This is a genomic window from Mesorhizobium sp. M7A.F.Ca.US.006.01.1.1, assembly GCF_003997935.1.
GTDB lineage: Bacteria > Pseudomonadota > Alphaproteobacteria > Rhizobiales > Rhizobiaceae > Mesorhizobium.
In genome coordinates this window covers 1-55,561 of record NZ_RZQL01000012.1, presented here as the reverse complement: position 1 = coordinate 55,561, position 55,561 = coordinate 1, and the positions used below count along the sequence as shown (strand labels likewise).

General features: G+C 62.8%; 55 protein-coding genes, 1 tRNA gene, 3 pseudogenes and 1 riboswitch. Of the genes and pseudogenes, 35 read left to right on the top strand and 24 right to left on the bottom strand.

The genetic code is table 11. From position 1 onward, the window contains the following. The 3 genes from EN943_RS04285 to EN943_RS04275 form a co-directional block, all read left to right on the top strand. On the top strand, positions 1-1,084 hold a 1,084-nt coding region (locus tag EN943_RS04285), incomplete at its 5' end, for a hypothetical protein (RefSeq protein WP_127411638.1). 18 nt (positions 1,085-1,102) lie between these two features. Continuing rightward, positions 1,103-1,528 (top strand): TadE/TadG family type IV pilus assembly protein, encoded by a 426-nt coding sequence (locus EN943_RS04280; protein ID WP_127411637.1) that lies wholly within the window; start codon positions 1,103-1,105, stop codon positions 1,526-1,528. Continuing rightward, entirely contained in the window at positions 1,518-1,925 is a 408-nt protein-coding gene (locus EN943_RS04275) for a TadE/TadG family type IV pilus assembly protein (protein ID WP_127411636.1), read from the top strand. The genes EN943_RS04280 and EN943_RS04275 overlap by 11 nt, the downstream gene beginning before the upstream one ends. A gap of 35 nt (positions 1,926-1,960) precedes the next feature. Here the strand turns inward: EN943_RS04275 and EN943_RS04270 are convergent, their stop codons facing one another. Then, on the bottom strand, positions 1,961-2,122 hold the full coding sequence (locus tag EN943_RS04270; RefSeq protein ID WP_127411635.1) for a hypothetical protein: 162 nt from the start codon (positions 2,120-2,122) through the stop codon (positions 1,961-1,963). A 29-nt stretch (positions 2,123-2,151) separates the two neighbouring features. Between EN943_RS04270 and EN943_RS37560 the strand changes: the two genes are divergently transcribed. Further along, positions 2,152-2,562, top strand: coding sequence for a hypothetical protein (locus EN943_RS37560; protein ID WP_164778068.1), 411 nt, complete (start codon positions 2,152-2,154; stop codon positions 2,560-2,562). Between the two features lie 377 nt (positions 2,563-2,939). Here EN943_RS37560 and EN943_RS04260 read toward each other — a convergent pair. The 3 genes from EN943_RS04260 to phaC all read right to left on the bottom strand — a co-directional run bounded on the left by EN943_RS04260 (position 2,940) and on the right by phaC (position 6,550). Beyond that, a tRNA-Glu gene (locus EN943_RS04260) sits at positions 2,940-3,014 on the bottom strand. Positions 3,015-3,259: 245 nt separating this feature from the next. After that, on the bottom strand, positions 3,260-4,498 hold the full coding sequence (locus EN943_RS04255; protein WP_127411634.1) for a YcbK family protein: 1,239 nt from the start codon (positions 4,496-4,498) through the stop codon (positions 3,260-3,262). Positions 4,499-4,714: 216 nt separating this feature from the next. Continuing rightward, positions 4,715-6,550 carry a class I poly(R)-hydroxyalkanoic acid synthase gene (phaC, locus tag EN943_RS04250; protein WP_127411633.1) on the bottom strand — a complete coding sequence of 612 codons (1,836 nt, stop codon included), beginning with the start codon at positions 6,548-6,550 and terminating at the stop codon, positions 4,715-4,717. Between the two features lie 97 nt (positions 6,551-6,647). On the opposite strand from phaC, the gene EN943_RS04245 reads away from it, so the two are divergent. The 8 genes from EN943_RS04245 to recJ all read left to right on the top strand — a co-directional run bounded on the left by EN943_RS04245 (position 6,648) and on the right by recJ (position 13,849). Then, positions 6,648-7,040 (top strand): hypothetical protein, encoded by a 393-nt coding sequence (locus EN943_RS04245; RefSeq protein ID WP_127411632.1) that lies wholly within the window; start codon positions 6,648-6,650, stop codon positions 7,038-7,040. A 44-nt stretch (positions 7,041-7,084) separates the two neighbouring features. Beyond that, positions 7,085-8,302 carry an LL-diaminopimelate aminotransferase gene (locus tag EN943_RS04240; protein ID WP_127411631.1) on the top strand — a complete coding sequence of 406 codons (1,218 nt, stop codon included), beginning with the start codon at positions 7,085-7,087 and terminating at the stop codon, positions 8,300-8,302. A gap of 47 nt (positions 8,303-8,349) precedes the next feature. Then, positions 8,350-9,663 carry a homoserine dehydrogenase gene (locus EN943_RS04235; RefSeq protein WP_127411630.1) on the top strand — a complete coding sequence of 438 codons (1,314 nt, stop codon included), beginning with the start codon at positions 8,350-8,352 and terminating at the stop codon, positions 9,661-9,663. Between the two features lie 133 nt (positions 9,664-9,796). Further along, the gene (locus EN943_RS04230; RefSeq protein ID WP_127411629.1) at positions 9,797-10,153 is read left to right on the top strand and encodes a hypothetical protein; all 357 of its coding nucleotides are present in this window, start codon (positions 9,797-9,799) and stop codon (positions 10,151-10,153) included. Between the two features lie 71 nt (positions 10,154-10,224). Continuing rightward, the gene (locus EN943_RS04225; protein ID WP_127411628.1) at positions 10,225-10,392 is read left to right on the top strand and encodes a Thivi_2564 family membrane protein; all 168 of its coding nucleotides are present in this window, start codon (positions 10,225-10,227) and stop codon (positions 10,390-10,392) included. A 202-nt stretch (positions 10,393-10,594) separates the two neighbouring features. Beyond that, positions 10,595-11,578 carry a class II fructose-bisphosphatase gene (gene glpX, locus EN943_RS04220; protein ID WP_127411627.1) on the top strand — a complete coding sequence of 328 codons (984 nt, stop codon included), beginning with the start codon at positions 10,595-10,597 and terminating at the stop codon, positions 11,576-11,578. Positions 11,579-11,651: 73 nt separating this feature from the next. Further along, a complete protein-coding gene (locus tag EN943_RS04215; protein WP_127321553.1) occupies positions 11,652-11,885 on the top strand; it encodes a DUF6434 domain-containing protein in 234 nt (77 codons plus the stop codon). A gap of 179 nt (positions 11,886-12,064) precedes the next feature. Then, positions 12,065-13,849, top strand: a complete 1,785-nt coding sequence (gene recJ / locus EN943_RS04210) for a single-stranded-DNA-specific exonuclease RecJ (protein ID WP_127411626.1) — start codon at positions 12,065-12,067, stop codon at positions 13,847-13,849. 7 nt (positions 13,850-13,856) lie between these two features. Here the strand turns inward: recJ and EN943_RS04205 are convergent, their stop codons facing one another. From EN943_RS04205 to folE, 3 genes are all read right to left on the bottom strand, one after another. Further along, complete coding sequence (locus EN943_RS04205) at positions 13,857-14,828, bottom strand: patatin family protein (RefSeq protein WP_127411625.1); 972 nt, start codon at positions 14,826-14,828, stop codon at positions 13,857-13,859. Between the two features lie 84 nt (positions 14,829-14,912). Further along, positions 14,913-15,374, bottom strand: a complete 462-nt coding sequence (gene hisI / locus EN943_RS04200; RefSeq protein WP_127411642.1) for a phosphoribosyl-AMP cyclohydrolase — start codon at positions 15,372-15,374, stop codon at positions 14,913-14,915. 90 nt (positions 15,375-15,464) lie between these two features. Beyond that, the gene (gene folE, locus EN943_RS04195) at positions 15,465-16,100 is read right to left on the bottom strand and encodes a GTP cyclohydrolase I FolE (protein WP_127411624.1); all 636 of its coding nucleotides are present in this window, start codon (positions 16,098-16,100) and stop codon (positions 15,465-15,467) included. A gap of 239 nt (positions 16,101-16,339) precedes the next feature. On the opposite strand from folE, the gene EN943_RS04190 reads away from it, so the two are divergent. Beyond that, a complete protein-coding gene (locus EN943_RS04190; protein WP_013531981.1) occupies positions 16,340-16,786 on the top strand; it encodes an iron-sulfur cluster assembly scaffold protein in 447 nt (148 codons plus the stop codon). A 518-nt stretch (positions 16,787-17,304) separates the two neighbouring features. Here EN943_RS04190 and EN943_RS04185 read toward each other — a convergent pair. Beyond that, positions 17,305-18,222 (bottom strand): LysR substrate-binding domain-containing protein, encoded by a 918-nt coding sequence (locus tag EN943_RS04185; RefSeq protein WP_127411623.1) that lies wholly within the window; start codon positions 18,220-18,222, stop codon positions 17,305-17,307. A 91-nt stretch (positions 18,223-18,313) separates the two neighbouring features. Here EN943_RS04185 and EN943_RS04180 point away from each other — a divergent pair, with 91 nt between their 5' ends. From EN943_RS04180 to blaOXA, 3 genes are all read left to right on the top strand, one after another. Then, positions 18,314-18,472 (top strand): hypothetical protein, encoded by a 159-nt coding sequence (locus EN943_RS04180; protein WP_127411622.1) that lies wholly within the window; start codon positions 18,314-18,316, stop codon positions 18,470-18,472. Between the two features lie 84 nt (positions 18,473-18,556). Beyond that, complete coding sequence (gene yidD, locus EN943_RS04175) at positions 18,557-18,931, top strand: membrane protein insertion efficiency factor YidD (RefSeq protein WP_127411621.1); 375 nt, start codon at positions 18,557-18,559, stop codon at positions 18,929-18,931. 134 nt (positions 18,932-19,065) lie between these two features. Next, on the top strand, positions 19,066-19,893 hold the full coding sequence (blaOXA, locus tag EN943_RS04170; protein ID WP_127411620.1) for a class D beta-lactamase: 828 nt from the start codon (positions 19,066-19,068) through the stop codon (positions 19,891-19,893). 57 nt (positions 19,894-19,950) lie between these two features. Here the strand turns inward: blaOXA and EN943_RS04165 are convergent, their stop codons facing one another. Next, positions 19,951-20,787 carry an SAM-dependent methyltransferase gene (locus EN943_RS04165; RefSeq protein WP_127411619.1) on the bottom strand — a complete coding sequence of 279 codons (837 nt, stop codon included), beginning with the start codon at positions 20,785-20,787 and terminating at the stop codon, positions 19,951-19,953. Between the two features lie 202 nt (positions 20,788-20,989). On the opposite strand from EN943_RS04165, the gene thrS reads away from it, so the two are divergent. From thrS to EN943_RS04145, 4 genes are all read left to right on the top strand, one after another. After that, on the top strand, positions 20,990-22,966 hold the full coding sequence (gene thrS / locus EN943_RS04160) for a threonine--tRNA ligase (RefSeq protein WP_127411618.1): 1,977 nt from the start codon (positions 20,990-20,992) through the stop codon (positions 22,964-22,966). A gap of 84 nt (positions 22,967-23,050) precedes the next feature. Further along, positions 23,051-23,989, top strand: a complete 939-nt coding sequence (locus tag EN943_RS04155) for a GNAT family N-acetyltransferase (RefSeq protein ID WP_127411617.1) — start codon at positions 23,051-23,053, stop codon at positions 23,987-23,989. Between the two features lie 104 nt (positions 23,990-24,093). Then, the gene (locus EN943_RS04150; RefSeq protein ID WP_127411616.1) at positions 24,094-24,369 is read left to right on the top strand and encodes a type II toxin-antitoxin system ParD family antitoxin; all 276 of its coding nucleotides are present in this window, start codon (positions 24,094-24,096) and stop codon (positions 24,367-24,369) included. After that, a complete protein-coding gene (locus EN943_RS04145) occupies positions 24,359-24,673 on the top strand; it encodes a type II toxin-antitoxin system RelE/ParE family toxin (RefSeq protein ID WP_127411615.1) in 315 nt (104 codons plus the stop codon). The genes EN943_RS04150 and EN943_RS04145 overlap by 11 nt, the downstream gene beginning before the upstream one ends. Positions 24,674-24,694: 21 nt before the next feature. On the opposite strand, the gene EN943_RS04140 is transcribed toward EN943_RS04145, so the two are convergent. Beyond that, positions 24,695-25,657, bottom strand: coding sequence for a hypothetical protein (locus EN943_RS04140; protein ID WP_027036844.1), 963 nt, complete (start codon positions 25,655-25,657; stop codon positions 24,695-24,697). A gap of 157 nt (positions 25,658-25,814) precedes the next feature. Here EN943_RS04140 and EN943_RS04135 point away from each other — a divergent pair, with 157 nt between their 5' ends. Both EN943_RS04135 and EN943_RS04130 read left to right on the top strand, forming a co-directional pair. Then, on the top strand, positions 25,815-26,399 hold the full coding sequence (locus EN943_RS04135; protein ID WP_127411614.1) for a nitroreductase: 585 nt from the start codon (positions 25,815-25,817) through the stop codon (positions 26,397-26,399). After that, complete coding sequence (locus tag EN943_RS04130; protein ID WP_127411613.1) at positions 26,400-27,008, top strand: flavin reductase family protein; 609 nt, start codon at positions 26,400-26,402, stop codon at positions 27,006-27,008. On the opposite strand, the gene EN943_RS04125 is transcribed toward EN943_RS04130, so the two are convergent. Beyond that, positions 27,005-27,886 carry a CoA ester lyase gene (locus tag EN943_RS04125; protein ID WP_127411641.1) on the bottom strand — a complete coding sequence of 294 codons (882 nt, stop codon included), beginning with the start codon at positions 27,884-27,886 and terminating at the stop codon, positions 27,005-27,007. The two genes, EN943_RS04130 and EN943_RS04125, sit on opposite strands and share 4 nt — an antisense overlap. A 2-nt stretch (positions 27,887-27,888) precedes the next feature. Continuing rightward, positions 27,889-28,341, bottom strand: coding sequence for a MaoC family dehydratase (locus tag EN943_RS04120; protein ID WP_127411612.1), 453 nt, complete (start codon positions 28,339-28,341; stop codon positions 27,889-27,891). Between the two features lie 151 nt (positions 28,342-28,492). Here EN943_RS04120 and EN943_RS04115 point away from each other — a divergent pair, with 151 nt between their 5' ends. Continuing rightward, positions 28,493-29,617 (top strand): DUF2336 domain-containing protein, encoded by a 1,125-nt coding sequence (locus EN943_RS04115; RefSeq protein ID WP_127411611.1) that lies wholly within the window; start codon positions 28,493-28,495, stop codon positions 29,615-29,617. Here the strand turns inward: EN943_RS04115 and EN943_RS04110 are convergent. Both EN943_RS04110 and parE read right to left on the bottom strand, forming a co-directional pair. Then, positions 29,614-31,680: an FUSC family protein gene (locus EN943_RS04110; RefSeq protein WP_127411610.1), complete on the bottom strand. Its 2,067-nt coding sequence runs from the start codon at positions 31,678-31,680 to the stop codon at positions 29,614-29,616. The two genes, EN943_RS04115 and EN943_RS04110, sit on opposite strands and share 4 nt — an antisense overlap. A 45-nt stretch (positions 31,681-31,725) precedes the next feature. Continuing rightward, positions 31,726-33,783, bottom strand: a complete 2,058-nt coding sequence (parE, locus tag EN943_RS04105) for a DNA topoisomerase IV subunit B (RefSeq protein WP_027036837.1) — start codon at positions 33,781-33,783, stop codon at positions 31,726-31,728. Positions 33,784-34,020: 237 nt separating this feature from the next. Between parE and cpaB the strand changes: the two genes are divergently transcribed. From cpaB to EN943_RS04055, 10 genes are all read left to right on the top strand, one after another. Continuing rightward, a complete protein-coding gene (gene cpaB, locus EN943_RS04100; protein WP_245475576.1) occupies positions 34,021-34,947 on the top strand; it encodes a Flp pilus assembly protein CpaB in 927 nt (308 codons plus the stop codon). Between the two features lie 30 nt (positions 34,948-34,977). Then, complete coding sequence (locus EN943_RS04095) at positions 34,978-36,423, top strand: type II and III secretion system protein family protein (RefSeq protein WP_127411609.1); 1,446 nt, start codon at positions 34,978-34,980, stop codon at positions 36,421-36,423. A gap of 4 nt (positions 36,424-36,427) precedes the next feature. Then, entirely contained in the window at positions 36,428-36,697 is a 270-nt protein-coding gene (locus tag EN943_RS04090) for a hypothetical protein (protein ID WP_013531962.1), read from the top strand. Positions 36,698-36,741: 44 nt separating this feature from the next. Further along, complete coding sequence (locus tag EN943_RS04085) at positions 36,742-37,956, top strand: CpaE family protein (protein ID WP_127411608.1); 1,215 nt, start codon at positions 36,742-36,744, stop codon at positions 37,954-37,956. Next, on the top strand, positions 37,953-39,374 hold the full coding sequence (locus EN943_RS04080) for a CpaF family protein (RefSeq protein ID WP_027036832.1): 1,422 nt from the start codon (positions 37,953-37,955) through the stop codon (positions 39,372-39,374). The genes EN943_RS04085 and EN943_RS04080 overlap by 4 nt, the downstream gene beginning before the upstream one ends. Before the next feature lie 4 nt (positions 39,375-39,378). Next, positions 39,379-40,344: a type II secretion system F family protein gene (locus EN943_RS04075; RefSeq protein WP_127411607.1), complete on the top strand. Its 966-nt coding sequence runs from the start codon at positions 39,379-39,381 to the stop codon at positions 40,342-40,344. Position 40,345: 1 nt separating this feature from the next. Beyond that, positions 40,346-41,308, top strand: a complete 963-nt coding sequence (locus EN943_RS04070) for a type II secretion system F family protein (RefSeq protein WP_013531958.1) — start codon at positions 40,346-40,348, stop codon at positions 41,306-41,308. 134 nt (positions 41,309-41,442) lie between these two features. Beyond that, positions 41,443-42,267: a hypothetical protein gene (locus tag EN943_RS04065; protein ID WP_127411606.1), complete on the top strand. Its 825-nt coding sequence runs from the start codon at positions 41,443-41,445 to the stop codon at positions 42,265-42,267. Between the two features lie 160 nt (positions 42,268-42,427). After that, the gene (locus EN943_RS04060; protein ID WP_127411605.1) at positions 42,428-42,898 is read left to right on the top strand and encodes a hypothetical protein; all 471 of its coding nucleotides are present in this window, start codon (positions 42,428-42,430) and stop codon (positions 42,896-42,898) included. Between the two features lie 159 nt (positions 42,899-43,057). Then, positions 43,058-44,233, top strand: a complete 1,176-nt coding sequence (locus EN943_RS04055; RefSeq protein ID WP_127411639.1) for a GGDEF domain-containing protein — start codon at positions 43,058-43,060, stop codon at positions 44,231-44,233. On the opposite strand, the gene gcvP is transcribed toward EN943_RS04055, so the two are convergent. The 3 genes from gcvP to gcvT are packed head-to-tail and all read right to left on the bottom strand — an operon-like array spanning position 44,234 to position 48,536. Further along, a complete protein-coding gene (gene gcvP / locus EN943_RS04050; RefSeq protein ID WP_127411604.1) occupies positions 44,234-47,044 on the bottom strand; it encodes an aminomethyl-transferring glycine dehydrogenase in 2,811 nt (936 codons plus the stop codon). It abuts the gene before it with no gap. A gap of 17 nt (positions 47,045-47,061) precedes the next feature. After that, complete coding sequence (gene gcvH / locus EN943_RS04045) at positions 47,062-47,430, bottom strand: glycine cleavage system protein GcvH (protein ID WP_013531953.1); 369 nt, start codon at positions 47,428-47,430, stop codon at positions 47,062-47,064. Positions 47,431-47,435: 5 nt separating this feature from the next. Then, the gene (gcvT, locus tag EN943_RS04040; RefSeq protein ID WP_127411603.1) at positions 47,436-48,536 is read right to left on the bottom strand and encodes a glycine cleavage system aminomethyltransferase GcvT; all 1,101 of its coding nucleotides are present in this window, start codon (positions 48,534-48,536) and stop codon (positions 47,436-47,438) included. Positions 48,537-48,685: 149 nt separating this feature from the next. After that, a riboswitch (glycine riboswitch) is annotated at positions 48,686-48,772 on the bottom strand. A 179-nt stretch (positions 48,773-48,951) separates the two neighbouring features. Here gcvT and EN943_RS38960 point away from each other — a divergent pair. Then, positions 48,952-49,210, top strand: a pseudogene (locus tag EN943_RS38960) (hypothetical protein); the annotation flags it as partial. 19 nt (positions 49,211-49,229) lie between these two features. Here the strand turns inward: EN943_RS38960 and EN943_RS04030 are convergent. After that, entirely contained in the window at positions 49,230-49,913 is a 684-nt protein-coding gene (locus EN943_RS04030; protein ID WP_245475575.1) for a GntR family transcriptional regulator, read from the bottom strand. A gap of 53 nt (positions 49,914-49,966) precedes the next feature. Beyond that, positions 49,967-51,246, bottom strand: a pseudogene (locus EN943_RS04025) (D-amino acid dehydrogenase). A 218-nt stretch (positions 51,247-51,464) separates the two neighbouring features. On the opposite strand from EN943_RS04025, the gene EN943_RS04020 reads away from it, so the two are divergent. Then, positions 51,465-52,262, top strand: a complete 798-nt coding sequence (locus EN943_RS04020) for an aspartate/glutamate racemase family protein (RefSeq protein ID WP_127411601.1) — start codon at positions 51,465-51,467, stop codon at positions 52,260-52,262. 31 nt (positions 52,263-52,293) lie between these two features. On the opposite strand, the gene EN943_RS04015 is transcribed toward EN943_RS04020, so the two are convergent. The 5 genes and pseudogenes from EN943_RS04015 to EN943_RS03995 all read right to left on the bottom strand — a co-directional run. Next, positions 52,294-53,085: a molybdopterin-binding protein gene (locus EN943_RS04015; RefSeq protein ID WP_127411600.1), complete on the bottom strand. Its 792-nt coding sequence runs from the start codon at positions 53,083-53,085 to the stop codon at positions 52,294-52,296. Position 53,086: 1 nt separating this feature from the next. Next, complete coding sequence (locus EN943_RS04010; RefSeq protein ID WP_127411599.1) at positions 53,087-53,968, bottom strand: cytochrome b/b6 domain-containing protein; 882 nt, start codon at positions 53,966-53,968, stop codon at positions 53,087-53,089. Between the two features lie 97 nt (positions 53,969-54,065). Further along, positions 54,066-54,743, bottom strand: a complete 678-nt coding sequence (locus EN943_RS04005; RefSeq protein ID WP_127411598.1) for a DUF1345 domain-containing protein — start codon at positions 54,741-54,743, stop codon at positions 54,066-54,068. A gap of 22 nt (positions 54,744-54,765) precedes the next feature. Beyond that, positions 54,766-55,236 carry a YaiI/YqxD family protein gene (locus EN943_RS04000; protein WP_027036816.1) on the bottom strand — a complete coding sequence of 157 codons (471 nt, stop codon included), beginning with the start codon at positions 55,234-55,236 and terminating at the stop codon, positions 54,766-54,768. A 67-nt stretch (positions 55,237-55,303) separates the two neighbouring features. Then, positions 55,304-55,561, bottom strand: a pseudogene (locus EN943_RS03995) (S-(hydroxymethyl)glutathione dehydrogenase); the annotation flags it as partial.

Here is a 55,561-nt window from a genome sequence, read left to right as displayed (position 1 = left end):
GTACTACAACAGCCTGAGATTGCAGGCGACGGCCGATGCAGCCGCCTATGCCGGAGCGCTCGAACAGATCTGGGGTTCCGACAAGCCGGCCATCGTCGCGGCCGCGACCCAGTCGGCAGTGTCGAACGGGCTGGGCTCGGGCACGATCGTCGTCAATACGCCGCCGGCGTCCGGACCGAATACGGCGAAAAAAGCGGTCGAGGTGATCGTCAGCCAGAAGCTCGACCGGATGTTCACCCTGATCTTCACACAGGAAAAGGTTCCCGAACAGGCGAGGGCGGTGGCCGTCATTACCGATGCCTCGAGTGCCTGCGTGCTCGCGCTCGATCCGTCCGCGTCGCAGGCGGTGCTGTTTTCCGGCAGCACCAGCGTTAAGCTGACCGGCTGCTCGGTCATGTCCAATTCCATCGCTTCCGATGCCGTCAAGCTTCAGGGCTCGGCGGGTCTCCAGGCCAAATGCGTGATCTCGGCGGGCGGCGTCTCTCTCAGCAATCCCGTCACCACCGTCTGCGCCGCCCCGATCACCCAGGCGCTGCCTGCCGCCGATCCATTTGCCGGCTTGCCGGCTCCGACGGCCTCGACCCCCTGCCAGAACGACAACAAGACAACGCTCGGTCCAGGCACCTATTGCAGCGGCATGAACCTGAAGGGCAATGTCTCGCTTTCGCCCGGCGTCTATGTCGTCCAGGGCAGTTTCAGAATAAACGCCAACGCCGCCATCACCGGCAGCGGGGTGACCATCTTCATGTCGGGCAGTTCGACAGTCAGCATGAATGGCAATGCCTCCGTGCAGCTCAGCGCGCCGACTTCGGGCAGCTATTCAGGCGTTCTGTTCTATGGCGACAGGACCGGTAACAGCGCATCCAGCACATTCAACGGCACCGCGGACTCGCTTTTGACCGGAGCCATCTACTTCCCCAAGCAGCAAGTGAACTATCTTGGCAACTTCTCGGGCAATGGCGGCTGCACCCGGGTCGTCGCCGATACGATCCAATGGTCCGGCAACTCAACCATCAATCAGGATTGCTCAAGCCTCGGAATAGACGACATTCCGGCCGCGCCGTCCGTGGCGCTGGTCGAGTAGCTCGTGGGGCGCCGATCGATGCCCATCCTTGGCGATGATGCGGGCGTTGCGGCGGTCGAGTTCGCGATGGTGCTGCCCATTCTGTGCCTGGTGCTGCTTGGTATTCTGGACGGCTGGTCCTACGTAACGAGTTCACTGTCGATGCGCGCCGGTGTGAAGACCGCCGCGAACCTGGTCATGAGCGGATCGACCGATGATGCGGCGACCCAGGCCCTTGCCATTGCGAGTTGGGAAAATCGGCCGGAAGACGGCCAGGTCACGCTAAGCCACATCCGTATGTGCGGGACAACCGTGGTCGACGCTTCCACCATGTGCAGTGGGCCGAAGGTGCCAGCGGTCTATGTCCAGATACAGGCATCGGGCACCTGGGTGCCGCCAATTGCCTTCGGCGCCTTTGCCACTTCCACCGTCATCGGTCACCAGGAGACGATCCGTGTCCGCTAGAGTAAGCGCGTTCCGGCGGGATGGATCGGGCGGGGCGGGGCTGGAGTTCGCGCTGATCGCGCCCTTCCTTGTCATGCTGCTGTTCGGAATATTCGCCTTTGGCTGGTCGATGCACTCGGTCTCCAGTGTTCGCTATACGCTGGAGACGTCAGCGCGCTCGCTGCAGCTTAAGAACACGCTGACCCAGGCCGACATTCAATCGATCGCCACGCAGAAATTGCAGGCCTTGGGGTTCAAGGACGTGAACGTCACGATCGCCATCGACCCGGTGAGCGGCGGCTTCCGCATGGCGCATCTGACCGCCGCCTATGCTTTCGTCATCGACTTCCCCTATTTCAGTTCCTTCCCCATCAACTACGCGACAACCGTTACCGTGCCGCTGCTTGGCGGCGGCTAGGCTGTGGCCTGATAGCCTCGCGCGCCGGGCTCTGCTCACTTGTACGCTTTGAGCGTGATCAGACCACCGAGAATGGCTATAGCCATCAGGATCAGCGCCCACGACACGATGTTGTGTGACAGACGCCTCCGGCGACCGCGCAGGGCCCGGTCTCGCCAGCGTTTGGCCTGATCAGCCCCTGTGTTTTGTTGATCCACGTCCCTCTCCCACGAGCAGAATGCGACTCATGCCGGCTGGTGTCCAGATGGCATCGGTTTTAGCGGTCCGCGATGCAAGCTCGGCACTCGGCCTGCTTTTGATGGGCATGGGGCTGGATTATATATTCATTAATGCTAATATTAAGGTGACGTTACGTCATGTCCGACGATCTGTCGGATGCAATGTGGGGGTTCCAATGAGAGTAGCTATATTCTGCGCGGCTGTCGTTTTCGCTGCGACTGGTGTCGCTGTTGCCAAGGAAAAGAAGGCGGCGGTCAGTGACGCCGCCACCTTGTGTTCCACCAACCCGTCAGCCAAGAAGCCCGTTCCAAATCTGGACTGCGGTTTCACCGGAACCGCCAAATCGGAAGATAGCGGCGCAAAGGCAGAGCCGCGTCTTGGATACGACTCCAATCCGTGGATTATAACAGGCTTTTGACTTCGCATTGGCGGATGCCGGTTGAAGCGCTGAAGACGGTCGTCTTGATCGGCGGGCACCCCGTTTCAGGTAGGCTCCCGCACGCAAACCAGGCAAATACGGAGACTTACCACTGCTGGTCTTCTCCCGTTGTCGGTGCCGTGAAAGCCTAACTCGACCGTGCAATGAAAAGCCCGCCACGGGGGCGACCTGCGGCGGGCTCTTGGAGCGGCTACATCCCTGAGGAATCGACCACTTTGTAGCAGGATTATGAGCCGTGTGACCGCGTGAGCCTATGGTGTGATCGCGGAAGACTGCGCGTCAGTTGAAGACAGCAGCAGAGCCAAGGGAAATTGGCCAACATTGGGAGGGAGGTTTGCGCCAAACGCAAATTTTTCTGGTACGCCCAAGGGGAATCGAACCCCTGTTACCGCCGTGAAAGGGCGGTGTCCTAACCGCTAGACGATGGGCGCGCTCAGACGAAGCGGCTTATACTGGCGTTGTGCGCAACCGGCAACCCGTCAGGTGCCACCTTGGACAACTTTTTTCCGGGCCTGCCAAATCAACGATTTCCCGAGGGTTGACGAGCTTGACGATTAGCAGGGACGCCACATCGCTCTGCTCCGGAATGATGAAGTTGGGAAGGCCTCGGCCAATCCGATATTCGGAATGCCCAACGGAACGATCTTGGCCGCCAGCAGATCTCAGATCTGCGCTGCTAGCCGTCACCGCCGCTGCGCCGGCGGCAGCGCCAGTTCCAGTCGCGCTCGGGACCGACGTCGACGTGAACCGATTCCGTGTGGCAGTATGTGCCGACGCCGCCGCGGCCGGGCATGGTCCTGATGTAGCTCGCCAGCTCCCATTTCGAAACGCCGGGCACCTGGATGTCGGCGGCGGCGCAATACATGTGCAGCGAATTTTTGGCGCCGTTGGCGCGCCGGTTGCGGGCCGGGTCGCGATAGCCTGACGTCACCGTCATCTTGCGGCCGTAGTGGCCTTCGATCGTCTTCAGCACGCGCACCAGCGACGGCTTCAGGCAGGCCACATCGACGCTTTCGTTCTGTTTGAGCAGCCCGTTGGGTGCCAACCGGGCCATGCCGGCGGCGGACGCAACCTGATAGGAACCGCCGACCGGCCCCTCATCCTCGTTGAGGTCGACGTCGCTTTCGTCATCGAGGCCGGACTTGCGCTTGATCTCGAACAGGGCCGTCTGGCGCACGCCGGGCAGGGCATCGCTGCCAGTGACGTGGCCGGTATCGCCGCCGATCGAAGCCAGCTGCACCGGCTTGGCCGTGGAATTGGCCGAGGCAAGCGTGATGATCGGCTTTGCCGCTGCTGGCGACGCTTTTGCCTGCGCCGGGGGCTGCTCATCCGTCCGGGCGTTGCTGATGAGGGGGGCTGGTGTCGCCGAGGCTGGCGTTGCGCCAAACATCGAGGCCAGGAAGCCTTTCTTCTTTGGTGCTTCGGCCTGCGGCATCTCGCCAGCCGTCACATAGACCGGGTTGTTCATGGCCGGAGCGGCGGCGGGCTTCGGCGCCGCCACGTCGCCGTCGGCCGCGGCAATCTGCTGGGCGACCGCGTCGGTCTGCTGCGCGGTCTGTGCCTGCTGCGTCAGCGACTGCGGCGTGTTTCCAACGATGGTTTCGGCGCCCGCCGGCGTGGTCAGCGGAAAGGCAGCTCCCGGTTTGGACATAGGCACATAGGCGGCCTTTTCAGGCAGCGCCGTATCGCTCGCCGTCATCACGGTCGTCTGCTCGGTCGAATCGGAAGTGACGATTGCCTTGCCGCTGGAGGCAGCGCTTATGTCGGATGCGGTGGCATTGTAACCGGGCATTCCGACCGACATTGTCGGGTCGCCAGCCGAAGTGCAGGAGGCCAGAAGCAAGGAGCAGAGCGCTGCCACAATGGCGCGGCGTTCTCCCTTTGCGAGGCTCCATCCTGCTGATTTCAAAGTCAAATTCCCCCTCGATGCCCGGTCGGTATATCCTTGGTGCCGCACGCATTCGTCGGTGCCAAGGTGACCTTTGTCTCCGATCCGGAAACGAGACCTGTGTCAAATCCGCAAGCCTGAAAGTATTTTTGCGGTGATTGCCGAATTACGGCCGCTTGATGGTTGACGACACCATTTCGCCCGCTTTTAGCGGCCCGTCAACTCACCACACATTACAGTCCGTTACACACGGACCTTCACATAGGTGCCGGGAGCATCACCCAAGGTTTTCATATGCTTGCCCGGTTTGCGGGCAGGCACGCGGGTGTTGTCCTTGGCCTCTATCCAGTCTTGCCAGTGCGGCCACCAGGATCCTGGATGGTCGGTGGCGTTGGCTATCCACTGGCTGAAGTCACCCGTCGGCGTGCCCCCGGTCCAATATTGGTATTTGTTGGATGCCGGCGGATTGACGACACCGGCGATATGGCCCGACCCGGCCATCACATACTCGACCGTGCCGCCGAAATATTTCGAGCCGAGGAACACCGAAAGCGCTGGCGCGATGTGATCTTCCTTGGAGGCAAGGTTGTAGACCGGGATGGTGATGTCGCCGAGCGAGACCGTGTGGCCCGCCAGTTGCATCGTGCCTTGCGAAAGGTTGTTCTCAAGATAGCAGTTGCGCAGGTAGAAAGAGTGATTGGCTGCGGCCATACGGGTGGAATCGGCATTCCAGTAGAGCAGGTCGAAGGGCAGGGGATCCTTGCCGCGCATGTAGTTGTTGACGACATAGGGCCAGATCAGGTCGCCTGAGCGCAGCATGTTGAAGGCGGTCGCCATCTTGGTGCCGTCGAGATAGCCTTTTTCGCTCATCGACTTTTCCACAGCGGCGACCTGTTCTTCGTCGACGAACACCTTCAGGTCGCCGGCATGGGTGAAGTCGACCTGCGTGGTGAAGAAGGTCGCCGACTTGATGCGGTCGTCGCGCTCTTGCGCCATCAGCGCCAGTGCCGCCGCCAAAAGCGTGCCTCCGACGCAATAGCCGATCGCGTTGACGTCGCGTTCTCCGGTGGCCTTCTCGACCGTGTCGAGGCCGTATTGCAGACCCTCGCGGATATAGGCTTCCCAGCTCTTGGTGCCGTGGCGCTCGTCCGGATTGATCCAGGAGATGACGAACACGGTGTGGCCCTGTTCAACCGCCCAGCGAATGAAGGATTTCTGCGGGTTCAGATCGAGGATGTAGAATTTGTTGATCCATGGCGGGCAGATCAGCAGGGGCCGCTTGAGCACCGTCTCGGTCGCCGGGTCGTACTGGATGATTTCGGCGACGTCGCTGCGGCCGACCACCTTGCCGGGAGTGGTGGCGATGTTCCTGCCGATCTCGAAGGGCGAGTAGTCGGCCTGCCGCAGCTTCAGGTCGCCCTTGCCGGCGGCGATGTCCTCAGCCAGCATCTTCATGCCGCGCACCAGGTTTTCGCCGTTCGAGGCGACGGTTTCACGGAACAGTTCCGGATTGGTCAGGATGAAATTCGACGGCGAGATGGCGTTGGACACCTGCTTGACGTAAAAGCCGGCCTTGTGGCGGGTGTGCTCGTCAAGACCTTCGGCGTGCTCGACCAGATCGGCCGCCCAGCGCGAGGTGACGAGATAGGCCTGCTTGAGGAAATCGAAGAAGGCGTTGCGGCCCCATTCCGGGTCGAGGAAGCGCTTGTCGCCGCGCTCCGGCTTGACCGCGTCTTCGGTGTCTTGCGCGGCGTTGCTGGTACGCTGAATGGCGTTGGCCCAGACCGTCATATAGCCGGAGAACAGCCGCGTCTGCGCTTCCAGCGCGCGCTGCGGATCGGCAAGCCAGTATTCGCTGAGCTTGGAAAAGGTCTTCACCATATCGACGACGGGCTCGGCCACATGGTCGCGTACGTCGCCTTTTTCGCGCGGCTCGGCCCAGGCGGAAGCGGCCTTGCCGGCTTGCTCGATCATGCGCGCCATGTTCAGGGCGAAGCGTTCCGGGTCCTTCACCAGATATTGCTCGACGGTCGAAGGCTCGTCATCTTCCGCTTTGCCCGAATCGGGTGTTTTGGACATGGTTGGCGGGGTTCCTCCCGAGGCCTTTTCTTGACATATTAACATGGGACATCCGACTGGGCCAATCTCGCTCTACCTCGGCTGCCAAGGAAACAATATGACGATTAATATTGGCGAGACTGCTTTTTTCGGTGCCGGACGTTTTTGCCGCATCGGCGCGGCGATCGTCCTCATCGGGATTGCCGGGTGCTCGAGCGCCAACACGAATGGCCCGACGCCGGTCGCTGCGGGTACGGGGCCGAAGGATACCGGCACCTTTCCGAACCTGAACATCAAGCCGCAAGTGGCGGCGCCTCAGTTCACCGAAGCCGAGAAGAACGCCAAGCTCGCGCAATTGAAGGCGGATGAGAATGCGCAGGCGGCAAAGGGCGGCGGCCCCAAGGTCGCCAACCAGGCGGCGCTGACGGATCTGGCCAAGAAGCATGGCGACGAAACGCTGAAGCAGATCGAAGCCAAATGCGACCCCGCCCTCGACCCTACCTGCAAATAAGTATATAGCGCGCGCCCAACACCCCTTCGCTGTCTGGAACTGCCATGGAAGAATTTCACAAGGTTCGCCGGCTTCCGCCTTACGTGTTCGAGCAGGTCAACCGGCTCAAGGCCAGCGCCCGATCGCGTGGCGCCGACATCATCGACCTCGGCATGGGCAATCCGGACCTGCCGACGCCCAAGGCTATCGTCGACAAATTGTGCGAGGTCGTGCGCGACCCGCGCACGCATCGCTATTCCTCGTCGCGCGGCATTCCGGGCCTGCGCCGCGCCCAGGCCGCCTACTATAGCAGGCGCTTCGGCGTGAAGCTCAATCCCGACACGCAAGTGGTGGCCACGCTTGGCTCGAAGGAAGGCTTCGCCAACATGGCGCAGGCGATCACGGCCCCCGGCGACGTGATCCTGTGCCCGAACCCGACCTATCCGATCCATGCCTTCGGCTTCATCATGTCGGGTGGCGTCATCCGCTCGCTGCAGGTGGAGCCGGACGACGGTTTCATCCCGGCGCTCGAGCGCGGCGTCAAGCATTCGATCCCGAAGCCGCTGGCGCTGATCCTCAACTATCCGTCGAACCCGACGGCGCTGGTCGCCTCGCTCGATTTCTACAAGGATGTGGTCGCCTTCGCCAAGAAGAACGACATCATCATCCTGTCCGACCTTGCCTATTCGGAGATCTATTTCGACGGCAATCCGCCGCCTTCGGTGCTGCAGGTGCCTGGCGCGATCGACGTTTGCGTCGAATTCACCTCGATGTCGAAGACCTTCTCCATGCCCGGTTGGCGCATGGGCTTTGCCGTCGGCAACGAGCGGCTGATCTCGGCGCTGACGCGGGTGAAGTCCTACCTCGATTACGGCGCCTTCACGCCTATCCAGGTGGCGGCGGCGCACGCGCTCAACGGCGACGGCGCCGACATCGCCGAGGTGCGCGACATCTACCATAAACGCCGCGACGTGATGGTCGACGCCTTCGGCCGCGCCGGCTGGACCATTCCTGCACCGGCGGCCTCGATGTTCGCCTGGGCGCCTATCCCGGAGCCGTTCAAGCATCTCGGCTCGCTCGAATTCTCCAAGCTGCTCATCGAGCATGCCGACGTGGCCGTGGCGCCCGGTGTCGGCTTCGGCGAGCATGGCGACGAATTCGTGCGCGTCGCTCTGGTCGAGAACGAGCACAGGATCCGGCAGGCGGCGCGCAATATCAAGCGCTTCCTGTCGACCAGCGCCAAGCAGCCCAACAATGTCGTGCCGCTCTCCGCTCACCGGTAAGCTTGCCGCACGCAAATTCGATCTGACTTTGAGGGACGTCGCCGGACATGGCTGAAGCATTGCGTGTTGGAATTGCCGGCCTCGGCACCGTTGGCGCGTCGGTGGCGCGCGTGCTGCGCGACAAGGCTGTGGAACTGACCCGCCAGTGCGGCCGCGACGTGATCGTCACCGCCGTCTCGGCGCGCGACCAGAAGCGTGATCGCGGCGTCGATCTCAGCTCGGCAAAGTGGTTCGACGATCCGGTCAAGATGGCGCAGACCGCCGAAATCGACGTCTTCGTCGAACTGATCGGCGGCGACGAGGGTCCGGCGCGCTCATCGGTGAAGGCGGCACTCGAAGCCGGCCGTCACGTCGTCACCGCCAACAAGGCGCTGCTGGCCAAGCATGGTGTGGCGCTGGCCGAGATCGCCGAGAAGAAGGGCGTGCTGCTCAACTACGAGGCGGCTGTGGCGGGCGGCATTCCGGTCATCAAGACGATGCGCGAGGCGATGGCCGGCAATTCGGTGACCCGCGTGTTCGGCATTCTCAACGGCACCTGCAACTACATCCTGACCCGCATGGAGGCCGAGGGCATCTCGTTCGACGAGTGCCTGGAGGACGCGCAGCGGCTGGGCTATGCCGAGGCCGATCCGACCTTCGACATCGAGGGTCACGACACCGCGCACAAGCTGTCGATCCTGACCAGCCTTGCCTTCGGCACCAGGATCGCCGCTAACGACATCTACATGGAAGGCATTTCCAACATCACCCAGGCCGACATCCGCGCCGCCGCCGATCTCGGCTACCGGATCAAGTTGCTGGGTGTCGCCCAGCGCACCGAGAGCGGCATCGAGCAGCGCGTGCATCCGACTATGGTGCCGACCGCGTCGGTCATCGCGCAGGTGCATGGCGTCACCAATGCGGTGGCGATCGAAACCGACATTCTGGGCGAGCTGCTGCTGTCAGGCCCTGGTGCTGGCGGCAACGCCACCGCATCGGCCGTCATCGGCGACATCGCCGACATCGCCAAGAGCCGGCCAGGATTCCAGCATGGTCCGGTCTTCGGACGGCCGACGAAGGAGCTGAAACCCTACAAGAAGGCGCAGATGCGCAGCCATGCCGGCGGCTACTTCATCCGGCTGACCGTGCATGACCGCATCGGGGTGTTTGCCGCTATTGCCAAGCGCATGGCCGATAACGACATCTCGCTGGAATCGATCGTCCAGCACGCTGTCAACGGCGAGGCGGCGGCACAGAAGACGGTGATCCTCGTCACCCACGAGACGACGGAGGCCGCCGTGCGCAAGGCCGTCGATGGCATCACCAAGGACGGACATCTGACCGACAAGCCGCAGGTCATCCGCATCGAGCGGGCAGGGTAGCTTTGTCCGACAGTCGCGCGGGACAAGAATTCCGCAGGCATTGAGCTCCGGTCTGGAGGCAGGCAGCCGCCACAGACCGGAACGAATTCGCGTCGACGCCGTTCTCTTGGTCAGCAACCAGAGGAACCGCTTCATGGCCGATACCAACAAATCCGACACCCCCAATATCGACGACATCCAGAAGACGCTGGAAAAGCAGATTGCCGAACTGCGCAGGGAGATCACCAAGATCAACAAGAGCATTTCGGCGCGGGGCGCGGAAATGCTCGATGACGCCAGCGAGCAGGCGTCCGAGTTGTACGACACTGCCGCCACCCGCGCGTCGCGCACGGCGCAGCAATTGCGCAGCCAGGCCCAAGCTGTTTCGGAAGTCGCGCGTGAAAATCCCGGTACGACGACAGCTTTGGTCGGCGTGATCGGCCTGCTCGGCTTTCTGGCCGGCTTCGCCATTGGCCAGTCTACCAACGATACGTCGCGCCGCTGGTATTGACTGCGGTGCGATAGGGCCGGTTTTTCCGGCTCATTTTCCTGTTTTCAGCACATCATTTCAAGGAGGGCACCATGGCTTCATCCGCGTTGATCAGTATCCTGATTACATTCCTCGTTATCATCCTCGTTCTCTACCTGGTGCAGCGCCTGCCGCTCGACGGTCGGATGAGACAAATCGTGCAAGTCATCGTCATCATCATCGGCATCATTTCGCTGCTCAGATATCTCGCGGTTTTCTAGGCCCCGAAGGGCCGCAATGTTCAATTTCCCATACCGGCCCGGTTCTTTCGACCGGGCCGCCGTTGTTTCAAAATTCGATTTAATCGATTGATATTGCTAACTATTCGACAAAATTTTCGGTGGGTCTTGCCGTTGTCATGCTCGTTTGACAAAACAGGCCCGCCCCGGCGGGAGGCCGTATTGCCAACGAGGAAATCACCAGATGAATGTGGCCCAGAACATCGTCGCCGGCCTTGACCGGATACTCACCATGGAACTGGTGCGCGTCACCGAACGAGCCGCCGTCGCGGCCGCCAGGCTGCGCGGGCGCGGCGACGAAAAGGCGGCCGACCAGGTCGCCGTGGATGCCATGCGCCAGGAACTCAACCGGCTTTCCATCAGGGGCACGGTGGTGATCGGCGAAGGCGAACGGGATGAGGCGCCGATGCTCTACATCGGCGAGGAAGTCGGCACTGGCAAAGGTCCGGCGGTCGATATCGCGCTCGATCCGCTCGAAGGCACAACGATCTGCGCCAAGAACCTGCCCAATGCGCTCGCCGTCATCGCCATCGCCGAGAAGGGCAGCCTGCTGTTTGCGCCCGATGTCTACATGGACAAGATCGCCATCGGTCCGGGCTATGCGGACGGCGTCATCGACATCGACGCCTCGGCGGCTGAGAACATCGCCAGCCTCGCCAGGGCGAAGGGCGTGGCCATATCGGATATCACCACCTGCATTCTCGACCGGCCACGTCATGCCAGGCTGATCGATGCCGTGCGCGCCACGGGTGCCGCGATCCGGCTGATCGGCGACGGCGATATCGCCGGCGTCATCCACACCACGGACCCGGAAGAAACCGGCATCGATATCTATCTGGGCACTGGCGGAGCACCCGAGGGCGTGCTGGCCGCTGCCGCGCTGCGCTGCACCGGCGGCCAGATGCAGGGCAGGCTGATCCTCGACACGCCGGAAAAGGTTGCTCGCGCGGCAAAGATGGGTATTTCCAATCCGAAACGGGTCTATCGGACGGAGGACATGGCGCGCGGCGATGTGCTGTTTGCGGCCACCGGTGTCACCGACGGTAACATGCTGGCTGGTGTCAAGTTCGGCCACAATTACATCACCACCCACACGATCGTGCTGCGCTCATCGTCGCGGACGGTGCGCGAGATCAAGGCCCGCCATCAGGATCTGGATAAGTTCTGACGCTCACTTGCGAAGCGACCTTGCAATTGTTAGCCATTCGGGCGCATCCGATGCTGGCTGCAAGGATTTGACGATGAAACCGTTTGACTGGCATGCGGATCCGATTTCGCGTGCCACCGCCATCACAAAGTCCTATCGCAACACCCAGAATGTGCGTCGCTTTCTCATACGGGAATGCGGCGACGCATTCAGGTTCGACCGGCCTTTCATGGCCTGGCTCAAGGACGGTGTGGAAAAGACGATGGGCGATGCGGCTGACGAATGGCTTCGGCGCCAGGCTGAAAAACGGAAAGCGCAGTTTTCTTGACCTATTCCGGGACGGCGCACACCGTGAATCGCTTGGCTTTGCCTGCCTTTGGCCTATAGAGCGTCGCATGAACGCGACACGCTTTAAATTGTTGCCAATGCAGGTCGTCGTCCCGAGACCGCTGCGCACTTATGGGCGACATGCATTATCGTGCGGCCAACGATGAGTTGGCAAAGCGTATGACCGGCGAAAAACGCCTCTTCCTCGATGTCAGGCAGTCGGTATCAGGGGTTTCCTGGGAACATCGGCTGACGGAGCGGCAGGACATGATCGCGCTCGCCATCGCGCAAGGTCATGGCGTGCCCGACATTGTCGCACGCGTGCTTGCCGGCCGTGGCGTCACCGCCGAGCAGACCGAGCGGTTCCTCGATCCGACGATCCGCGATCTTCTGCCGGATCCGGCATCGCTGACCGACATGGACAGGGCGGCGGCCCGCATCGCCGCGGCGGTGATGGCCAGGGAAAAGGTGGCGATCTTCGGCGACTATGATGTCGACGGCGCCGCTTCGTCGGCCTTGCTGAAGCGGTTCCTCACGCATTTCTCGGTGCCGTCGGAAATCTACATTCCGGACCGTATTTTCGAGGGCTATGGGCCCAACCCGGATGCCATGCGCGAACTTGTGTCGCGTGGCGCGACGCTGATCGTCACCGTCGATTGCGGCACCAACAGCGCCGTTTCCATCGATGCCGCCAATGAGGCCGGGGCCGATGTCGTGGTGCTCGACCACCACCAGGTCGGCGGCGCCTTGCCGGCGGCAATTGCCGTCGTCAATCCCAATCGCGACGACGACCTTTCCGGGCAGGGCCATCTCTGTGCCGCCGGCGTGGTCTTCCTCGCCCTTGTTCAGACGGCCAGGATCCTGCGTAGCCGCATGGCCGATGCCACGCCGCCGGACCTGCTTTCGCTGCTTGATATCGTGGCATTGGCCACCGTTTGTGACGTGGTGCCGCTGACCGGCGTCAACCGAGCCTTCGTGGTCAAGGGGCTGCAGATGGCGCGCCAGCAGAAGAATGAAGGGCTGGCGGCGCTGGCACGGGTGTCGCGCATCGGCGAGCCGATCAGCACTTTCCATCTGGCCTATCTGATCGGCCCGCGCATCAATGCCGGCGGACGCATCGGCGATGCCGCACTTGGCAGCCGGTTGCTTGCGACCGACGACCCGGTAGAGGCGCGCACCATTGCCGAGACGCTCGACAGGCTCAACCAGGAACGGCAGCTGATGGAGCAGGAGATGCTCGCGGCGGCGCGCGCCGAGGCCGATGCAGAGCTTGCCGGCGGCAATGGCCCGGCTATCGTCGTCACCGCCTCCAACAGCTGGCATCCGGGCATTGTCGGCCTGCTCGCCTCACGGCTGAAGGACCATGCCCGGCGGCCCGCCTTCGCCATCGCCTTCAACGCCAACGGCATCGGCACCGGTTCGGGCCGCTCGGTCTCGGGTTTCGACCTCGGCCGGCTAGTGCGCGAGGCGGCCGTTGCCGGGCTGATCGTCAAGGGCGGTGGCCATGGCATGGCGGCAGGCATCACCGTGGAGCGGGCAAGGCTTGGCGAACTCAGGGCGTTTTTCGAAGAGCGGGCGGCAGCCGATGTGTTTCGGCTGCAGGGCGAGGAAAGCCTGGCGATCGACGGTGCGCTTGCCGCTGAAGGCGCGACGCTCAGCCTGCTCGACGCGCTGGAACAGGCCGGACCCTTCGGTGCCGGGCACGTTGCCCCCGTTTTCGCGTTGCCGCGCCACCGATTGGCCGATGCGCGGCCGGTCGGCACCAACCACATCCGCGTCGAGCTGCAATCGGAAAGCGGCGGCCGCATCCAGGCGATCGCCTTTCGCGCCGTCGATACCGCGCTTGGCGAATTCCTGTTCAAGAACCGGGGCAAGACAATCCACGTCGCCGGTTCGCTGTCGGGCAATTACTGGAACGGCAACCGCACCGTGCAGTTTCGCATCACCGATGCGGCTCGCGCGTAGGTTTTGATCAGGCGAGAACGGTCTGCAACCGGGTCAGTTCGCCGATCTGCGCCATCGTCGCCTGATAGCCGAGTTTGATCGCCTCGTCGGCGCGGTGGAATTCGGTCAGGCCGATATGGCTGAGCTTCGGCTGCAGCGACATGTCGGGCGGGTCGCCGGCAAGCCTGGCGCGCGAAATGCGGTCCTGAATGATGTTGAAGGCCTCGACCATGACGCCGGTGATGCCGAGTCGCGTCTGATGCGACTGGCGCTCTGCGTCGATCTGGCCGGGCCGCGGCGCGTCCTTTTCAACGACCAGCTCGCCGGCGCTGTGCTTGATGACGGCGGCGCGACCGAACAGATCATAGTGAAGGTTGACCGCCACGACGAGCGGCTGCTCGTAGGCGCGGCAGACCGAAACCGGTACGGGGTTGACCAGCGCGCCGTCGACCAGCACGCGGCCATTGCAATTCACCGGCTCGAACACGCCGGGCAGCGCATAAGAGGCGCGCATGGCGGTGATCAATGAGCCGCTCGACAGCCAGATTTCGTGGCCGGTGCGGATTTCGGAGGTGACCGCCACGAACGGCTTGGCAAGGTCCTCGAAGCGAATGCCGGCCATGTGCTCGCGCAGCCGGGCGTCGAGCTTCATGCCGCCGAACAGGCCACTGCCGCGCAAATTGAGATCGAGCAGGCCGAAGATGCGGCGCTTGGTCAGGCTGCGGGCGAATTCTTCGAGCTCGTCCAGTTTGCCGGCGAGATAGCAGCCGCCGACCAGCGCGCCGATCGAGGTGCCGGCGATCATCGATACTTCGATGCCGGCTTCGTCGAGCGCGCGCAGCACGCCGATATGCGCCCAGCCGCGGGCGCAACCGCCACCCAGGGCGAGCGAAATGCCTGTTTTCTTCTGGGAGTTCGTTTCGGACGCACCGCCTGACGAGGACAGGCCGTTGGCCTCCCTGACATCTGGTCTGTTACGCAATGACGCCCAGTCGAGCATCACAATCTCCCTTGTCCCACGGCTACTATACGAGCGGGCCGTATCGAAATGATGAATCTGTGTGGTTGGTGTCAGGCAGAAGGTTCAAGCTGGTGGTTTCCGATACGTGTTTTCCGCATCGAACAGCGGCTTGCTGCCGTCGTCGGCAAGCGTCCCCTTGCCGTCGACCAGCCCCACCGTCCGATAAAAGCATGAACGCCGGCCAGTGTGACAGGTTGCGTCGTGGCCCAACACTTTGACGCGCAACCATATGGCATCCTGGTCACAATCCGTGAGCATCTCGACGACATGCTGAAAATTGCCTGATGTTTCGCCCTTTTTCCAAAGCGCGTTGCGCGAGCGCGACCAGTAGTGGGCGATGCCGGTCTCCAGCGTCAGCGCCAGTGCCTGCGCATTCATATGCGCAACCATCAACAGCATGCCGTCTCCGGCATCGCTGACGACGACCGTAACCAGCCCGGCTGCATCGAAGCGCGGCGAGAACACCGCGCCTTCCTCGAGCGCTCTCTTGTCTGACGGAGCTTTTGGAAATTCCAGTGCCGACATCGCCGGTCCATTTTCCTCTTTGACCATGATCTTGTCCGAAAACCGGTCTCCACTTTTCGGGATCATGGTCTGATGGCCGGCGAGGGCCGATCAGACCCCGCCGCCGCGCACCATGGTGACGAAACGGACCTGCTCTTCGGGCGTGTCCTTGAAGACGCCGGTGAAGGTCGAGGTCAGCGTGGTTGAACCCTGCTTGCGGATGCCGCGCATGGCCATGCACATGTGCTCGGCCTCGATCATGACGGCGACGCCGCGCGGATTGAGCACGTCCTGGATGACGCCGGCGATCTGCGCCGTCAGGGCCTCCTGCGTCTGCAGGCGGTGGGCGAAGATATCGACGACGCGGGCGATCTTGGACAGGCCGACGACTTTGCCGTCCGGAAGATACCCGACATGCGCCTTGCCGATGATCGGCACCATATGGTGCTCGCAATGCGAATGGAACGTTATGTCCTTGACGATGACCAGGTCATCGTAGCCGGCGACCTCCTCGAAGGTGCGGCCGAGCTCTTCGGCCGGGCACATGTCGTAGCCACCGAACATTTCGCGGTAGGCCTTTGCCACCCGCTTGGGCGTGTCGACCAGCCCTTCGCGGTCCGGATTGTCGCCGGTCCAGCGCAAAAGCGTGCGCACGGCGGCTTCGACTTCGGCTTCGCTTGGCCGGTCGGTGACCGGCTTTTCCATATAGGCTGACTGTGGCATGAGTTTCTTGATGACGGCATCCATAAAGGCGTCTCCCGTAGTCCCTCTCGGCGGAGGAACGAGTTGAACGGACCACGACCTTTCGGTGTCGGAAACTCGCCCCGTTTCCAGCCCCGTAAGCGGCGTGAACTTCCCGGCAAGGACATTGGCTTCGTCGTTCTTGTCGATACCGGACTGCCAGCATTATATAAGGTCATAGCGAGCGAAAGGAAGACACGACAGCGGCAATCGCTGTTCGCTTGGCGGCGATAGATTGGAAAATTATGATAAACGACGTCTACAATGCGAAAATTCTCGGTTTTGCCGGAAACATCGCCCGCATCGGCCGTCTCGATCATCCTGACGCGACCGCCAAGGCGCACTCCAAGCTATGCGGCTCGACCGTCACCGTCGACCTCAAGATGCAGGACGGCGTGGTCACGGACTTTGCCCATGACGTGAAGGCCTGCGCGCTCGGCCAGGCGTCGTCATCGATCATGGCGCAGCATGTCGTCGGCGCGAGTGCCGAGGAATTGCGCGCGGTGCGCGACACCATGCTGAAGATGCTCAAGGAAAATGGCGCCCCGCCGGACGGCCGCTTCGCGGACCTCAGATATCTGGAGCCGGTGCGCGACTACAAGGCGCGGCACGCTTCGACCATGCTGACTTTCGATGCCGTGGTCGACGCGATCGGCCAGATCGAGAAGAAGCGCGCCGAAGAAGCGGCCTGACCTTGGGATTTGGCCTTTCCACGGTGCGCAGGTCGGGCGAAGGCCCACGAACTCGCTCCAGCCACGGCCCTGTGTTCGCATGCGGCCTTGCCGTTTCACTGTTGTCGGGCGGCGGCTCGAGCAAAGCTGACGCTGACATGGCAACCCAGCGAGATGTCGGTGACTATCTCCGGAAGGCCATCCAGGTCTGTTGGAACGTGCCTGTAAACACCAGAGGCGTTGCGCGCGTTCAGATCAGCCTGAACAAGGACGGATCGCTCGCCGGCCCGCCAAAAATCGTCAGTCCCGTAACGCCGCCCCCGGAAAAGGTCGCCGAGACCGCCGTTCGGGCAATCATGCGCTGCGCTCCATTTCCCAGGCTGACATCCTATGCTGCCCACTACAATATATGGCGCGAGATCATTCTCACGTTCGACCCGGGAGAAGACACCTCGGGCGAGCTTCCGGCGGCGGATGTGCTCGACAAACTCTTCGAAAAAATACAGCAAGAAGACAAAGTAGCAGGAGCCCGACCGGGTTCAAACCCGCGCTTCCAGCACCCGCCTGCTTTCGGCAAATTCGCTTCTGAGCCAGTCGGCGAACGCGGCGGCCGGTTCCGAGAGGTCGCGCAAATTTCTGGCCACCAGCCAATAGGCGCCGGATGCGACGTCGATGTCGAACGGCTTGACCAGCGCGCCGGATGCGATTTCCTCGCCGATCTGCAAGAGATCGCCCAATGCCACGCCATGTCCGAGCAAGGCGGCCTGCTTTGAAAGCGACGCATCCGCCAGCATCGGACCGCGCGCGGGTATGGCGTCGGCGGGCACGCCGGCCGCTTCGAACCAGCGCGCCCAGCCCTGGCGGTTCTCCTCGTGCAAGAGCGTGTAGCGGCCAAGATCGATTGGCTTCCTGAGGGCAGGGCCAGAAGCAAGCAGCGCAGGCGACAGGACCGGCGAATCGACTGTCGAGGCAAGCCGCTCGGCCTGGCTGCGCGGCCACGAGGTGGTGTGTGCGCTGAAGCGCAACGCAAGCTCCGGCTGATCGCTGCGGAACTCGATCAGCCTTGGATCGACCTCGAGGGAGACGTCGATGTCAGGCCGCAATTGGCGAAACCGATTGAGCCGGGGAACCAGCCACACGGATGCAAGCGACGGCTCGACACTGACGCGCACCACTGACTGCGCCGGTGTCGCCACCAGATCGCCGAGCAAGGTGTCGATGGCGTCGAAACTTCTGACAAGCTGATCCAGCAGACGCCGGCCGGTGTCGGTCAGTTCGACACGGCGATGGTGACGTTCGAACAGGGGCTGGCGCAGGAAGGTTTCGAGTTCGCGGATCTGCCGGCTGATCGCTGCCTGCGAGACGAAAAGCTCCTCGGCGGCCCTGCTGAAGCTCAGATGCCGGCCAGCCGCCTCGAAGCTCCTCAATGCCGTCAGCGGCAGGCGCCCACGCTTCATTTCGCATAACCCAGGATTATCCGAAGTGGAAATTATACTCGTTTGAAGGCGAAGGCCAGCGGTCGTCTAATCGCTCCAAAGGAGACCGATCATGATCCAGTTGCTGAGCATCTTTGGCGATGTCATGCGGATCGCTACGTTTCAATGGCGTGATGAAAGACAGCGTGAAAAACGCCGCGAGGAGCCGGCCTGTCCCAGCCGCTGGGCGCTTTCGGCTGACAGGCAGGCGTTTCGCCGTTTTCGTCCGTGACGGCGGGGCGCGCAAGGAGCGGGGATTGCGTTCTCCAGTGGAAACTCACATCTATCGCCTGGGAAACGCGATACGGAGACTGTGGTGCGCGACCAGCATGGGCATGCGCATATCGCCGGGCCGCCAAGACGCGGCCGCAACTGGCCCGGCCCGTGGCGCAAGACGCCGGGCCGTCTGCTCGGCACGTCGCTCGTGCGCCTTTACCAGCTGACGCTGTCCGGCTTTGTCGGCAATTCCTGCCGGCACCTGCCGACCTGTTCGGAATATGCGCATGAGGCGATCGCCCGCCATGGCCTGTGGGCCGGCGGTTGGATGGGATTTTTCCGCGTGCTGCGCTGCGGGCCATTCGGCACGCATGGCATCGACCGCGTGCCGGAGAAGCTGGCGGATCGTTACGTGTGGTTCATGCCATGGCGGTACTGGCGGATCGGCAGCAAGCGTGGCGAAGCGCAGGAATGATGGCCCGGGAGAATAGCGGATTTACGATCCGGTAGGGTTAACAACAGCCTGCACAAAGACTGCGCATTTGAGACAAAATCGAGACAAGAGACCTCGCTAAGCCGCTCGCGAACCCCTTCTGGAGCGAGCAGAAAATGCGCAATTTCGACCGTCTTCCCTTCATCTTTGCCGGAATCCTGTTCCTGCTCGCCTGGTTGCTTGGATTTCCGCTGCGCGCGCAATCGGCGCCGCTTGGGGACGTGCAGTGCACGGTGATCGCCGATGCAGCGACAGGCAAGACGCTTTACCAGGACGGAGTGTGCGACCAGCGGTTCAGCCCGGCATCGACGTTCAAGGTGCCGCTGTCGCTGATCGGCTATGACAGCGGGATCCTGAGCGACGAGCATACGCCGAACTGGGACTACAAGCCGGAATTCAAGGCGGTGAAGCGGGATCAGAAGACCGTAGATCCGGTGGTCTGGGAGCGGGATTCGATTATCTGGTTCTCCAGGGAAATCACCCGCAGGCTTGGATCGGAGAGCTTTGCCTCCTACGTCTCCAAGTTCGACTATGGCAACGCCGACGTTTCCGGCAATCCTGGCAAGAATGATGGCCTGACCCAGTCCTGGGTGAATTCCTCGCTCAAGATCACGCCGGTCGAGCAGGTCGATTTCCTGCGTAAGCTGCTGGCCCGCAAGCTGCCGGTCTCGGCCAGGGCTTACGACATGACATCAGCCATCATCCCGACCTTCCAGGCCGGAGGCTGGACGGTGCAAGGCAAGACCGGCAGCACCAGGCTGCGCAACGATGCCGACAAGGTTCAGGACAAGCGCTCGCTCGGCTGGTTCGTCGGCTGGGCGAACAAGGATGGCCGACAGATCGTCTTTGCGCGGCTTGTCGTCGACACCAACCGCACCGACATGCCCAAAGGCCTCAAGACCCGGGCCGCGTTCCTCAAGGATCTGCCGCTGTTGGTGAAATGAGTCTGATCTCTACGCAATTCCCGACTGCAAACCGCTGCACACTTTTCCTGGAATGGCTCAGGCGCTTCGGCGGGCACGGATGATGTGACCGCCGGAGTTGGCGGTTGGTCCCTTCGGTGCCTCGGACAAGCGCGCGGTAATATCGCTGCGCTCGAGGTCTTCAATCTCGTCGAAGCCAAGCTCGCGCAGGGATTTCTCCAGGTCGGCGGGAACAAAGAAGCTGATCCATGGCTCCCCGACAGACGCGACGCGAGCCGCATGGAAGGCCAGGGCAGCTTGTCCCGCCGCGTCGCGGTTCTCAGCCGGTTCGCTGTAGTCGAACACCACCTCCGAGCCGGGGACGCCGGCTATCCAGAAGAGCGTGTTGAAAATCGATTCCTTCGTCAGATAGGGAACAACGCCCAGCCAGATGAAGAAGCTCGGCTCGGTCGACTGCAAACCGGCCGCTACCAGTTCCGCGGGCAGGCTTTGCCGCTCGAAATTGACCGGCACGAATCTGGTAGCGGGTGGCTCGGCAAGGCCGCTATCGGCGATGCATTTGCGTTTCCAGGCTTGCGTGGCTGGGTGGTCGACTTCGAACACGCTGAGATCCGGATACGGGTTGCGCAACGAAAACGTATCGAGGCCTGCACCAAGCACGACGAGTTGCCTGATGCCGCGACCGACCGCCGCCGCCAGCCAGTCCTCGGCGAACCGGGCGCGCGCGGTCACGAACAGGCGCATGCGCCGGCTGCGTTCGTCTTCCTGCTCAAGCTCTTGGGCGGCGGGAGCAGCTTCACCCAGAATTGGGATCGCGTAGGGATCGCGAAACAGCGCTGCCTGCGGTGAAAACTGATGGAGTGCCCTCATGCGTGCGACGCCAAGGGCGGTTCGGCTGGGTATAGCGTCTTCCATGCCGACAATTCCAGACGGTTGCGGGGCTGTTTGCAAGCCTGGATGACGAGCCTGCGACATCTTGGCGACATTTCCTTGAGCTACACCAGTCAGCGCTCTTTACCTGGGCCGGCACTGCCTCTAAAACCCGCCCGCTGCCGGACGCATCCGGCTTTTCCCACGACCACCCGCGCTCGTTTGCGGGACTGGATAGGAGATATACATGCTGAATTCCGTTTCCCTGACATTTCCCGATGGCTCCGTCCGTGAATACGACGCGGCGATGACCGGTGCTGGCCTCGCCGAATCGATCTCGAAATCGCTGGCCAAGAAGGCGGTCGCCTATGCGATCGACGGCACCGTTCGCGATCTCAGCGATCCGCTCGGCAATTCCGGCAAGGTCGAGATCGTCACCCGCGACGACCCGCGCGCGCTGGAACTCATCCGCCACGACACTGCACATGTGCTGGCGGAAGCCGTGCAGGAGATATGGCCGGGAACGCAGGTGACCATCGGGCCGGTGATCGAGAACGGGTTCTATTACGATTTCGCCCGCAACGAGCCGTTCACGCCCGACGATTTTCCGGTGATCGAGAAGAAGATGCGCGAGATCATTGCGCGCAACAAGCCGTTCACCAAGCAAGTCTGGTCGCGCGACAAGGCGAAAAAAGTGTTTGCCGACAAGGGCGAGCGCTACAAGCTGGAGCTGATCGATGCCATTCCTGAGGATCAGGATCTCAAGATCTACGCGCAGGGTGACTGGTTCGACCTTTGCCGTGGCCCGCACATGGCCTCGACCGGGCAGATCGGCAACGCCTTCAAACTGATGAAGGTGGCCGGTGCTTATTGGCGCGGCGATTCGAACAATCCGATGCTGACCCGCATCTACGGCACGGCCTGGGCTGACCAGGCGCAGCTCGAAGCCTACCAGACGATGCTGGAGGAAGCCGAGAAGCGCGACCACAGGAAGATCGGCCGCGAGATGGACCTGTTCCATTTCCAGGAAGAGGGGCCTGGCGTCGTCTTCTGGCACGCCAAGGGCTGGAAGATGTTCCAGAACCTGGTCAACTACATGCGCCGGCGCCTCGACGAGCAAGGCTATCAGGAGGTCAACGCGCCGCAGGTGCTCGACAAGAGTCTGTGGGAGACGTCAGGCCACTGGGGCTGGTATCGCGACGCCATGTTCAAGGTGACGGTCGCCGGCGACGATACCGATGACGACCGGGTCTTCGCGCTGAAGCCGATGAACTGTCCGGGCCATGTGCAGATTTTCAAGCATGGGTTGAAGTCTTATCGCGATCTGCCTGTCAAACTTGCGGAATTCGGCAATGTGCATCGTTACGAACCGTCCGGTGCACTGCACGGACTGATGCGCGTGCGCGGCTTCACGCAGGACGATGCACACATCTTCTGCACCGAGGAGCAACTGGCGGCGGAGTGCCTGCGGATCAACGATTTGATCCTGTCGACCTATGCCGATTTCGGTTTTGAAGAAGTCAGCGTCAAGCTGTCGACACGGCCGGACAAACGCGTCGGCACCGACGAGGCGTGGGATCACGCCGAGGCGATCATGGGCAACGTCCTGGAGACGATCAGGACGCGGTCCGGCAACCGGATCAAGACCTCGATCAATCCGGGTGAGGGCGCCTTCTACGGGCCGAAGTTCGAATATGTGCTGAAGGATGCCATCGGCCGCGAATGGCAGTGCGGCACGACGCAGGTCGACTTCAACCTGCCGGAACGGTTCGGCGCCTTCTACATCGGATCCGATTCCGAGAAGAAGCAGCCTGTGATGGTGCATCGCGCCATCTGCGGCTCGATGGAGCGCTTCCTCGGCATCCTGATCGAGCACTATTCCGGCCATTTCCCGCTGTGGTTCGCGCCGCTGCAGGTGGTTGTGGCGACGATCACGTCGGATGCCGACGATTATGCGACCGAGGTGGTGGCAAAGCTGAAGGCCGCCGGGCTTCTGGCGGAAGCGGATCTGCGCAACGAGAAGATCAACTACAAGGTCCGTGAGCACAGCCTGGCCAAGGTTCCGGTCATCCTTGTCTGCGGCAAGCGCGAGGCGGAAGAGCAGACGGTCAACATGCGCCGTCTGGGCTCGCGCGACCAGGAATCGCTTGGCCTTGACCAGGCGATTGCGCAATTGACCGAAGAGGCCATCACACCTGATCGCCGGCGCAAACGCGCGGCCTGATCGGCGTAGTTTCGACCAAATGGCGGTGGATCGCTCCACCGCCATTTTCATATCCCTGTCACGCCGACCTTGTAACGAGCCCTCATGCTCAAGCTGAAATTGCGCGAACGACCCTTTCCCGAGCTTTCCTATGCCAATCCGCGCCAGCCGGCGCTGACACGCTGGTTCATTCATTCGGTCGAAGGCCTGTCGGGCCGCGACCGCTACACAGCACTCTATGATTTCTGGCGCCGCCAGGTCGTGCCGACCGGCGAGCGCGTGTTCAGCCGCATGCTCGACCTGATCGACGTACGGGTGCGGACCGCTGATCAGTGGCCGCCCGCGCAATTGCCGGACACGCCGCTGGTGATCGTCGCCAATCATCCGTTCGGCATCGGCGACGGCATCGCCGTGCTGTCGCTGGCCGAGCAACTCGGACGACCGTTCCGGGTGATGATCCACAAGGATCTGCTCAAGATCCGCGAGATGGAGCCTTACTCGCTGCCGATCGACTTTTCCGAGACCAAGGACGCGCTCAAGAACAACATGGCCGTGCGCCATGAAGCGGTGCGGCTGTTGAAAGAGGGCGTCACCATCGTGGTGTTTCCGGCCGGCGGCGTTGCCACCGCGCCCAAGGGCTTTGGCCGGGCACGCGACCTGCCGTGGAAGATGTTTCCGGCCCGTCTCGTCCAGGACGCCAGGGCGTCGGTCATCCCGATGCATTTTTCCGGTCAGAACGGCAGGCTGTTTCATCTGGTCAGCGGGCCGATGAACATGGCCGAGCGCGACGGCCGGGTTGCGAAATTCGTCGGCAAGGCCTCGCTGACGCTGCGCACGTCGCTGCTCATCCACGAATTCGCGCGGCTGTCCGGCAAGGCGATAGACGTGCGCGTCGGCGATGTGCTGAGCTGGAATGAGCTGGAGCCATTGCGCGACCGCAAGGCATTGCTCGACCGGCTTTATCGCGGCGTGTTCGACCTGGCGCCCGTCGTGGCGCGCCGTCGGATTCCGTTCCTGCCGGCAAGGACCAAGCTGGCGGCTTGAGGCAGCCAAACGTCCGGCCCGCAAGGGGGCGGCTTCGGCCGCCATTGCGGAAATAGTATGACACTGTAACGTCTCGTGCTATAGAGAGGCAAGGAAGACTTGCCATGAGAACCAGCAAACCGATCACCGTGACCCTTGGCCGCCAGCAGAGCAGCGTCGACGCACGCCTGGCGTCGGGCGCCTACGACTCCGCCAGCGAGGTCATGCGCGCCGCGCTGCGCGCCCTCGACCGGGAGGAGCAGACCATCACCGCGATCATGCGTGCCAAGGTCCAGGAAGCTCTTGACGACCCGCGTCCGGACATCCCGGCAGAAGACGTCTTCAAAGCGCTGCGAGCCTATCATGCGGACCGCATGAAGGCCTCCAAGCGTGACAAATAAGATCGTCTTCAGGCCGGCGGCTCAAGCCGACCTCTTCGCCATCTATAACTACATCGAAAACGACAGCGGGAGTCGGCGTGCCGGCGACTATGTCGACCGCATAGAGGCCGCGTGCATGGCGCTGTCCACCTTCCCGGAGCGCGGGACCGTGCGCAACACCGTTGGCCCTGGCGTCCGCATTGTCGGTTTTGAACGCCGCGTGTCGATCGTTTTCCGGGTCGACGGTGACACTGTGGTCATCCTGCGTGTGCTCTACGGCGGACGGGATTATCCGGCCGGTTCAGAGGATGACGCAGACACCTGATTCTTCTGGTGGAATTGCGAACTAATCAGCGCCTTCTTCAGGATCCATCGCCGCGGCCTCGGTGGCCAGAACCTCGATCTCCTGGTTCTGCCCGGCCACGACCGTAAAATCCTTCTGATAGATGCGGTCGCGGTTCTTGGCGATGATGGTGTAGTCGCCCTCGGCCAGCACCATCGAGGCGAAGGCGCCGACGGTTTCCTTGATCGGATCGCCGGACTCATTGAGCAGCGACCAGGACGTATCGGCGATCGCCTCGCCGCCGGTTTCGCGCACCAGCTTCATGGTGATCTCGGCGGCGTGGTGCTCGACGGTGGCCTCTGTCAGCTTGCCGGCCTCGACACGGATGTCGGAGCGGATGACCGCATTGACCGCGCCGTAAGTCGAGACGACATGGTAGATGCCGGCGTTGAGCCGCACGACACTGTTGGGCTCAACATCGGGAATGATCAGCGCGCGGTCGCCATTGGCCTCGGCGGTGCCCTCGTAGATCGAAAAGCGCAGCTTCTTCGGTGGAATGCGCACGCCGCCGGACAGCACGGCGTCGAGCTTGAGGCCGCCGGCGTCGAGCACGAGACTTTCGCGCTTTGCGTCCTTGCCGACAGTGATGCGCTTGGTGGCTCCAGCCCGGCCGTAGGAGGCGTGAACCAGATAGCTGCCGGGTTCGAGCTGGAAGACGGCGGTGCCGCCATGGGAGGAGGCGACCATCGGCAATTTGCCGTTGACGGCTTCGGGCTTGAAGACCCGCCAGACGATGCCGCGCGTGATGTCGGAACCCTTGTCGGTCAACTGGGCGGACAGCGTGATGGCGCCGCCGCCGCTCAGCGCCAGTGACGTCTCGCCTTTCGGCGTCGCGTAGCTCGAAATTCCCGGAAGCTTCAGGTCGCTGACACCGTCGACGTTCTGTGCCATGGCGAACGAAACCGGCGCCATCAACAGCAGGGCGCCGAGCCAGATCAGGAAAAGACGGACAGTCCCCTCAAACATGCCTTGCGTTGAAGCCCATGGCGGTGGCAATTTCAAGGCTTAAGAGTCCGACCGATACGACTCTTCCGTCCGGCGTATCCCGCGCCAATGCCCGAGCCGCCCGAATCCCCGATGGTGCGCTTCAGCTCAAAACAGAATGTCCAGGAGACTTGCGCCCATGGCGTCGCCGATCATCGATTTCCTACTGACCCGAAACTCCGCACCGATTCCCGATCTGAAGGAGCCGGCGCCGAGCGATGCGGAGATCGCGACGATGATCACTGCTGCTTCCCGGGTGCCCGACCATGGCCGCCTGGAGCCCTGGCGCTTCATCCTCTACCGTGGCGATGCCCGCGTCGAGATCGGCAGGCAACTGGCAGCACTTGCCGAGCAGCGGGAGGGGCCATTGCCGGAAGGCCGCCGTAACCAGGAATTGGCGCGGTTCTCGCGCGCGCCGCTGGTGATCGGCGTCGTATCTATCCCCCGGGAGAATCCAAAAATCCCGCAATGGGAAATGTTCCTGTCGGGCGCCATGGCGGCGATGAACCTGACGATAGCAGCCAACGCGCTGGGCTATGGCACCAACATGATCAGCAACTGGTATTCGGATGTGCCGGAGGGCAGGGCGCTGCTGGGGCTGGCGCCGCAGGAGCGGGTCATCGGCTTCATCCATATCGGCTCCTATGCCGGCCCGGCGCCGGAGCGGCCCCGGCCCGATCCGGCAAAGCTTTATGCCGATTATTCCGGGCCGTGGGCGGGCTGAATGTTCTACGAACCTTCAAAGGGCCACGGTCTGCCGCACGACCCTTCGAAGGCGATCGTGGCGCCACGTCCGATCGGCTGGATTTCGACACTGAACAGGGCTGGCGAAATCAACCTCGCGCCATACTCCTTCTTCAATGCCGTTTCGACGCGGCCTTTCATCGTCTGGTTCTCCTCTGAAGGCGAGAAGGACAGCGCCTCCTTCGCGCAGGAGACCGGCGAGTTCGTCGCCAATCTCGTCAGCCGCGATCTCGCGGAAAAGATGAACCGCACATCGGTCAACGCACCGCGCGGCGTCAATGAGTTCGTCTATGCCGATCTTGCCATGGCGACGTCGCGCCTGGTGGCGCCGCCGCGCGTGGCGGCCGCGCCGGCCGCACTCGAATGCCGGGTGACGGAAGTTTTTCGGCCAAGGGCGCTGGACGGATCGCCGACAAGTGCCGTCGTCGTCGCCGGTGAAGTGGTCGGCGTGCATATCGACGACGCCTTCCTGACGGACGGCCTGTTCGACATCACCAAGGCCGGCAATGTCGCTCGTCTCGGCTATATGGACTATGCCAGCGTCGACGAGGTGTTTTCGATGCGCCGGCCACGCTGGGACAGGGACTAAACCAAAACTCCCGCCGCCTTTGCCCGCGCCAGAAGCCGCTCCGCCAGCCGCAGGTGCGGGCGGTCGAACATCTTGCCGTCGATGCCGACGACGCCGGGATTTCCCGCTGCCGCGAACGCGGCAACGATTGCCGCCGATTGTCTCACGGCTCCGACCGACGGCGTGAAGGCGGCGTTGATGACCGGCACCTGATCGGGGTGGATCGCCATCTTGCCGGTGAAGCCATCGCGCTCGGCTTCGGTGCATTCTGCTTCGAAGGCCGCCATGTCGCGAAAGTTCGGAAAGACGGTGTCGATCGCCGCAACCTCCGCCGCACCGGCGGCGAGTATGGTCATGGTGCGAGCGTGGCGGAACACGTCCGTGTAACGGCCGCGCTCGTCGCGGGCGCTGCGCGCGCCGATCGCCGCCGACAGATCTTCCGCGCCCCAGGTGAGGCCGGCAAGTCGAGCACTTATCCCCGCATAGGTCGCCGCTGCCAGCACGCCTGCCGGCGTTTCGGTGATGATTGGCAGGATCTTGATCGCGCCATCGGCGAGGCCGTTTTCGGCCTCGCGCACCCTGAGCTTTGCCGACAGGTGCTGCACGTCCTGGCCGCTGTTCGACTTGGGCAGCATGATGCCATCGGGTTTCGCTGGAACCAGTGCGGCGAGATCGTCGTCCGTCAGCCCCGTCGACAGGTCGTTGACCCTGACATAGATCGCCGAGCTGGTTTGCGCTCTGCGCTCGACGATGAAGCGCGCCGCCACCTCGCGTGCCAGCGCCTTGTTGTGCGGTGCCACGGAATCCTCGAGGTCGACGATGACCACGTCGGCGCCGGCACCAAAACCCTTTTCCAGCTTCCTCTCGGAATCACCCGGGACGAACAGCAGCGAGCGCATGATCAGGCCGCCTTCTTCAGCATCATTGCTTGCCTGGTGCATTTGGCGACGAGATCGCCATGCTGGTTGTAGGCGCGATGCTCGAATTCGACGATGCCGCGATCGGGTTTCGATTTCGACTCCCGCACCGAGATGACTGTCGTCTCGACCCGGATGGTGTCGCCATGGAAGACCGGATGCGGAAACACGGTTTCCTTCATGCCGAGATTGGCCACCGTGGTGCCGACGGTGATGTCATTGACCGAAATGCCGATCATCAGCCCGAGCGTGAACAGCGAATTGACCAGCGGCTTGCCCCATTCGCTCTTGGCTGCGAAATCGAAGTCGATGTGCAGCGGCTGCGGGTTCAGCGTCATCACCGAAAACAGCATGTTGTCGCTTTCGGTAACGGTCTTGCGCAGCGTGTGCTGGAAGACATGGCCGACAACGAACTCTTCGAGATAAAGCCCGGCCATTTCTTTCTCCTCAGGTGCTTGACGGTTGATAGGCGCTGCAAATCAGCCTCGCAAGCCAGTTAATGAACATGGTGAACGGTTCGTAAACCAATTCTGCCTACGGTCGTCAGTGGGGTCAGAAGCTTCTGGCAAGGGGCGTAAGCAGACGGGCATGGTTGTTGTTTCGCATTTCCTGAAATGGATCTACACGGCCAAGGTGTCGGAGCGCGCCGCGGCGGCGAGCGCTCTGGCCCGGGCCTACATCAATTCCGAATTGCCCTTCGAGGACCGCTGCGCCGCCGAGGCGGCGCTGACGCTGTTGCTCGACGATGCCTCGTCGAAGGTGCGGCTGGCGATGGCCGAGGCGCTGTCGATGAGCCACCACGCGCCAATGCAGATCATCAGCGTGCTGGCCTCCGACCAGCCGGAAGTCGCCGGCGTGGTGCTGGCGCGCTCGCCGCTGCTCACCGACGCCGACCTGATCAACCGCGTGGCCTCAAGTCCGAAGGCGACACAGAAATTGATCGCCGACCGGCCACTCGTCTCGATGGCGCTGTCGGCGGCCATCGCCGAGATCGGCGAAGCGGACGCCTGCGCCATGCTGCTCGCCAACAGCGGCGCCGAAATCGCCTCGCTCAGCTTCCGCCGCATGGCCGAACGGCATGGGCACCTGCCGCTGGTGCGTGAGGCGCTGATATCGGATATCAGGCTGCCTGCCGACTGCCGGCATATGCTGCTCGTCAAGCTCGGCGAAATGTTGAAAACGTCGCCACTGGTGATGGCGATGATGGGCGCGGCGCGAGCCGACCGCGTCATGCGCGATGCCTGCGTCAAGGCTTCGGTGACGCTGATCGAAGGCACGCGCACGGAAGAACATGCGGCCTTGATCGAGCATCTCAGGCTGCGTGGCGACCTCACCGCGAGCTTCCTCATCCGCACCATCGCGCATGGCAAGGTCGATTTCTTCGGCTCGGCACTCGTTGCGCTCAGCCAGCAGTCCGAACAACGTGTGAGGGCGCTGCTGGCCGGCGGGCACGACGTGGCCTTGCAGGCATTGTTTCGCAGCGCCGGGCTCGCCGGCGCCACGCACGCCATCATCCTGCGCGCGCTGAAGATCTGGCGCGAGGTCGCCAACGGCAAGCGCGTCGCCGGTGTGCAGGAGGTAAGCTGGCTGATGCTCAAGGAAGCGGGCGGTCAATCCGCCGAGGGTGATCTCGCCGCCTTGGTCAAGTCGATCCATCTCGACGCGCTGCGCGAAAACGCGCGCGGCCACGCGCTGGCGATAGCGGCGGCCTAGCCTTTATCCCTCGCGAAAAAATCCGGAAAATCCTCCATCGCGGCGGCGATGATGCGCAACGATGCCGCGATCTGCAGCAATTCGCCGGTACCGTTTCGTTGGGCAATGCTTGCCGCATATTGCCGGGCGACGGTGACGGTCGATGTCTGCGGATCGCCGGGGGCGCGGAAGAGCAGTTCGCGCGCCAGCCCCCTCAGGAAGTTGGCGATCGAAAGCGCGGTCTCGGATGGGATGGCATGGCTTTGGCTCGCATCACGCAGCCGAAGGACCTCCAGGCCGACGGTGACGGCGGCGACGCCGCCGCCCAGAACCGCATCGCCTTTCTGACCGGCATTCTGCACCAGCGGCATCAACTGGTTGATGCGGTCGTAGGCAAGGCTCTCGAAGGCCGACCGCCTCGGCACCCGCTCATGTAGGCAAAGCCGCGCCAGATCCTCGCGCATGGCGCGCACGATGCGGTTGGCCGCGAGCCATGGATCGGCTGGCAGCACGACGATGAAGACACCGATCGCCAGCAGGATGCCGACCAGGATCGACGCCGAACCGGCGAAGAAGGGCCCGGGATCGTAGGTCATCGCCTGGTGTGGACTGAGGAAGGCGAGGAAATTGATGGCGAAGGCTGTCGCCACGCCGACACAGCGTGGATTGGCCATGGCCAGCGCCGTCGGTACAAGGATAGGCACGACAAACAGCATGAACCAGCCGAAACCGGGCAGGGCAGGCAATGCGATCTGGCCGACGAGAAAGGCAAACGGCAGCGCCAGAAGCGTCCCTTTGAAGAAACCCCAGGCGACCTGCACGGGGTCTGGGCGAGCAGCAAACAGGCTCGATACGACGGCAACGAGAATGACCGTGCCGGCGGCTTCCGACCATTTCGTCGTCAACCAGAAGGCCGCGACCAGCAATGTGGCAAGGGCAGCGCGCACCGCGTTGCGCGATGCGCCGGCGTAATCGCGATGCACCACCAGCGCAGGCTGCCTGCTGCCCCTGACCGGGCGCGTGGCAGGCGCGCGCAGGGCGTCGAGGCCGCGCAGCACCTGCTTGAGCGCATCGGCGAAATCGGCGGCGATGGTCAGGCGGGTGATAGTGCCGACCCTGTCGTCGCCCTGATCGGTCGAGGCATCGGGTATTTGCCGGGCCTTGGCCGAGATGGTGTCGAGCCGCGCCACCCAAGGCGTGGTGTCGTCCAGCGCACCGGGCTTCGCGGCCAGTTCACCGACAAGGGCCTGCAACTCCGAACGCACCGGAATGAGTGCGGCATTCTTCGGAGCGGCGTGCGAATGCAGCGCGCGTGCCGCAGAGAGCGCGGAGAGCAGTTGTCCGATGGTGCGCCGGACCGGATGGGCGCGCGGCGCGAAGCTCGGCGCCTCAAGCCTGGCATAGGCGCGCATCTCGCCGAGCGTCTGGGTGTCAGCGACCAGCTTTCGGTGCAGCGCGGACAGCGTTGCCGGGTCGCCGCCGGAGAATGCGCCGCCGGCATAGGTGGCAAGATCGAGGATGCAGCGTTTCAGGCGCGAGATGATGGCGTCGCTGGCCAGTTTCGGCAGGATCAGCCGGCTGGTCAGGCCGGCGCAGACAATACCGAGCACGATCTCGGCACAGCGTGCGACCGTGAGGTCGACGACGAGGTGTGGCTGTCCGAAGGCAGGCAGGCCGATGATCATTGCGGTGTAGCCGGCAAGCGCAGCGCCATAGGCTTCCGGATTGCGCAGCAGCGACGAGACGAAGGTGCAGATGCCGATCCAGACGGCAAGCACAGTCACCAGCACCCAGGGGCCGGTGCCAAATGTGGTGGTGATGCCGATCGCGGCGATGCCGCCGACCAGCGTGCCGAGCAGCCGGTAGAAGCCCTTCGCCAGCACCATGCCGGCGACCGGCTGGGCGACGATGAACACCGTCATCATGGCCCATTGCGGGTGGTCGAGCTTCAGCGCATAGGCGGCCAGCAACGCGATCAGGCCGGCTGAAACGGTGCGCAAGGCAAAGATCCAGTCGGAGCGCGTCGGTTGCGTCAATCCGGCTAAACTCGTCTCCAAATAGCCTTTCAGCCGCGCCCAGGTCACATGCTCGTCTCCGCAACTGGAGCCTTGTTATGGACCGGCTGGCGGCTAGATATCCAGCACTTCCGCCGCGGCGAACTCGGCGCGTTCCTGGATGAAGCGGAAACGGGCTTCCGGCTTGGTGCCCATCAGTTCATCGACCCTGTCCTTGGTGGCTGAATCGATTTCGTTTACATCGACCCTGAGCAGCGTGCGCTTCCTCGGATCCATGGTGGTTTCCTTGAGTTGGGCGGCCATCATCTCGCCCAGGCCCTTGAAGCGGCCCAGTTCCACCTTGCCGCGCCCGGTGAATTCGGTGCGCAGGAGCTCGTCCTTGTGCGCGTCGTCGCGGGCATAGGCGACCTTGCCGCCTTGCCTGATCGAGTAAAGCGGCGGCACGGCGAGGTAAAGGTGGCCGCCGCGCACCAGCGCCGGCATCTCCTGGTAGAAGAAGGTGATCAGCAGCGAGGCGATGTGGGCACCGTCGACGTCTGCGTCGGTCATGATGATCACGCGGTCATAGCGCAGATCTTCATCGCGGTACTTCGAACGCGTACCGCAGCCGAGCGCCTGGATCAGGTCCGAAATCTGTTGGTTGGCCGCCAGCTTGTCGTTGCCAGCGCTGGCGACGTTGAGGATTTTTCCACGCAGCGGCAGGACGGCCTGGCTGGCGCGGTCGCGCGCCTGCTTGGCTGAGCCGCCGGCCGAGTCACCTTCGACGATAAACAGTTCTGCACCGGCCGCGGCATTCTGCGTGCAGTCGGCGAGCTTGCCCGGCAGCCGCAGTTTGCGCACCGCGCTCTTGCGCGACACTTCCTTTTCCTGGCGCCGGCGCACCCTCTCGTCGGCACGCGCGATCACCCATTCGAGCAGCTTCGACGCTTCTTGCGGGTTGTCGGCCAGCCAATGGTCGAACGGATCGCGGATCGCGGTCTCGACAATTCGAATTGCCTCGATCGTCGCCAGCCTGTCCTTGGTCTGACCGACGAATTCCGGCTCGCGGATGAACACCGACAGCATGCCCGCCGCCGAGATCATGACGTCTTCGGAAGTGACGATGGAGGCGCGCTTGTTGCCGACAAGATCGGCATAGGCGCGCAGGCCCCGCGTCAGCACGTTGCGGAAGCCGGCCTCGTGGGTGCCGCCTTCGCCGGTCGGGATGGTGTTGCAGTAGGAATTAATGAAGCCGTCGCCGCCGAACCAGGTCACCGCCCATTCGAGCGAGCCATGGCCGCCCTGTTTCTCGCTCTTGCCGGCGAAAATCTCGCGCGTCACCTGGAAGTCGTCGCCGAGCGATGCCTTGAGATAATCCTTCAGGCCACCGGGAAAATGGAATTCCGCCTTGGCCGGCGTCTGGTCTTTTTCCTTGATCAGCGACGGATCGCAGGTCCAGCGGATTTCGACGCCGCCGAACAGATAGGCTTTCGAGCGCGTCATGCGGTAGAGCCGCGCCGGTTCGAACGCCGCTCCCTTGCCGAAAATCTGCTCGTCAGGATGGAAGCGGATCTTTGTGCCGCGCCGGTTGTGGACCTCGCCCAATTGTTCCAGGCCGGTCACGGGAACGCCGCGCGAGAATTTTTGCCGATAGAGTTGCCGTCCCCGCGCGACCTCGACCTCGAGATGGTCCGACAGCGCGTTGACCACGGAGACGCCGACGCCATGCAGGCCGCCTGATGTCTCATAAACCTTGGAGTCGAACTTGCCGCCCGAATGCAGCGTCGTCATGATCACTTCAAGCGCCGGCTTCTTGAACTTCGGGTGCGGATCGATCGGGATGCCGCGGCCATTGTCGGTCACGGCGAGATAGCCGTCGGCCGAGAGCTCGACATCGATGAAGGTGGCATGGCCGGCCACCGCTTCGTCCATCGAATTGTCGATGACCTCGGCGAACAGATGGTGCATCGCCTTGTCGTCGGTGCCGCCGATATACATGCCTGGCCGGCGGCGCACCGGCTCCAGCCCTTCCAGCACCTCGATGTCGGCGGCGCTATAGCCCTCGCTGCCGTCCTTGGTCGAGGCAGGACGCTTGGTGGCTTGCACCACCAGTGGATCGGCCGGGCGCGCAGGGGTACGCACCGGCTGAGGCTGCTTGTCCATATTGCCGAAGAGATCGTTGTTGTCGTCCATGCCTGCCATAGGGTCCGGTGCTGCGAATCACCTCGCGATACTGCCACGCTTTTCAGCGCCAAGCGACCGAGGTTCCTGTTCCGTTCGGGGATCTGGCCCCTCTTACTCCAAAACCATTCGATAACCAAGCCGGCGGAATAGATCCGCTACCAACGCCCGGGATTCCTGATTCTTTAACAATGCCGCCTAACGTGAGGCCAACTAAATAAGAAACTGCTGATATCAGGGGTTTTCGGCGTGAGGGGCAAGGCCATATCGATGATCGGCATCGCAGCCGTTTTCGGGGCGATCTCGATCTTTGCCGCGGATTTCTGGGTCAAAAGCCAGGCCAAGGCCGATTCCGAAGAGAAGACGTCGTCAATCCCGGCACCTGTGGTGCCGAAGGTCGAGTTCAAGACCATCGTGGTGGCGAATGCCCCATTGCGCTACGGCATGGCGCTCGACCGCGCGCAGCTCAGCGAAATCCCTTGGTCGCAAGAGTCCGTGCCGCAGGGCGCCTTCACCACCATCAATGCGTTGCTCGCCGATGGCAGCCGCGTGGTGCTGTCGCCGATCGAGGTCAACGAGCCGGTGCTGCTGGCCAAGCTGTCCGGTCCGAACGGCCGCGCGACACTCTCCAACATGATGACGCCCGGAATGCGGGCGGTCACCATCCGCACCGACGAGATCGCCGGTGTCGGCGGCTTCGTCACGCCCGGTGATCGCGTTGACGTGGTGCTGACGCGCGATGCCGGCGAAATTCAGGAAGTGGCCAAGAATGCGCAAGGGGCCGCCGGCTCGACCATCACCTCCGAGATCGTCGTCGCCGACGCCAAGGTGCTGAGCGTCGGGCAGGGTGCCGACGAACGCCAGACGACGCCGCAGATTTCCAATTCGGTGACCATCGAGGTGACGACAGACGGTGCGCAGAAAGTGGCGCTGGCCCGCACCGTCGGCACCTTGTCCTTGTCGCTTCGGTCCGCCAGCGAAGGCGGTGACGGCAAGAACGGCGTCACCACCATCTCCTCCTTCGGCGGATCGGTCGCCTCGGATGTGCAGGCTGCGGCCGGCTCGGTGTTCGACGCCGTGGTGAAAGAGCCGGAGAAACCGAAGTTCAAGACGGTCATCGTAACGCGCGGCACGAAAGCCGAGGAATACCAGGTTCCTTCGCGGGACCAGAAATAAGCCAGTGGGGACTGGGTGAGGAACGGGACAATGTTCGGGCTTTTCACATATCGGGTCACGGGACGGTTGCGCGTTTTGCGTGCGGTGGCTGTCGCGTCTTTGCTGGCTGCCGCGGCGATGCTGGCCTTCGGCGCCTCGGCGAGAGCTGACAACGACATCGTCTATGTGTCGTCGACCAAGAATGCATCGATCAAGGTTGCCAAGGGCAAGCCGAAGACGATCATCACCAGTGCCGCCTTCTACCAGATCGTCATCGGCGATCCGGAGATCGCCAATGTCAATCCGCTGACCGACAAATCCTTCTACGTGCTCGGCAACAATCTCGGCACCACCGGCATTGCGCTGTTTGATGAGAAAAAGCAGCTTGTCGGCACTGTCGACATCGAGGTGACGCTCGACACAGACCAACTGGCCAGCACCATTCGCGCCAGCGTGCCGGATGCCAGGATCAAGGTCGGATCGGCCAATGGCCGGGTCGTGCTGTCGGGCGAGGCGGATGACGCGGTCGCAGCCGAAAAGGCAAACAAGATCGCGACGCGCTTTTCCGGCACCGAGGAGGTCATCAACTCGGTCAACATCTCGTCGTCGCAGCAGGTCCAGCTTAACGTCCGCTTCGTCGAGATCAACCGCCAGGCGGGCCAGGATCTGGGCGCCAAATACGCCGCCAATTTCGCCTATGGCCTTGGCGGCCGCGACGTCTCGATCGATCCGGGCACAGTGCCGGCGGCCGGTACTGGCGAGATCATCGGTCGACTCTTGTCGAACGGCGTGTCGATCGATATCGCCATCAAGGCGCTAGAAGAGCGCGGTCTCGCCCGTCGGCTGGCCGAGCCGAACCTGATCGCCCGGTCCGGCCAGACGGCGAGCTTCCTCGCCGGCGGTGAGTTCCCGATCCCGGTCTCCGAGGACAATGGCAAGATCTCCGTCAGCTACAAGAAATACGGCGTCAGCCTGGATTTCACGCCTACGGTTCTGAAAGACGGGCTGGTCAGCCTTGATATCGCGCCGGAAGTCTCCTCGATCGACGCGTCGGCCTCCTACAATATCGGCGCCATCTCGGTTCCCGGTTTCATCGTGCGCCGTGCCAGGACGTCGGTCGACCTGAAGAACGGCCAGAGCTTCATGATCGCTGGACTGCTGCAGTCGCAAAACGACATCACCACGTCGCGCATTCCGGGCCTCGGCAAGATGCCGGTGCTTGGGGCGCTGTTCTCGTCGAAATCCTACCAGCGGCGCGAGACCGATCTCGTCATCATCGTAACGCCCTATCTGGTCAAGCCGGTCGATCCGTCGAAGAAGCTCGTCGAGCCGACAGATGGCACGCAGCCGGCCAGCAACGCCGACTATTTTCTCAACAACACCGAGGAAGTGAAGGAGTCCGATACCGGGCGCACCGTGGCGCTGGCGGACGGCCGCGTCACTCAACCTGCAGCGGCCGCTTCGGCTGGGCATTTCCTCGACCTGCCGAAGGATTGAAGCCATGCGTCTGGTCTTTGGATCGAGCGTCGCCTTGCTGCTGGCCGGCTTTGCCGCCGGCTGCACCAGCGACGACTATGTGCGCAGCGAAGGGCCAACGGCCGGCGCCGGAAATGCGCAGGCCGCCAACACCGTCATGCAGATGGTCGATCCCTGGAAATATGGGGTTCAGAACACCAGGCTCCTGGTGCCGGCCCAACGAGGCAGCGCGGCGGCTGTCACACCTGATCAAGCAGCCGGTGCGAAGGCGTCGCAGTCGACCACAGGCAACTGATTCAACGGGCAACTGGTCAACGGGCGACCTGACAGGCTGATAGAATGGCAAACGGCATCAAGACCAGGAAGATCCTGCTCGTATCGACCGACAGGACCTTTGCGCAGGACACGCGCACCGCGTTTTCCGCCTCCGAGATCATACAGCTCTCGACAGTGGAGAAGAACGTTACCGAGTTGCGCGGCGAGATCCAGGAAGCCGACTTCGGCGCCATCATCGTCGACATGGATGCTGCAAGGCTGGAGGAGGTCGAGTCGCTGCAGCGCATCATGCGCCGGCTGGAGGACAAGGTTCCGGTCGTCGTCGTCACGCAGGAGTTCAACGCGGCCGCGGTGCGTATTCTCGTGCAGCTCAAGGTCGCGGATTTCCTGGTCAAGCCCATCACCACCGCCGACCTGGTGCGCTCCGTTGTGCGGGCGCTGCAAGGACCCGGGCGTGAGGAAAACACCGAGTCGCAAATCTACACCTTCATGCCGGCCGCGGGCGGCGTCGGCACCACGACGCTGGCGCTCCAGACCGCTTTCCAGCTGCATCACTCGGTGACGCGCGGCGCGTCGACCTGCGTCGTCGATCTCAATTTCCAGCAGGGCGCCTGTGCCGAATATCTCGACCTCGAACCGCGTTTCGACATCACCGAGATCGAGAACCAGCCCGAGCGTCTCGACCGCCAACTGCTCGACGTGATGCTGTCCAAGCATGCCAGCGGGCTGTGCGTGCTGGCGGCACCGGCGCATCCAGCAGAGATGCGCTCGTTCAAGACCGATGTCGTGGTGCGCATGCTGGACCTCGTTTCGGCCTATTTCGACAATGTCGTCATCGACATGCCACGCACCTGGTTTCCATGGACGGAAACCGTGCTGCTCGGTTCCAACAAGCTCTACATCGTCGCGGAAATGACGGTGCCGTGCCTGCGCCACACCCAGCGGCTGATCCAGGCCGTCTACGAGACCGCCGGCAAGGAAGTGAAGCCGAACGTCATCGTCAACCGTTTCGAACAGAAGATGTTCGATAACGGCATCAAGCAGGCGGACGTCCAGGAAATTCTCGGCGAGCATTTCGTCGGCGGCATCGCCAACAACTACCGGCTGGTGCGCGAAGCGGTCGACCGCGGCGTGCCGCTGCACGAGATCGATCCCAACGCCAATGTCGTCAACGATCTGAAGAAGATCATCCTGCCGGAAGAAGCGGTTCCAACCCGGGCGAAATCGCGCTCGCTGTTTGATATGGGCCGTGGATTGCTGAAGAGGAAAGCCGGATGACCAGCCGCTTCTCCACCCTGCAGAACCGCGATGCGCGTCCGCAGCGCGCGCCTGAGACGACGCCGGTCGCCCATCATGCCGTGGTCATTCCGACCAGCCGAAAGGCTTTGCCGGCAAAGCCGGACACAGCGCCGGCAAAGAATGCCAACAAGGTGCTCGATGCGCGCGTGCGTATCCACCGGCTGCTGCTCGAAGAGATCAATCTTGTCGCGCTGGAGCGTTTGCCGAAGGATGAGATGCGCCGGCAAGTGCATGATTTCGTGTCGGAAAAGACCAAGCAGGAGCGGATGGCGATCAACACCGTCGAGCTTGATGCGCTGGTCGACGACATCGTTGACGAGATGGTCGGCCTCGGTCCGCTCGAGCCGCTGCTCAAGGACCCCGACATCAACGACATCCTGATCAACGGCCACATGAACTGCTTTGTCGAAAAGAAGGGCAAGCTGCAGCCGGTCCACATTCCGTTCAAGGACGAGGCGCATCTCCTGCGCATCGTCAACAAGATCGTCGCCGCGGTCGGTCGCCGCGTCGACGAATCGCAGCCGATGGTCGATGCCCGCATGCTGGACGGCTCGCGCTTCAACGCGGCCATCCGTCCGGTTGCGGTCGATGGGCCGCTGGTATCGATCCGCAAATTCTCCAAGAACAAGCTCGGCCTGCACAAACTGGTCGAATTCGGCGCCATCACCCAGAACATGGCCGAAGTGCTGGCGGCGGCCGTGCATGCCCGCAAGACGACGATCATTTCGGGCGGTACCGGCACCGGCAAGACGACCATGCTCAATGCGCTGTCGGCCTTCATTCCCGAGGACGAGCGGCTGATCACCATCGAGGACGCGGCCGAGCTCCAGCTGCAGCAGCCGCATGTCGCGCGCATGGAAACGCGGCCGGCCAACATCGAAGGCCATGGCGAGCTGAAGCAGCGCGACCTGGTCAAGAACGCACTGCGCATGCGCCCCGACCGCGTCATCCTCGGCGAGTGCCGCGGCGAGGAGGCTTTCGACATGCTGCAGGCAATGAACACCGGCCACGAAGGGTCGATGGCGACCATCCATGCCAACACGCCGCGCGACGCCATTTCGCGGCTCGAGCAGATGCTTGGCATGACCGGCATGCCGATGACGGTGCAGTCGATCCGCAGCCAGATCGCCAGCGCGCTCGACCTGATCGTCCAACTGACGCGCCTGTCCGACGGCAAGCGCAAGGTGACCAGTGTCGCCGAGGTGACCGGCATGGAAGGCGATGTCATCCAGATGCAGGAGATATTCCGCTTCGTGCGCACCGGCATGGAGGCCGACGGCAAGATTCTGGGCCACTACGAGGCGACCGGCATCCGGCCGCGCTTCCTCGAGGACCTGCGCGCCATGGGCATCGAGTTTCCCGGACGATATTTCGAACCCGGCCGGCCGCAGGAGTAGCCAGGTGTTCGATGGAATGAGCGCGATCTATGTCGTCTATGCCGCGGCCGCGCTGACCGGCATCCTGATCGCCGAGGCCTGTTACCTGCTTTATGCCGGCCGTAGCGACAAGCGCACCGCCATCAACCGGCGCATGAAGCTGCAGGAAAACAAGATCAGCCAGGAGCAGGTGCTCGTCCAGCTGCGCAAGGAGCGCGGCCTTGACGCGGGCACGCCGCTGTTTTCGGTGGACCGGTTTCGCGCTCTGCGAACCCAGTCGGGCATGATCATGCCGCTGTCGAAATTCCTCATGATCACCTGCGGCGTGGCGATGGCGATGGCCTTGGTCGCCATCTGGTACGGCTTGCCGCCGCTGATGGGGTTCGTCCTGTTCGTGGTGCTCATGCCGCTGTTGCCGGTGCTGACGCTGCGTTTCAAGCGCAAGCGCCGGCTGAAGCGGTTCGGCATGCAGTTGCCGGAGGCGCTGGAACTGATCACGCGTGGCCTGAAGGCCGGCCATCCGGTGCCGGTGGCGATCGCCATGGTGGCGCGCGAGATGCCCGACCCGATCGGCAGCGAGTTCGGCGTCATCGCCGACGAAGTGACCTATGGCTCCGATCTGGTTTCGGCGTTGAACTCACTGTTCGACCGGGTCGGCCAGGAGGATCTGCCGTTGTTCGTCACCGCCGTCTCGATCCAGACCAGTTCGGGCGGCAATCTGCGCGAGATCCTCGACGGCCTGGCGACGACGATCCGCGAGCGCGGCAAGCTGCGCCGCAAGGTGCGCGCCATTGCGACAGAAGGCCGGATGTCGGCCTACATCCTGACGGCGGTGCCGGCGTTGCTGTTTGCCGCCATCATGGCACTGATGCCGGGCTTCTACAGCGACGTCTGGGGCGAGCCGAAGACCTGGTATCTGCTTGGCGCGTCGATCACCTGGCTGATGCTGGGCAATTTGATGATGTTCAAGATGTCGAATTTCAAGTTCTGACATGCAGGGTTTCATCGAATTCCTCGCCTCGCTTGCGCCGACCTCATTGATGCCGGTGGCCATCCTGCTGCTGGCGGTGGGTGCTGCCGCTGTTGCCTGGCCTGTTGTCATGGCGAAGGGCGATCGCAACGAGGTCATGCGCCGGCTCAGGGTCGACAACGGTCCCGTGGCCGCCAAACCGGAGCCGGTGCAAAAGAAGAATACCGGCATCGTGCGCGAGAAGGCGGTGAAGCGGGCGCAGGAATTCTACGCCAGGAGCGATCCGGAAAATGTCGCCCGGCTGCGCATGAAGCTTATCCAGGCGGGCTACATGGAGCCGCGCGCTGTCGGTACGTTCTTCCTGATCCGGTTCACCGCGATGATCGGCACGGCAATCGGTGTGTTTGTGCTCAACCGCTGGATGGCCAGTCCGGACGCAACGATGGCCAGCCGCTGGACATTCGTCATCCTGTCGGGCGCGGCCGGTTATTTCCTGCCCGGCCTGGTGCTGAGCCAGAAAGTGCGGGAACGCAGGCGTGAGTACCGCAACGGCTTTCCCGATTTCATGGACCTGATGATTGTCTGCTCGGATGCCGGCATGAGCATGGAGGCAGGCATAGAGCGCGTCTCCAAGGAACTCGCCAAGACTTATCCCGCGCTCAGCCAGAACCTGCAGTTGGTGTCGCTGGAACTGAGGGCCGGGCGCAGCCTCGACGATGCGCTGAAGGCGCTCGCCGACCGCCTCAGCCTGGACGAGGTGCGTTCCTTCGCCACGCTGCTGCAGCAGTCCAAGGAACTCGGCACCAGCCTGTCGGGGGCGCTGCGCGTCTTCTCCGACGACATGCGCCATAAGCGTATGTCGTTGGCCGAGGAAAAGGCGCACGCTTTGCCGGCCAAGATGTCGGTGCCGGTGGTGGTGTGCATCCTGCCGGTGGTGCTGATGATCGCGGCCATTCCGGTCATCGTCAAAATGACGGCACACTAGGCATGATGCCGAAAGGTGTGAGGCTTCGACTCGACCTGAAATCATCCGGCTCTAGCGAGCGTCCCACAAAAGCCCTAGCAAGGGGCTGACCAACCATTGTTCTGACCGAACCCGGCTTTGCAGGTGAGAAGTCCATGCTGTTGCGCACCCTCTTCCTCGGCCTTGCCGCGGCCTGCCTGTCGCCCGCCTGGGCCGTGGCCGACGATTGCGGCGATGCCGCCGCCTTGGTGCAGCAGGCCTATCCCAAAGCTCGAAAGAACGCCGACGGCACCTCGTTCACGCTTGAGCCCCACACTAGCATCGCCCTGACATTCGCGTATGGCGATCCGCCAGGGCTGGTTTGCAAGATCTGGCCCGCCCATGACGATCTGCTGTTGGTGGCAGTGCCGCTGATGGACGGTTCCCAACCCCGCGACTATGCGCATGCCGGCGACATCGAGCTTTTGATTGTCGACAGGACGAGCCGACAGGTGCGCCAGCGCTTGCTCCAGCCTGGGCTGATGAATGATGATGCCATCGCCATCCGCAAGGTCGAACTTGATACCGGCCGCTATGCGCTGGCGCCCGATGTCACTGCCTTTGGCCTGCGCATCGAAATGGCGAACAATTCGCTGCCTAATCCCTTCAGTGAAACCGACCTGCGGCTCTATGCCGTCGATGGCGATTCACTGAGGATGGTGCTCGATGGCCTGGTCGTGGCCGGCAATGGCGGCGAGGGTGATACCAATTGTGCCGGATCCTTCCATACCAGTCGGGTCAGCCTGGCGATGAGCCCGGCCAAACATCATGGCTACCACGACATAACGGCGGTCGAGCAAATGGATACCGACAATCCGTTGCCCGACAAGAATGGCGAGTGCCAGTCCCATCCCGGCAAGTCCGTGAGCCAAACCTACCGGCTGCGCTATGACGGCAGCCGGTATACGGCTCCTGCGGGGCTCAAAGCCCTGGAGCCGTGAGGACGCCACTGGCTGCGACTGAAGTACAGTGGCCTGGTGGTTAATGGCTGGTGTGCCCGAAGCCGAATTTTGGCGGCGTTTCGGCACCGAAGTTTAATCGCCGCTGATATACGGTGTTTCCTGAAGAACGACCCGGCAAATCGGGCGATGAGGCAGGGGCATGCGTCACAGTAATTTCACGGCAATGGCCGCAATGGCGGCCGTCTTGATGATGTCTGGCTGTTCGACCAGCACCGTCGACACCACCAAGACCACCGCGATCCAACAGGCGGCAAAGGACACCGAAACCTCCGATCTGGCGCAAGGCAAGGCGCAGTTTCGCGACGCCAATTACGGCCTCGCCGAGAAGCACTTCCGCAAGGCCGTCGAGTTGAAGGCCGACAATGCGGAGGCCTGGATGGGGCTCGCCGCTTCCTATGACGAGCTCGGCCGCTTCGACTTCGCCGACCGAGCCTACGGCCAGCTTTTGAAGGTCGCCGGCCGCAAACCGCAGATCGTCAACAATATGGGCTATTCGCAACTGTTGCGCGGCAATCGCAAGAAAGCCAAGGCGCTGCTGCTCGAAGCGAAGGCCGGCATGGCCGATCCCACCGTCGTCAACGCCAACCTCGCTCTCCTGAACAAGGGTTGATCTCTCGTGCGATGGTCCGGTTTCGGGACACGTGCCATCGACGCTTTGTAAACCTTATCCGCAGGTTGCATCGATGGATCGCCTGAAAAGCGTATCTGAGCGCTGCCACTGACCTAGAATGCAGCGCAACCGCCGACGCTCGAGAGGCCCTTGCCCGAAATGCTGGACTTCAGTTCGCTCCTGCTCGCAGCCGCGCTGTCGGGCATATGCCTCAGCGTCACCATGTTTGCGATCTGGTTCACCGCGCCCAAGGCAGGTTTCGTCCTGACGGTTGCGTGCGGAATTCTGGTGCTCGTCGCGCATGTGATCCTGTTCTGGCGGTACACCAAGGATCCTGATCCACTGCTTTGCCAGATCGTGCTGGCGCTGCTCACTCTGGGGTTCCTGATCCTCTGCGTGTCGGCCATGCAATTTCTGGGGGTGCCCGGCTACAGGCGCGCCGTTGCTCCGGCGCTTGCTGCCATGGCCATTTGTGCCGCCGTGACCTTTATGGGCTTTGACGGCGTCGGCTTCATCATCACCTACACCACGGTGACGGCGCTGCTGTCGGCGATCGGCGCCATGTTCTGGATCAACGGCAGTCACGATCGCCGCATCCTTCTGGTGGTTTCGTTTCTGAGCGGCACCTGCGCGATCTCGTTTGCGCTTTGCGGCGTGGTTCTGCTGACCATGGGGCAATGGACGCTGGCGGTCGCGCCCGACAACTGGGCCGAACGACTGAATTCCGTCGTTGCGGTGGCCTGCATGACCGGGCTCGGAGCATTGACGCTCTCCCTCCATCATCTGCAGGCGCAGATCGAGCTCAAGGCCGAGACCATGACCGACCCGCTGACAGGATTGCTGAACCGCCGGGCATTGACGTCGCTCTACGGCGAACGGAGTTTCGGTCCGTTCATGTCCATTGTCATGTTCGACCTCGACCACTTCAAGCGGACGAACGATGTCTATGGTCACCCGGTAGGGGATCAGGTCCTGTGCCGCTTTGCCGCCGTCATCAAGCGATATGCACGGACCGGCGTCGACGCTTTTCGCCTGGGAGGCGAGGAGTTCGCAATCGTCATGTCGCGGATGACGGATGAAAAGGCCTACGATCTCGCCAGCAAGATCGGCGTGGCGTTCGGCACCGAAATCGTCCCCACCCAGCTCGGCAAATTGCGCAGCACGGTCAGCGGCGGCATCGGCTTTGGCGAGGCAAGCGGCAGCAGCCTGGACAATGTGCTGGCCGAGGCGGACGCGGCGCTCTATGCTGCCAAACGCGCCGGACGAAATTGCGTCATCAGCCGCAAGAGGATGGGCAAGGCCGAGCCGATCAAGCCGGCCTTGCGCTCAGCGTAATTACTCCGCGGCGCCCAGATAATCCGACAGCGGCGGGCACGAGCAGACCAGGTTGCGGTCGCCGGCGACATTGTCGATGCGTGACACCGGGGGCCAGTACTTGGCTGCCGTGTCGGCGTCGCCGGCCGGATAGGCCGCTTCCAGGCGCGAGTAGGGATGATTCCACTGGCCGGCCAGCGCCTCGGCGGCGGTGTGCGGCGCGTTGACCAGCGGATTGTCGGCCAAAGGCCATTCGCCCCTGGCGACCTTTGCTGCCTCTGCCGATATGGCGATCATGGCCTCGCAGAAGCGGTCGAGTTCCCGCTTGGGCTCGGACTCGGTCGGCTCCACCATCAGCGTGCCGGCGACCGGGAACGACATGGTCGGCGCGTGAAAACCATAATCGATCAAGCGCTTGGCGACATCGTCGACACTGATGCCGGCACTCTCCTTGAGCACACGGGTGTCGAGGATGCATTCATGCGCGACGCGTCCCTGCCTGCCCTTGTAGAGCACCGGGAAATGCGTACCGAGCCGCGTTGCGATGTAGTTGGCGGACAGGATCGCTGTTTCGGTCGCCTGCTTGAGGCCCGAGGCGCCCATCATGCGGATATACATCCAGGTGATCGGCAGGATCGAGGCGCTGCCGAAGGGGGCGGCGGAGACGGCGTGCGCCGAGCCTTCGGTGACATGGCCGGGCAAATACGGCTTCAGATGCGCCTTGACGCCGATCGGCCCGATGCCAGGTCCGCCGCCGCCATGCGGTATGCAGAAGGTCTTGTGCAGGTTCATGTGGCAGACATCGGCGCCGATGTCGCCGGGACGGGCAAGCCCGACCAGCGCGTTAAGGTTGGCACCGTCGAAATAGACCTGGCCTCCATGCTCATGGATCAGCGCGCAGAGATCGCGTGCGCCTTCCTCGAACACGCCATGCGTCGAGGGATAGGTGAACATCAACGCCGCGAGATCTTGCGCATGCTCAGTCGCCTTGGCCTTCATGTCGTCCATGTCGATGTTGCCGTCTTCGGTGCAGCGCACGACGACGACGCTCATGCCGGCCATTGCCGCGCTCGCGGGATTGGTGCCATGCGCCGAGGAGGGAATCAGGCAGACGGTGCGGTGGTTGTCGCCGCGAGAGCGGTGGTAGCCGCGGATGGCGAGCAGTCCGGCATATTCGCCCTGGCTGCCGGCATTGGGCTGCAAGGTGACGGCGTCAAAGCCGGTGATCTCCGACAGCCAGCCCTCCAGTTCGCCGATCACGGCACGGTAGCCTGTCGAGTGCGCGGCCGGGGCGAAAGGGTGCAGATTGGCAATGCTCGGCCAGCTCACCGGCATCATCTCGGCGGCGGCGTTGAGCTTCATCGTGCAGGATCCCAGCGGGATCATGGCGCGGTCGAGCGCCAGGTCCTTGTCGGCCAGCCGGCGCAGGAAGCGCATCATCTCGGTTTCCGACTTGTTCTCATGGAAAACAGGCTGCGTCAGGAACTCCTTGCCGCGCGGCTTGCCGGGCACCGTGCTGTCGGCGGAGGCACCAGCCTTGGCGCCGAACAGGGCCGCGATTGCGTCGAGATCGGCCTCGGTGGAGGTTTCGTCGAAGGCGATGCCGATGTGGTCGGCATCGACGGCACGCAGCAGTCTGCCACCCTTTTCAGCGGCGGCGGCGATCGAAGCTGCCTTGCCCTTCACCTCGGCCGTCACCGTGTCGAAGCGGCTTGAACCGAGCACGGAGACGTTTGCTGCTTTGAGCCCGGAGGCAAGACGATTGGCCAGCGCATGGATGCGTCCGGCAATCGCCTGCAGCCCCGCGGGGCCGTGCCAGATGGCATAGGCGGTCGCCATGTTGGCGAGCAGCGCCTGCGCGGTGCAGATGTTGGAGGTCGCCTTGTCGCGGCGGATATGTTGTTCGCGTGTCTGCAAGGCAAGCCGGTATCCAGGCCGGCCCTTGCTGTCGGTGGACTGGCCGACCAGACGGCCGGGCATCAACCGCGTCAGCCTGTCGGAGACGGCGCAATAGGCCGCGTGCGGGCCGCCAAAGCCCATCGGCACGCCAAAGCGCTGCATCGGGCCGACTGCGATGTCGGCGCCAAGCTTGGCCGGCGCTTCGGTCAGCGTCAGGCCGAGCGGGTCGGCGATGAAGACGACGAGGGCGCCGCTCGCGTGTGCCCTGTCGATCGCTGCCTTGTGGTCGCCATAGACGCCAAATGTATCCGGCCAGGAGACGAGCAGGGCGGCGGTGTTGTCGTCGATCGTCTCGCCATCGATCTCGATGCCGAGCGGCTCGGCACGGGTGCGCACCACATCCAGCGTTTGCGGGTGCGGCGTGCCGGCAAGTGCGATCTTGGTGCGCTTGTCGCGGTGATGGCGCAGCGCAATGCCGACCGCTTCGGCCACGGCGGTTGCCTCATCCAGCAGCGAGGCCGAGGCCACCGGCAGGCCGGTCAATTCGGTGACCAGCGTCTGGAAGTTGAACAGCATTTCGAGCCGGCCCTGGCTGATCTCCGCCTGATAGGGCGTGTAGGCTGTGTACCAGGCAGGACTCTCGAACAGATTGCGCTGGATAACCGGCGGGACATGGACGCCGTGATAACCGGCGCCGATGAAGCTCTTCAGCACCGTATTCCTGGACATGACAGCCGAGAGTTCGGCCAGCGCTTCCGCCTCGCTCGCCGGTGCTGGCAGGGCAAGCGGCCGATCGAGCCGGATCGACTTCGGTACGGACTGGCTGATCAGCGTCTCGATCGAGGGCACGCCGATGGCGGCCAGCATCGCTCTGGTGTCGTTGAGGCCGGGACCGATATGGCGGGCCGAGAAGGGGTAGGGTGCTGCGGTCATGTCAATAAGTCCTGATATCAACCGATATGGGCTTTGTAGGCGGCCTCATCCATGAGGCCGGCGAGCTGACTTTCGTCGGCGAGCTTCATCTTCCACAGCCAGCCGGCCCCTGTTGCGGCCGAGTTGACCAGTGACGGGTCCGACGACAGCGTGCCGTTGGCCTCGGTGATCTCGCCATCGACTGGCGCATAGACATCGGATGCCGCCTTGACGGATTCGACCACGACGGCGGTGTCGCCCTTGGTCAATTTCTTTCCGGTCTCCGGCAGTTCGACGAAGACGAGGTCGCCTAGCTGCTCCTGCGCGTAATCAGTGATGCCGACCGTGGCGATGCCGCCCTCGACGCGGAGCCACTCGTGATCTGATGTGAAATAGGTCGTTGCCATGGAAATCATCCTTTGCGGTAGCGATGCGGCGTGAAGGGCAGGGAGCTGATATCGACTGGGATTTTCGTGCCGCGCACATCGGCGAAAACCCGTATTCCGGGCTTTGCCAGAGGCGTCGAGACATAGCCCATGGCGACCGGATGGCCGGCCGAGGGGCCGAAGCCGCCCGATGTGACATGGCCGGCCGGATTGCCGTCGGCGTCGAAGAGCGCGGCACCACCACGCACCGGCTGGCGGCCCTCCGGCTTCAAACCGACGCGCTTTTGCGCGGGTCCTCGTTCCACCGCGGCGCGGAGCGCATCGGCGCCGATGAAAGCGCCGGAAGCGCGGATGTCCTTCGGGATCGCCCACATCAGCGCGGCGCTGGCCGGATCGGTCTCCGGCGTGATGTCCTGGCCATGCAGGCAGAGCCCGGCCTCAAGCCGCAGGCTGTCGCGCGCGGCCAGTCCGATCCACAGCACGCGTTCATCGCCGAGCAATTTGCCAACGAGATCGCGCGCATCGGCCTCCGGCAGGCCGATTTCGAAACCGTCCTCGCCGGTATAGCCCGACCGGCTCATGAACCAGTTCTTGCGCGGTTCGACCCCGTGCATGAACAGCAGCGAACCGGTCTCGATGCCGGCGCGGGAAAGAGCAGCCCAGGCTTCAGGACCCTGGATGGCCAGGAAGACGCGGTCGAGCGGCTCGACCTTCGCGTCGAAATCCGCGGCAAGTGCACGCAAATGCTTTTCGTCGGCCACGGCGTTGCCGGCATTGGCGACCACCATGAACCTAGCATCGCCAAGCCTGGTGACGATCAGGTCGTCCAGGATGCCGCCTGCTTCGTTGAGGAAGAAGGAGAGTTTGGACTGCGAGATTTCGAGCGCGCCGGCATCCAGTGGGCAGGCGCGGTTGAGCAGCGCAACCGCATTCGGCCCGCTGACCTCGAACAGCTTCATATGCGAGATGTCGAACAGGCCGGCATGTTCGCGGGTGTGAAGGTGTTCCTTCATGACGCCCGCCGGATAGGTCAGCGGCATCGACCAGCCGGCAAAGGCGCCGAAGCGCGCACCGGCGGCCACATGGATGTCTTCGAGGGGAAGGTGTCTTGTGTCGTCGCCCGTCATGTCGTCTCCAGAGTCGCACGCAATCGGTCGCGAATGGCGACCAGTCCGTGCCCCTCTGTCTGAAGCCTGAGAGACTCGCGCAGCCGGAACTCTGTCAGCGGCGCTTACACCTTCGGCGCGGGGGCAAGCCCCGACTTTCCAGAGTGTCTTTCCCGTCTACGGTTCTTTTGCCTGAGAGATTTCGGGCGATTTCCCCTTCGGCGACAGCTCTCGCTGTTCTCTCCCGCAAACAGGTAGGACTCAGACCCTGAGTCCTCGACACGCCATCCATAGCTTGCGCGCGACGGCTTGTCACCTGTCAGCGACATCTAAAGCGCGTGCATGTCGTTCTTCAAAACCGCGGCACGCTTTCAGGCGACATGCGCTGGCGACAAGTCTTCGCTAACCACGCCGTTTGCCGGTTTTTCAAGACACTTTCGTCATGTGCCCGGCCGGCTACGAAGCACCGACGCGCGATGTGGCGCTGCGCCGCGATGCCTTCCTCGAAGATGCCAATCCGGAATCGGCGGCGCCGCGCCGAGACGATCGATGCCGGCGAAGCCGGCTGGCTGATCGAACATATCGGCGTAGACAGGCCTCTCTACGAGAACGAACGCGCGTTGTTGATCCTAATCAGGCACGCCTCGCCGGAAATTCAACCGGCGCTGAGGCCGCTACTCGATAAGGTAGCCTGACCGATAGAGGGTCGCCTGATCAGATCTGGTCGACGTCCACGTATATCCGGGCCAGGCCTTCCCGAACGGTCGACATGGCGTCGGCGACACTGATGGCGATATGGTCATGCATGAGCCTGGCGGCGCTGTCGGCATCGCGGGCTACCATGGTTCGGGCGATTTCGCTGTGTTCGGTGTAAGTCGTTGACAGTCGCCGGTGCTTCTCCACTTCGATCTTGCGAACGAAATGGATGCGCGTGTTGATGCCTTCGAGCATGCGCGCCAGTTCGGAATTGCCTGACAGCCTGGCGATGCGGATGTGAAATTCCTCGTCCCTGGCGGTCAGCTCAGTGCTGGAAAATGAGTCGGCGCGCGCCATGGTGAGCGTCCACCAGTCGACGAGCGCGGCGATTTCCTCATTGGTCGCGCGCTGGATCGCCAGCCTGACGGAACGCTCCTCGAGTACGGCCCGTACGTCGGAAAGATTGACGATCTCGTCGACATCGAAGCCGCGGCAAAAGAAGCCCCGATTGGTCTGGAAAGTGATGAGTTCCTCCGTGACCAGCCGCTGGAGGGCCTCCCGGATGGGACTGCGGCTGACATTGAGCCTCGCGGCAAGCGCCACTTCGTTGATGCGCTCGTTCGGCTTGAAGCGATAGTCCATCGCCATGCGACGGATCTCTTCATAGACACGCGGTCCGGTCTTGATTGGCTTGGATGCCAACGCCGCGCTGTTGTCCTGGTTGCTTTGCCTGGTGGGTCGGAGCATGGCGTTGGTCAAGTCTTTGCGGCGCTTGGTTCGGCGAACCGCGCCTGTGTGGGAAGGATACCGTCGAGGGCGATTGGTGCAGCCCGGCCGGCGATCAGATCGGCGACGATGCGGGCCGATCCATGCGCCATCGTCCAGCCGATATGGCCGTGGCCGGTGTTCAGCCAGAGGTTCTTGATGTTGCGACGACCAAGAACCGGCAGATTGTCGGGCGTCATGGGTCTCAGGCACGCCCGCATTTCGGCGCGATCATAGGCGATACCGCGCGGAAACAGCTCCTGCGTGATGCGCTTCATGAGGGCAAAATCCGAAGGCTTGTGGCTGCGGTCATAGCCTGCGAATTCCGCGGTGGCGGTGACGCGGATGCGATCGCCCATCGGCGTGATGGCAACGAGATTGTGCTCGTCGATGACAGGGAGTTTTGGAGCCAGGGCCCGGTCGACGATGGGATGGTCAGGGAATAACCCTTGACCGGATAGATCGGCAGACCAAGGCCGATCTTGCGGGCGAGGATCGGGCTCTCGGCGCCCAGGCACAGAACGTAGGTGTCGGCCACAAACTCTCCCTTGTCGGTGACGACACGGGCGATCGCTTCGTTCCCGCGTTCGATTCCGACGATCCTGGTGCCGGTCAGGATCTTGCTGCCCCTCGTTTCGACGATGGCCGCCAGCGCGCGCGTGAACTTGGCGGCGTCGCCAGTTTCGTCGGTCGGACACAGTATGCCGCCGGCGATACTGCCACGCGACGCAGCCAGCGCCGGTTCGTGGTGAACGATTTCCTGTGCGTCGACAATGCGGATCTCCTGGCCGTCGGCCTCCAGCAGACGCATGTTGGCGACGCCCTTGTCGAGCGCCTCACGGCTGCGGTGGAAATAAAGAATACCGGCCGAGGTCCTGTCGTACTGGATCGCTTCCTCTCTGACGACTGTCTGCAGGACCGATTGGGAATGGACCGCAAGCCGGTGTTTGAGCAGGGTGTTGCGACGCGCTTTGGCGGCCGTGCATTGCATGAGGAAGCGCAGTGACCAGCTGTAGAGATGCGGATCAGCGGAAAGTTTGAAACGAAGCGCCTGGTCTTTCAGGAACAGCGACTTCAGCAGGATCTTTGGCGCCGCTGGCGATGACCAGACGAAGGAATGGCCGGGTGCGATCATGCCGGCATTTGCCCAGCTCGCGCCCTCGGCCACCTGTGGCGCCTGCTCGAGAACGGTGACCGTGTGGCCGTCCTTCTGCAACTGATAGGCAGTGGTGATCCCGACAACGCCGCCGCCCAAGATCAATACGCGCATCGCTGTCCCGAATGGCTTGTCGTTTTTATTGTCGACAATTCAATAGGAATACGCTGGTCATTGTCAACGGCGCGGGGGCGACGATCGATTCATCGTTCAAACACGGCGAAATCCCAGCATTCTCGGTTCTCGAAACTGAACGGAACTCTTGACACGTTTGCCAATGTTGTCGTTTCTATTGTCGACAATTCTGATAGCATCAGGAAGGGGACTGCGCCATGGACGCCCCGATCGGCCGCTCCGACGACGCGCTTGTCATCGACAAGGAACACATCCCCTTCACGACCGACGACGGCATCGGCACCCGCGCCAATCTCGGCCTGCTCGTCCTTCGGACCGACCAGACCATCGAGGATGAATTCCGCTATGCGCTGCCCGCGCGTGACATCGCGCTGTACGAGGCGCGGCTCTACAGCGATGTCGAGATCACGCCGGAAAACCTGATGAAGATGTCGGCCGTGATCCCGGGAACGGTCGGGCTCTTGCCGGACGTCAAGTTCGATGTGATCGGCTTTGCCTGCACCTCGGGAGCGCTGGTCATCGGCGAGGACAAGGTCGCCGAACGCGCTCACGAGGTGCTGCCGGGCGTGCAAGTGACCAACCCGGTGACGGCGGCACGGGCGGCGCTGAAGGCCCTGGGCGTCTCGCGGATCGCTCTGCTCACCCCCTATCTCGCGAAAATCAATCATTCCCTGCGTGCTTCCCTGATGGCGCGGGGGATGGATATTCCGGTCATGGGCTCCTTCAATGAGGCGGACGACAATGTCGTTGCACGCATCACGCCGGCATCGGTGAAGCAGGCCATTTTGGAGATCGGTGCGTCGAGCGACTGTGAGGCGGTGTTCGTTTCCTGCACCAGCATGCGCGTTGCCCGCATCATCGAGGAGGTGGAGAAGGAACTGGGGAAACCGGTAACCTCGAGCAATCACGCCCTTGCTTGGCACATGCTGCGGCTCGGCGGCATTGGTGAGCAGATCGCCGGAAAGGGCGAACTGTTTCGCCACTCGCTAGGCTAGCATCTTCAGAACCGGATTTGCGGTGTGCAGCTCAGATCCCGCCATACCAGTCGTAGCCATTGTCCTCCCAATAGCCGCCCCGACCGCCGCCGACATCGGCAAAGCCGTCGACCAGTTCGATCTTGTAGAGATATTTTGGCATCTTGTAGCCAAGCTGGCGCTCGACCCGGACGCGCAGCGGCGCGCCGTTCTCGACCGGCAGCGGCTTGCCGTTCAGGCCATAGGCAAGGATCGTCTGCGGGTGACGGGCATCGATCAGGTCGATGCTGCCGTAATATTTGATATCACCGGAGAGGCTGCGGTCGATCGTGTCGAGGCAATGGAACATGACGTAGCGCGCCTGCGGCTTGACCACCGCCTGGTCCAGCACCAGCGACAGCGGCGTGCCGGTCCATTTGGCTATGCAGCTCCACCCTTCGACGCAGTCATGACGGGTGATCTGGGTGCGACTCGGCATGTTCTGAATCTGCTCGCGGCTGAGCGACAGCGGTTTTTCGACGAGACCCGTCACTTCCAGACGCCAGTCGGCGAAATTGTTGGCGAGCAGGCCCTTGTAGGTGTCGTCGTCCGGCGCCGTCACACCGTTCGGCCGTTGCGGCTGGCGGATGTCGGCCTCGGTGAATTCCGGCGCCAGCGCGTCGCGTCCGGCCAGCAGGCGCTGTGCGCGGTAGGTCAGGCCGTTGGCGTTTTCGAGGAAACTGCGCAGGCCGCTGCCAATGCTTAGCTGGCTGTCGAAAGCGTCGCAGCCCGACAGGATGATGCCTGAGGCGCCAAGGCCGGCACCGGTCAGGAATTTGCGGCGGCTGATCTCAAACTTCGCCATGTCAGGCACTCCTCTCGACGGGTTTATCGTCCTGTGCGGGAGGATCGGTGCGATACCAGCCGGTGATGATCGAGCGCAGTTCGTTGATCGGGCCGGCGGCCAGGATCATCAGGATATGGACGACGAAGAAGGCGACCAGCAGCACCATGACGGTGAAATGGATGGTGCGTGCCGTCTGCCGGCCACCGAGCAGATCGTTGAGGAACGGCAGCACCGAATTCATGCTCGGCGACATGGCCAGGCCGGTGATGATCATCAGCGGCAACAGCACGAACAACACGCCGCCATAGGCCATCTTCTGCAGCGTGTTGTATTCGCGCTTGTGGTGGAATTTGAGCTTGGCGTGGTCGACGATGTCTTGCGGCAACCGCTTCAAATCGTCGAGACGTGGCGCCAGATCGCGCCGCAAATGGCCGTTCGCGGTGCTGGCGACAAACCAGACGATCAACGTCGTGGTGAGTATCCAGGCAAAGAAGAAATGGATGACGCGCGCGGTGCCGAGATCATAGTAGGACGGGATGGTCGCCCAGGACGGGAAGGCGCGGGACGTCTCCTGGCCGGCCGGACCCGACCAGCCGAGCAGCCCAGTGGTGTCGAAGCGCTTGCCGAAGATCTCCGTGTAGCCGCGCGGACCCGCATCGGAGTTCTCGGCGCCGATGGCGAAGATGGTGTTGTTGTAATCGAAGCCCGATTGCTTGCCGATATAGAGCTGCGGACGGGCATTGAAGATCTGCAGGCCGGACAACAGCATGAAGAACAGCGAGATCGCCCACAGCCAATGCGTCAGCCGCGTCCAGCGCGACTGCCGGTAAATCAGCGTTTTGTCGTTCGACGCCGAAGCGCCTGGATCGGCGGCGGATTGGCTTCTGGCAACGGATTCCATCGTGTTTCGTCTCCCGGCCTCGCGGCATGGCCTGCGCGCTCATTGTCCTCCTGATACGTCGCGATCCAAACCGATGTTTCATCCGATCACGGATTTATTACGGACCGCCCAGGCTGACGGCGAGATTGACGGCGGCGGCGACGATGACCGTGTTGAAGAAAAACGACAGGATGGAATGGACAAGCACGACACGACGCATATGCGTTGTCGAGATGTTGGTATCGGCGGTCTGTGCGGTCATGCCGATCACCGTTGAGAAGTACAGGAAATCCCAGCCCTCCGGCCGTTTGTCGCCCGGGAACAGCAGTCCGCCGACCGGGATTTTCTTCCTGGTCTCGGCATCCACCGCATCGCCATCCATCCAGTAGACATGGGCATAATGGAGCGCTGCCATGGCATGGATGGTGAACCAGCCGAGCGGGATCGACAGCAGCGCGAAGATGAGCTCGATGGGATGGCTTCTGTCCTTCTGATTGATCAGCAGGAACAATGCGACGACGGCAACGCCGACGACGACAAGCGTCACGGCGAAGATGACCAGCACCGGCTGGTCGGTGGCACGCGCGTTCTTGCTCAGATACCTGCCGGTGAACTTCGGCATCTGGGCGACGACGAGAATGACATAGGCGGCAAAGAACGCGTTGGCTCCGATCGAATAGGCAAGCGGAGCGTGCAGCAGCAACGCCACAAGAAGCGCAAAGACGCCGAAGCAGGCAGACACAGCGAACAGCATGTGGCGCTGCATGGGTTTGTCTATCGGAGCTTCGGCGGCCATGGTGGTTCCAGCCTGGATAGCACTAATCCGGTGTGGCCGATTTCACGGCCCGCCGCAAGATGCGGTCGAGTTCGCCGAGAAACCGTGACCGGTCTTGCGGCGCGAAGCTGGCATTGTAGCCCTTGCTTTCGCCGGTCTCGCGCAGATGCTGCTTCAGGTCACGCATCGCCACCGCCATGCCGATCGTTTCCGGCGTGAAAGGACGCCCCGTGGGTCCAAGCACATGCGCGCCAAGCGCCACCGCGCGGGCGGCCAGCGGAATGTCGGCGGTGATCACAATGTCGTTGGTGCGTGCATTGTCGACGATCCAGTCGTCGGCGGCATCAGCGCCCTTGGAGACCACCACATTGCGCACCATCGGATCGCGCGATGGCCGCAGGCCGCCATTGGAGACGTAGGTGACGACGACGCCATGCCGGTCGGCCACTTTTTCGACCTCGGCCTTGACCGGGCAGGCGTCTGCATCGACGAGAATGGCGGGGAGTTCGCTCATGTTTCTTTTCTCCTCCCATTGTGAAACCACAGAGGTCGCGGGCCGATTGGGCGGCGGCCTGTAATCTTCAGTAAACCACCACGCTGCGAATGCTCTCGCCCCGATGCATGAGGTCAAAACCCTTGTTGATGTCCTCGAGCTTCAGCGTGTGGGTGATCATCGGGTCGATCTGGATCTTGCCGTCCATGTACCAGTCGACGATCTTCGGCACATCGGTGCGGCCGCGCGCGCCGCCGAAGGCGGTCCCCATCCAGGTGCGTCCGGTGACCAGCTGGAACGGCCGTGTGGAAATTTCCTGGCCGGCGCCGGCGACGCCGATAACGAC

Bases quoted from the DNA above. Each gene is read 5' to 3' on its own strand.
- EN943_RS04280 (WP_127411637.1), top strand. From the start codon at position 1,103: ATGCCCATCCTTGGCGATGATGCGGGCGTTGCGGCGGTCGAGTTCGCG.
- EN943_RS37560 (WP_164778068.1), top strand. From the start codon at position 2,152: ATGCCGGCTGGTGTCCAGATGGCATCGGTTTTAGCGGTCCGCGATGCA.
- phaC (WP_127411633.1), bottom strand. From the start codon at position 6,550: ATGTCCAAAACACCCGATTCGGGCAAAGCGGAAGATGACGAGCCTTCG.
- EN943_RS04245 (WP_127411632.1), top strand. From the start codon at position 6,648: ATGACGATTAATATTGGCGAGACTGCTTTTTTCGGTGCCGGACGTTTT.
- EN943_RS04240 (WP_127411631.1), top strand. From the start codon at position 7,085: ATGGAAGAATTTCACAAGGTTCGCCGGCTTCCGCCTTACGTGTTCGAG.
- EN943_RS04235 (WP_127411630.1), top strand. From the start codon at position 8,350: ATGGCTGAAGCATTGCGTGTTGGAATTGCCGGCCTCGGCACCGTTGGC.
- EN943_RS04230 (WP_127411629.1), top strand. From the start codon at position 9,797: ATGGCCGATACCAACAAATCCGACACCCCCAATATCGACGACATCCAG.
- EN943_RS04225 (WP_127411628.1), top strand. From the start codon at position 10,225: ATGGCTTCATCCGCGTTGATCAGTATCCTGATTACATTCCTCGTTATC.
- glpX (WP_127411627.1), top strand. From the start codon at position 10,595: ATGAATGTGGCCCAGAACATCGTCGCCGGCCTTGACCGGATACTCACC.
- EN943_RS04215 (WP_127321553.1), top strand. From the start codon at position 11,652: ATGAAACCGTTTGACTGGCATGCGGATCCGATTTCGCGTGCCACCGCC.
- recJ (WP_127411626.1), top strand. From the start codon at position 12,065: ATGACCGGCGAAAAACGCCTCTTCCTCGATGTCAGGCAGTCGGTATCA.
- EN943_RS04205 (WP_127411625.1), bottom strand. From the start codon at position 14,828: ATGCTCGACTGGGCGTCATTGCGTAACAGACCAGATGTCAGGGAGGCC.
- hisI (WP_127411642.1), bottom strand. From the start codon at position 15,374: ATGTCGGCACTGGAATTTCCAAAAGCTCCGTCAGACAAGAGAGCGCTC.
- folE (WP_127411624.1), bottom strand. From the start codon at position 16,100: ATGGATGCCGTCATCAAGAAACTCATGCCACAGTCAGCCTATATGGAA.
- EN943_RS04190 (WP_013531981.1), top strand. From the start codon at position 16,340: ATGATAAACGACGTCTACAATGCGAAAATTCTCGGTTTTGCCGGAAAC.
- EN943_RS04185 (WP_127411623.1), bottom strand. From the start codon at position 18,222: ATGAAGCGTGGGCGCCTGCCGCTGACGGCATTGAGGAGCTTCGAGGCG.
- EN943_RS04180 (WP_127411622.1), top strand. From the start codon at position 18,314: ATGATCCAGTTGCTGAGCATCTTTGGCGATGTCATGCGGATCGCTACG.
- blaOXA (WP_127411620.1), top strand. From the start codon at position 19,066: ATGCGCAATTTCGACCGTCTTCCCTTCATCTTTGCCGGAATCCTGTTC.
- EN943_RS04165 (WP_127411619.1), bottom strand. From the start codon at position 20,787: ATGGAAGACGCTATACCCAGCCGAACCGCCCTTGGCGTCGCACGCATG.
- thrS (WP_127411618.1), top strand. From the start codon at position 20,990: ATGCTGAATTCCGTTTCCCTGACATTTCCCGATGGCTCCGTCCGTGAA.
- EN943_RS04155 (WP_127411617.1), top strand. From the start codon at position 23,051: ATGCTCAAGCTGAAATTGCGCGAACGACCCTTTCCCGAGCTTTCCTAT.
- EN943_RS04150 (WP_127411616.1), top strand. From the start codon at position 24,094: ATGAGAACCAGCAAACCGATCACCGTGACCCTTGGCCGCCAGCAGAGC.
- EN943_RS04140 (WP_027036844.1), bottom strand. From the start codon at position 25,657: ATGTTTGAGGGGACTGTCCGTCTTTTCCTGATCTGGCTCGGCGCCCTG.
- EN943_RS04135 (WP_127411614.1), top strand. From the start codon at position 25,815: ATGGCGTCGCCGATCATCGATTTCCTACTGACCCGAAACTCCGCACCG.
- EN943_RS04130 (WP_127411613.1), top strand. From the start codon at position 26,400: ATGTTCTACGAACCTTCAAAGGGCCACGGTCTGCCGCACGACCCTTCG.
- EN943_RS04125 (WP_127411641.1), bottom strand. From the start codon at position 27,886: ATGCGCTCGCTGCTGTTCGTCCCGGGTGATTCCGAGAGGAAGCTGGAA.
- EN943_RS04120 (WP_127411612.1), bottom strand. From the start codon at position 28,341: ATGGCCGGGCTTTATCTCGAAGAGTTCGTTGTCGGCCATGTCTTCCAG.
- EN943_RS04115 (WP_127411611.1), top strand. From the start codon at position 28,493: ATGGTTGTTGTTTCGCATTTCCTGAAATGGATCTACACGGCCAAGGTG.
- parE (WP_027036837.1), bottom strand. From the start codon at position 33,783: ATGGACGACAACAACGATCTCTTCGGCAATATGGACAAGCAGCCTCAG.
- EN943_RS04095 (WP_127411609.1), top strand. From the start codon at position 34,978: ATGTTCGGGCTTTTCACATATCGGGTCACGGGACGGTTGCGCGTTTTG.
- EN943_RS04090 (WP_013531962.1), top strand. From the start codon at position 36,428: ATGCGTCTGGTCTTTGGATCGAGCGTCGCCTTGCTGCTGGCCGGCTTT.
- EN943_RS04085 (WP_127411608.1), top strand. From the start codon at position 36,742: ATGGCAAACGGCATCAAGACCAGGAAGATCCTGCTCGTATCGACCGAC.
- EN943_RS04080 (WP_027036832.1), top strand. From the start codon at position 37,953: ATGACCAGCCGCTTCTCCACCCTGCAGAACCGCGATGCGCGTCCGCAG.
- EN943_RS04070 (WP_013531958.1), top strand. From the start codon at position 40,346: ATGCAGGGTTTCATCGAATTCCTCGCCTCGCTTGCGCCGACCTCATTG.
- EN943_RS04065 (WP_127411606.1), top strand. From the start codon at position 41,443: ATGCTGTTGCGCACCCTCTTCCTCGGCCTTGCCGCGGCCTGCCTGTCG.
- EN943_RS04060 (WP_127411605.1), top strand. From the start codon at position 42,428: ATGCGTCACAGTAATTTCACGGCAATGGCCGCAATGGCGGCCGTCTTG.
- EN943_RS04055 (WP_127411639.1), top strand. From the start codon at position 43,058: ATGCTGGACTTCAGTTCGCTCCTGCTCGCAGCCGCGCTGTCGGGCATA.
- gcvP (WP_127411604.1), bottom strand. From the start codon at position 47,044: ATGACCGCAGCACCCTACCCCTTCTCGGCCCGCCATATCGGTCCCGGC.
- gcvH (WP_013531953.1), bottom strand. From the start codon at position 47,430: ATGGCAACGACCTATTTCACATCAGATCACGAGTGGCTCCGCGTCGAG.
- gcvT (WP_127411603.1), bottom strand. From the start codon at position 48,536: ATGACGGGCGACGACACAAGACACCTTCCCCTCGAAGACATCCATGTG.
- EN943_RS04020 (WP_127411601.1), top strand. From the start codon at position 51,465: ATGGACGCCCCGATCGGCCGCTCCGACGACGCGCTTGTCATCGACAAG.
- EN943_RS04015 (WP_127411600.1), bottom strand. From the start codon at position 53,085: ATGGCGAAGTTTGAGATCAGCCGCCGCAAATTCCTGACCGGTGCCGGC.
- EN943_RS04010 (WP_127411599.1), bottom strand. From the start codon at position 53,968: ATGGAATCCGTTGCCAGAAGCCAATCCGCCGCCGATCCAGGCGCTTCG.
- EN943_RS04005 (WP_127411598.1), bottom strand. From the start codon at position 54,743: ATGGCCGCCGAAGCTCCGATAGACAAACCCATGCAGCGCCACATGCTG.
- EN943_RS04000 (WP_027036816.1), bottom strand. From the start codon at position 55,236: ATGAGCGAACTCCCCGCCATTCTCGTCGATGCAGACGCCTGCCCGGTC.